This is a genomic window from Klebsiella sp. 141153, assembly GCF_032601995.1.
Classification (GTDB): Bacteria; Pseudomonadota; Gammaproteobacteria; order Enterobacterales; family Enterobacteriaceae; genus Klebsiella; species Klebsiella aerogenes.
The window spans coordinates 1-57,671 of record NZ_JAQIRJ010000006.1 but is presented as its reverse complement, the minus strand read 5'-3'; the positions used below and the strand labels follow the sequence as shown (position 1 = coordinate 57,671).

Here is a 57,671-nt window from a genome sequence, read left to right as displayed (position 1 = left end):
ATAGCCCAGACGTCCCATATCATATTTATAAAAACCATCCAGCGCGCCACTATAAAATACATGGTCATATTCGCTACGAGTGGTTTCATCAAACAAGGTGTTTAAAGCCACTGAAATATTTTTATGATCTAATATCTTATCTACGATTACCGTGTAGCCGTCTTTTGGCATCCCCTGATATTTATGATTAAAGTAGTTATCATCGTAATTGAATCGTACAGGCAGACGCTTAAGAATTGAAGCCGGGAGCTCCGACGGAGACATTCCCCACTGTTTGATTGTGTAACCTTTAAAAAAGGCTTCATAAAGTTCTTTGCCGACAAAACGCAGTGCCTGCTCTTCAAATGTTGCAGGTTCTTCTATCGTTTTATCACTCTTTTCATCAATTAATTTACGTGCTTCGGTTGGGGAGCACGTGGTATGGAAGAACTGATTAATTGTGTGTAAGTTGATTGGTAAGGAAAATACTTGCCCATTGACCGTCGTCTTCACCCGGTTCACATAAGGCATCATTTCCGTGTATTGGTTGATGTACTCCCAAACCTCAGCATTGTCAGTATGGAAAATATGAGGGCCATAGGTATGAACCATAACGTTGGTTTCACTATCCCGCTCACTATAGCAGTTACCAGCAACATGCGGCCGGCTGTCAATAATCGTCACCTGATGACCTGCTTCAGCCAATAAGCGACCAATAACCGCGCCTGAAAATCCTGCGCCGACAATAAGTACATTCTTCTGCATTAGTTTTTCCATCAAGCCATTGAGGCTACATATTCATCAACAATAGAGCTTGCCTCACCGATAGCTTTCAACCGGTGATTTTCAACCCACACAACTTTATCGCAAATCTGCATAACATCTTTCATGCTGTGGCTAACAAACAGGATTGTTACCCCACGTTTTCTGAACTCATTGATTGTTTCAATACATTTCCGTTGAAATGCGATATCCCCAACCGCGAGAACTTCGTCGATAATCAATACATCTGGATCAACCTGGCTAATAACGGAAAAGCCCAGCTTCGCCAGCATGCCACTGGAGTATACGCGAATAGGCTCATCAATGAACTCACCTAGCTCTGAGAACTCGATAATTTTATCAAGCCGTTTATTAACTTCTGCTCTGCGTAACCCCAGTAAGGTGGCATTAAGTTTGATGTTTTCACGCCCGGTAAGTTCCGGATGAAAACCGCCTCCCAGCTCCAACATCGAAGCCACGCGTCCGACAACTTTTACCTCGCCCTTACTTGGCTTTAGCACACCAGCAACGAGACCAAGGGTCGTACTTTTGCCTGCGCCATTGCGGCCAATCAATGCAACTGATTCACCCTTATTGACGGTGAATGACACATTCTCGATAGCCAGATACTTACGGCCTTTTAGCAAATTAAAGGCCCGACGCGGATGAAAAAACAAGTCTTTAATGCCAGAGCCAATATGATGATATAGAGGATACTCTTTTGTTACATTGCAAAATTCAATAACAGCGGTCATCACAAAATCTCTGCAAATCGATATTTTAATTTATTAAAGACCCACACTCCTAGCAGCAACACAACCATGCCTGATGAGTATAGATAAGTGATATGCACATAATCCAGGTTGCCATTCATAAGCAGATCTCGCCAGGCCATAATCATGCTAGCCAGTGGGTTATAATCAATGATCCAAGTAAATTGTTGCGGGATCATATCTGAATTATAGAGTATCGGGGTACAGTAGAACATCAACATAATGCCCAAGGCGACAAATCGCTCCAGGTCACGGAAAAACAAATTCAGCGTTGAGAAAATTAGAGCAAATCCAAATGTAAAAATAATCTGTCCGATCGCCAGTAGAGGAATGCCCCAGAACCAACTCAGCGACGGTGACATACCATAAACATATAGAAACACAGCGATTACAGGAATTGTACACAAGAAGTGCAGCCCTTCCATCATCACATTACTCAAAGGAATAACCGAGCGCGGAAATACTGTTTTTTTAATGATCTGCGCATTAGAAATAAATGAGTATAATGAATTGGTTGCCGAACTTGCGAACCATTGCCACGGGAACAACCCAGTAATCAGGAAAACGGTATAATTTGGAATTTGTACTCTCATTACCATTTTAAAAATAAAATAGTAAATCATCGCAAATAATAAAGGGTTTGCGATAGACCATAAATATCCAAAGATGCTACTTTTATAGCGAACTTTTAAATCTTTATTAGTTATCACAACAAGTAGATCAAATAAATATCCTAATTTAAACTTCATTATTTGCACTCATTTTTTTGAAATCGACCACGCAATCATTCTTTCCTCTGGCACCTTGAGGAAATTGTGCACAGCTATAATATCAACATAATTATAATAAATTAGCCAAAAGCAGTCGTTGCCTCTATATCCACGGTATAGAGTAGCCCTTCTTAGCAACCATAAGCGGTTCCATATAATAGCGTACTCTATACCATCATTTGGAGTATGTTACGGGGGTAACTATACGGCTACAAACGATTAGCTTTGTCTAGTTGACTCGCAACAGCCAACGATCACATCAATCAGAGACACGCTACCGCCATTGGCTATCGCAACCAAAGCGCGCAAAACAAGCTTAGCATTTGATAAATCGTCATAAACCTCAAAGCATTACTACCGCAAGAGTCCATGATTTTGCTCTGTCTCAAGCCTCAAGTTGAGCTCAATCCGAGAGCGGTCACTCTCGCCGCTTCAGAGGCAACTTGCCATCAGGTTTGTCTCATTTCAGGCAACGGACCTGGCAACTGAGTTACTTAACTTTATACAAGTTGCCCTATTCAGCAGCGTCATTAATGTCAGTGGCATACCTGCCTATTATGGTAATAAAATCAGAAAGTTGCAATGTGGGCATCTTAAGTTAATACCATATGAATGAAACAGCAGCATAGTATACTCCCGGACTATAAGATTAAAAGCGAAAAAGCAGTATTGGCTGGCAAAGAAGAGATATATACCAGGTAAGTACAATGCCGTTTAAACATTTGTCTACAACTAAAAACACTTGCTAACCAATGAGAGTGATTTTCACTCTCATATTGGAGATGGCGTCCTTGCGACGGTAGGTTTAGCTTTAAATGTTATTCTCTCCAACCTTTCCGAACCAATCAGTAAACAAGATGATCGATACCTCCCCCCTGTGTAAAATAGGCCCTTATAGGCAGTGGGACATAATGATCCTGGAGGATATAAATGAAATTTTTAGTCACTGGTGCTGCTGGCTTCATCGGCTTTCATGTATGCAAACGCCTGCTGGAAGCTGGTCATGAGGTTGTCGGAATCGACAATATGAATGACTACTACGATGTGAGCCTCAAACAAGCCCGCCTGGATCTTCTGAAAGCACCTTTGTTCAGTTTTCACAAAATTGATCTCGCCGATCGGGTCAGCATGGAGCAGCTTTTTGCTACGGAGAAATTTAACCGCGTAATCAACCTTGCCGCTCAGGCCGGCGTGCGTTACTCGCTGGAAAACCCACACGCTTACGCTGACGCTAACCTGATGGGCTTCCTGAATATCCTTGAGGGTTGTCGCCATACTAAAGTTGAGCACCTGGTCTACGCGTCATCCAGTTCCGTCTATGGCTTAAACCGTAAGATGCCGTTTTCAACCGATGATTCGGTAGATCATCCTGTATCGCTATACGCGGCAACCAAAAAAGCCAACGAATTGATGGCACATACTTATGCGCATCTGTATGGAATTCCAACAACCGGGCTGCGGTTTTTTACCGTCTACGGACCCTGGGGACGCCCGGATATGGCACTATTCAAATTCACGAAAGCCATGCTCGAAGGGCAATGTATAGACGTCTACAACTACGGAAAAATGAAGCGGGACTTCACCTATATTGACGATATAGTTGAAGCAGTTGTTCGTGTTCAGGATGTTGTTCCGCAACCGAATCCAGACTGGACGGTTGAAGGCGGGTCTCCGGCGACCAGTTCCGCCCCCTATCGGGTATATAACATTGGTAATAGTTCGCCTGTAGAACTGATGGACTACATCACTGCGCTTGAAGAGGCGCTGGGAATGGAAGCTAAGAAAAACATGATGCCGATGCAACCAGGCGATGTTCTGGAGACAAGCGCTGAAACCCAACCGCTATATGATCTTGTTGGTTTCCGGCCACAAACCACAGTTAAGCAAGGCGTGAAGAACTTCGTGGATTGGTATAAAGACTACTACGCAATTTGATAGTTTCTTATCTTCTATTTTACCGCAATCAAAAGATTGCGGTATATTAACCGCCAATAGTGTAATCAGCCTAGTATTATCCCTACGCTATATATTTCTAATTCGACAGACGTTTCTTTCGATGTAGAAGACAGAGATAGTCTCGCAAATGCCACGGTAGCATTAGTATTTTATTTCAGCACATAATGATGCTGCGTTTTTTCTTTATAAAAAATTAAGACAGGTAATTTTGCAAACTACCTGTCATTATGGAAAGTTAATCGTTACCAAAGAGGTCACGCGTATATACTTTATCTTTCACATCCGCCAATTCTTCTGCCATGCGGTTAGAGATAATAACATCTGATTCCTGCTTGAAAGCATCAAGGTCGCGAATAACGCGTGAGTTAAAAAACTCATCTTCCTTCATCACTGGCTCGTAAATAATTACAGGTATACCTTTCGCTTTTATCCTTTTCATTATACCTTGAATAGAGGAAGCACGGAAATTATCAGAGCCGCTCTTCATAATTAACCGATACACACCAACAACTTTCGGGTTTTTCGCCAGAATGGAGTCTGCAATAAAATCTTTTCGGGTGCGATTAGCATCAACAATTGCCGAAATAATATTATTGGGCACCGACTCATAATTCGCCAGCAACTGTTTGGTATCTTTCGGTAAGCAGTACCCACCATAGCCAAAAGAGGGATTGTTGTAATGATTACCAATTCGCGGATCCAGACATACACCCTCAATAATTTGTTTACTGTTTAGTCCCTGGCTTTCGGCGTAGCTGTCTAACTCATTAAAATAGGCAACACGTAGTGCTAAATAAGTATTAGCAAAGAGCTTAATAGCTTCAGCTTCAGTTGAATCAGTAAAAAGGGTCGGAATGTCTTTTTTTATCGCACCTTCTTTCAATAGGTCTGCGAATCGCTCAGCACGAGCAGAACGCTCACCAATGACAATCCGTGATGGATATAAATTATCGTACAAAGCACGCCCCTCGCGGAGAAACTCCGGCGAGAAAATGATATTTTCAATGCCAAGGCGTTCTTTTATGCCACGAGTGAAACCAACTGGGACCGTTGATTTTATAACCATAACAGCTTTCGGATTGATAGCAGTCACATCACGGATGACAGCCTCAACAGAAGACGTATTGAAGTAATTTGTCTTGGGATCATAATCTGTCGGCGTAGCTATAATAACGTAATCAGCGTCATGATACGCATCGAGTTTGTCTGTTGTTGCACGAAAATTAAGCTTTTTTTCCGTTAAATATTGTTGGATCTCATTATCTGCTATAGGTGAAATTTTCTGGTTAAGCAAATCTACTTTGGCCTGAATGATATCCAAAGCAACCACTTCATGGTTCTGGGCAATCAGAACACCATTCGATAAACCAACATAGCCTGTACCGGAAATAGTAATTTTCATAGAGCAACACTTCTACAGTTAACGGGTGATGGCAAATCGCCACAGTAATCATGGATACTGCTGGCGTTTTACTCTTTGCGAATAGTGAAGTCAAGACGGGGACGGGTCTTAAGGGTCCCCTTCATGTGAGCATACAGATTGAAGCGTAGTATCGATACGGGTTTCAGAGATGCAAAAAACAAACTATTTTACACTCTTTCTGTTTCCGACTTCATAGCTTAACTCAAGAACGATGGAAATACCCCGCGACTTGCATAATATCTTTTTCGCTCAGCGTACCTGAATCTCCAAGCAACGTAATCCAGGCCTTAATATACGTGTATTTGGCCTCTGCTAAATCTCGCTGTGCAGCGTAAAGCTGCTGCTCCGCATTAAGCACATCAACGTTAACCCTTTGCCCTGCAAGCACACTTTGCCGCGTGGCCTCAACCTGCGTCGTTGCAGACTTTACAGCCAGTTCGTAAGCCCTAAGCTTCGCCTGGCTACTAATACATTGATTAAACTGTTTACGCAGATCGTTCATTATCGAACCGACCTGGGCGTCCAGTTCATACTTGGCCTGACCATAACGTGCCGCGGCCTGCCTTGTCGAGGCAGCAACCCCCCCGCCAGAATAAATTGGCATTGATACCTGAACCCCAACGCTATCTGTTCGATATTTTTGATTTACGGTGTTGTCGCTGCTGGAATCATTTTCCGAATGTGATGCGTATAGCTGTACCTGAGGCATAAATCCAGCCCGGTTGCGTTCTACATCATAACGCGCTGCATCCACGCCATGACGTGATGAAGCTAGTTGGGGATTTCGTTCCATGGCTAATTTTTGCCAATCATCGAATGCTGTATAACGTAGCGGCGAGACCTGAAATTTGCCTTGCCGTAACGTCTGCAATGCATCTAACTGATCAAGTGGAATTCCGATGATGACTTCAAGTTCCCGCTGAGCTGAGTCTAAGACATCCCGAGCCTCGATAACCTGAGCTTCGGCCAAACTGTACCTTGCTTGAGTCTCAGCAACGTCCGTTACAGTACCCTCGCCAGCGGACATCAGGCGATCATTTAAAGCAAGCTGTTCTTTATAAGCAGCTTTCTGCGCCTCAGCGAGTGCAATTTGATCTTTTGCATATGCAACACTGACATAAGCCGAAATGACCCGGACTGCAAGATCGAGATATTTACTGCGATATTTTTCGTCGGCCATCAAACTTTGTGCGACTCCCGTTTTATATTTCGCATAAGCCTCATAATCAAATAGAGGTTGCGTTAAGGTCACGGAACCAGCATAACTGCGGTACTGCTGTCGTTTAGTCACATCGCTGACATTGCCAAAAATATCACTCGTCTGATATTTTTGAGTCTGCCAATTTCGTGGTGCATTCTGATAATTGAGAGAGACTTTTGGTAGCAACCCTGCTCGTCCGATATTCCTTGCCTCATCACCGGCTTCTTTTTCTTTAATCGCCGCCTGAAATGTTGGGTCTTTTTCCAATGCAAGCGAATAAGCATCCAGAATACCCAATGCATGCACCGGTGAGGATATCACCCACACTATCGAACTAAGGGCTAGATTAATCATCTTCCTTTTCATGAAAATCACGATTATTCCTCGGTCAATGAAGTACGCGCACGATCCAAAATAGGTTTAAAGAGATAACTTAACAACGAACGTGACCCCGTCCTTACGAACACCTCGACAGGCATCCCAGGTTTTATTTCCTCGCCCTGGAGCATTTTAATGCCTTCCGGAGTGACGGTTACCTGCATCTGATAATAAGCTTCCCCATTTGCTTTATCGATTAAACGGTCTGCAGAAACGAGCGTTACAGTACCAGGTATTTTAGGGGTCCTGTTCTGGTTAAAAGCAGTAAACATAAGCTCAACGGGAAGTCCGGTATATACTTTATCGATTAATTGTACTTTTAATTGAGCATCCACAACCAGCGCAGCTTCACTGGGAACCACATCCATAAGATGGTCGCCTGCACCCACTACTCCCCCTTGGGTAAATATATTCAGCCCAACAACTGTTCCATCAACTGGCGAAATAATTTCCGTATTCCCTAGTTCAAAATTAGCCATATCAAGTTTGTTTTTATAATCATTTACATCCATTTGCGTTTGCGCTAACTGCGTTCTTACTTCACGCTGATAATCCGCATAACGCTGGTCTATTCGCTGTTGCGACTCTAGCAGTTGTTTTTGAAGCTGTCCGATCCTGCCAATCGTCTCATCAATGCTGCTACTGATTTCTGCAAACTGACGTTGAGCCTCCAGATAACGATTCCTCGGCAAATACCCTTCAGCAGAGAGCTGTTTCATACTGGTCATCTGCTCACGGATACTGTTTAGCTGAATCTGTTTATTCGCCCGGGAATCCTGTAATCCCTTAAGCTGGAAACGGATGCCATCAATAGATTGTTTAAAACCATCAACTTCACTACGTAATGCCTGTCGGCGCGAAATAAAAAGTTGTTGCTGCAAGGCAATGATTTCCGCTGCACGAGGCTTGTCTTTGATAGCATTGAAAACGTCAGAGAATTTTATGGTATCCAGGTTATCTCTTTCGGCCAACAGACGCCCTTCTGTTGCCAGAGTGGTATAATATTGAATCTTCAGAGAATCCACCTGCGCCTGCGCCTGAACCTGGCTCATTTGAACCAGTACCTGCCCGGCTTTGACCTTATCCCCTTCTTTAACCGCAATATTGCTAATAATACCGCTAGTTGGAGACTGGATTGTTTTACGGTTTCCTGAAACTGTTACCGACCCTTGAGAAGCAACGCCTTTATCCAATGGGGCAAAAGCTGCCCATAAAAGGAAACCGCATAAACCAATGGCGATCACCAACCAACCGAAACGCGTATACTTCCGCTCATCAGTAGAATCTGATGAGGTATCGCCACGAAGAGACTGATTAATGTGAGAAGACATATTCCCCCCTTTAACAACAGATAGTTGCAGCTATTATTTGAGAAGCCGTATTTTAGTTTATTTGTGTTTTAGGGGGTGCCCCGTTGCCGTCATGCGATTCATTATTAACTGCATGCATTGCCTGTTGCTGTGCTGACTGAGTTCTCTGAGCATTATTCAAAGCCTGAAGTACCTGCTGGGTGGTACCAAATGCGTTAACCTTACCAGTGACTAACAATAACAACTTACTGGTCATTGAAAGCAAGTTAGTTCGATGCGTAATCAGTACCACCGTTTTTTTCCGCTCTCTAAGAAAGGCAATAGCCTTATTAAGAGCTAATTCGCCAGCGTCATCCAGATTAGAATTAGGTTCATCAAGAACAATCAACGAGGGATCGCCATATAAGGCCCTTGCAAGACCAATTCGTTGCTTTTGACCTCCGGAAAGTCCGTTTCCTCCGTTGCCAATAACTGAGTCATAGCCATGTGGAAAACGTAAAATCAGTTCGTGTACCCCTGCCAGTTTCGCGGCAGCAATCACTTTCTCAGCATCGACATCATTAAATCTCGCGATATTCTCCGCTATGGTTCCGGCGAACAATTCAATGTCTTGTGGTAAATAGCCAATATGGGGGCCCAGTTCATCTTTATTCCACTGATAAATATCTGCGCCATCCAAACGAACAATTCCTTCACTAACCGGCCAAATCCCAACTAATAATCGTGCCAGGGTCGATTTTCCGGATGCACTAGGGCCAATAATGCCAAGCACATCACCCGCCTGTAAATTAAATGACACAGCGTGTAGTACCGGTTCACCCTGCGCGCCCGGCGGTTTCGCAGATACATTTTCTACGCTCAGTACTCCTTCAGGCTTCGGTAGAGACATCCCGGTGCCACGGGGTGGATTACTATCGAGTAACTTCACCAACCGGCCATAAGATAGTTTTGCCGAACTCCAGCTTTTCCAGACGTTAATCACTTGTTCTATCGGAGCAAGCGTTCTTCCCATCAAAATAGAACCTGCGATCATCATCCCCGGAGTAATATGGCCATCAATGGCCAACCAGCCCCCCAACCCGAGCACCAAAGATTGCAAGGAAAGACGCACAAATTTTGTAATAGAATTGATACGGGAAGCTCGTTCGCTCGCGACTCGCTGACTGTTCAGAAATCGTTGATGTAAACTAAACCATCGTCCCTTGATATTTGGCAACATTCCTAATGCTTCTATAACTTCCGCATTACGCAAGTTGGTGCTGGCAAGACTTCCTGATTGCAACGCAAGCTTACTCGCTTCAGCCAAGGGTTCTTTTGAAACTATTTCATTCACCACGGCCAACGCTATCAGTATTAGTGAGCCAATTAATGCAAACAACCCCAACCAGGGATTAAACAGAAAAATGACCAACAAATAAATCGGGAACCAGGGCGCATCAAAAAAAGCAAAAAGCGCGCTGCCGGTCAAAAACTGGCGCATGTTGGTCAGATCATTGAGCATCTGCCCTGCGTCAGCAGATTTTTTTTTGAGATTATCCTCGTATGCCGCAGTATAAACACGCGTATTTAAGCGCATATCAAGCTGCGCACCAATGCGTATCACTACCATGCTACGGATATACTCTAACAATGCCATCATACCGAACATGGCCAGCATGATGAGAGTTAGCATCAGCAGAGTGATTTCATTACCAGAGGGCAGCACCCGGTCGTAAACCTGGAGCATATAAATCGAAGGTACCAACATTAAAATATTTATGAATGCGGTAAAAACACCAACGGTCCAGAATATTTTACTGCGTGTGCGTATAACATCCGCAATTTCATTGCGCGGTAAATAGTGCTCCACTGCTTTTTCCCTTAATTTTTGTGTACCTTCAGCCACACCTCTACCGACAGTAGAGCAATCAGATCCCAACAACTCAGGCTGGAGATATTTATAATATATAGATAGGAAAGCACTAAAATATCAAGCTACCAAAAAAATATTTTTTCATAATCCATGCGAAAATTAATGTTAATAAAAATACGACAGAGATCACAATAAAAAGGGGGAAGAGCGTCCTCCCCCTTTCTTTATAAAACATCCATCACATCACGCTACTTAAGCGTAGTGCAAAGTATCAACCAACTGCTGATGAGTTTGTCCATTGAGGTATACAACGGTGTCACTCGCATCCAGAGTATGGTTGTTGTTGTTATCAACAATCAGGTAATTACTAGCCTCGTGGGAGTTATCAGTCCAGACAACCGACGCTACCCCCACCTTAGCAGTAAGATCCCCATTCCCACCAATACCAAGGATTTGCCCTAACAAGCCGACAACGCCGCCAACCACACCACCAACCAATGTACCTAACAACGCGTCAACAACATCAGTCGTACGTACACCATAATCAGCAACTTGGGTATGCGTGACATCATTGTTAATAGTCAGACCTGAAGCAGTGTCAAAAATGCTATCTTTTCCGCTATTAAAATCTGAAATGGTCACACCAGAGCTGACGGTGCTCGCTTTCAACTGGTAAAGGTTCGCACCGTCACCACCTGAAACAATGGTGTTACCGAGAACCTTAAAGGTATCCGCAACGCTAGTTCCTTGAACCGATAAGTTATGCCCACCACCTAACCCCAACAGATTAATAATCGTTGTTGTCACACCTGCAGCAGGAAGAATGGTAAGGAGTTGATAAAGGATCCCTTTACCGGTTCCCCCCACATTAGCATCCAAATTCAATCCTGCGGAATTTGCCGAAGCATTGATAGTCTCCAGGTTGCCGTAACCTGTGCCTACCGTCAGATTAAGCAAATGGTCTCCAGTAACATTAATTGTCTGTACTTGACTATTGGTTCCCGCCAGCGCAATGGTGTTTGCAAAGCTGCCTGTACCACCAGAACCAATATTCAATGTTGTCAATGCGGTACCAAGTAGCGAATTACTGCTATTAAGGGCCAGTGCTCCCGCATTAATATCGCTATTACTGGTTGCTGTAAAATTAACATTAAAGTGATCCGTGATATCCTGTCGGAATGTAATATCAACGCTGCTTGCTGCAGTGGCGTTACCGGTGACCTCAAGTTGCGCGGAATTGCCACCTGCCGCATTAATCACATGGACGTTACTTGCCAGACCCGATAGCACAAATCCTTGTGAGCCGACTGTTGAAGTTCCAGCCTGGGTGATATTTGTCCCAAGAGTACCAGTCAAACTCGATTCGGTGGTTGCATTACCCGTTAATACGCCAAAGTCAAATGTATGGGCCTGCGCAGTAGATCCAGAACTAACAGTTGCCTGCCCTACATAGCCAGCAAGATCCAGCTTTTCGAAGTTACTAAATTGCGCGGAGTTAGAAGTGATGACCGCAGTTCTGTTTAGAATAGTCCCACCCATAACGACATTTTTCGTAATAAAGTTAGCCGAAATGGTATCAATCCCAGCTCCACCATCAGCGGTGACAGATGTGCTCACCGTATTTGCCCCGCCAGTAGAGTTACCGGCCCATTTCAGCGTATCGTTACCCGTTCCGAGGTTAAACTTAGCCGTGGCGGTGGTCATATTAACAAGGTTACTCACAAGAACATCATCAGCGCCGGAACTGGCATTGAGGATCACGCTGCCGTTGTTAACAACGATGTCCACTCCAGGGTTTACCCCATTATCGGACAGGTTAACAGTGGCTGCGCTTGAACCATTAATGGTGAGATTAGCCAAATGATCCGCGAATTTGAGGTTAACGGTGCTCGCCACGTTAGCATTGAGTTGCGCGTTAGTCAGAACCGCAGTTTCAGCATTGGTGAGCTGATGGCTGGCATTAGTGTTAACAGTACCTGTCGCGTTTCCGCCTGCGGCGCTGGCGCTGAGGACTGCGCTGGTTTTATAAAGTAGCCCGGTGCCAATCTGGTATTCAAAAGCATGCTGATTGGTTACAGTTGCCGCATCTGTAGCCGTAGAACCGCGTAAATCGTTAATGATTGCCTGAGTAATGGTTGCCTTATTGGTACCAAGAGCGCTGTATTGCGCTAAAACCGCTGCGCTAGGCGCGACGCCGTAAATTCCTTGATAAACATGTGTGATAAAGGCATCACCAGTTAAGTTAGATCCCTTGCTTTGAAACTCGGAAGATGCGATTAATTTTGTCAGTAATGAACTATATGTATTCCCACCGGTGGCGAGATAATTAGTCCAGTCGCCAAGCCCACCCATATCAACTGAACGGCCAACTAAAGAAATGTACGCAGCTTCGACTTGCTCCTTGCTACTTAAAGCGACGCTCCATGTATTCCAGTTCGCTGAGCCATAGTCTTTGTACATGACTTTATTCAGTGCATTATCAAAGCTATTTTGTGCAGTTAGGGTCGCAGAATCGAATCCTGTATAATTAAGAACGCCATTAATTACATTATTAAGTGCAGCATTTAAATTTGAGCCTGTTAAAAAGGTTTGGGCGACACTATCTGCTGGGGTACTTCCCCAAATGGACGCATAGACAAGTTTAACTATCTCAAGGTCAGTTTTGCCAGAATACAAAGTCTGACCCGCGGTGGATGCTAACAGGTTAGAAATATATTGTTCTTGGCTAATCGCCCCCGTACGAAACTGGCCTGCTACGGCATCATAGGTGGAAGCCGTCGTATAGGTGTTTTTCCCAAGAATTGCAAATTGTATAGCTGCAACTGCTTTTTGTGTGAGTAGCACTTGAGTAACCATTTAAGAATCCTCAAAATTTCGTATCAGGAGCAATCCAGGCCCAGAGTTATTGGGAGTACATTGGAAGCGTTTGCATCAGCATAGATGCACCTTCCCCTTAATAAGAAAAGTCTAAAAAAATCACACCGTCAACACGCCCGAATAAAAAAATAAATCACGAATAGTTTCCATAAGTTATACAGCTATAAATTAAAACCAGAGCTTCCCTCCCCCCACTAAATTCAGTAGGGGAAAACGCAAGAAGGATAAATTCAAATTAGAAACGACAAATACCACCACTTATAACAAGGGTATTTTATATGTTAACAGAATTGCGGAATTTTTTGAGGATAGGGCCAGAGGATGGTGTAGTAAATGCAGGCTTAGCAGATGTAGCCTAATTGAGGTCAGAGCAAGTCAAGGCGGGTAAAATGTTAATTAACTGCAATAATTAACACCATTATTAATAAAGCAACTTTGTTGACAATGAATAACTTGTAACACACTCGAGAGTGTATAGTGAATAAGCTATTCAACTTTAGTAATAAGCATATTCAGTGTTTCAGCGGAACGCTCCCAGGAGTATCTCAGCACATTTGCTCTACCTTTACTAATCAACAACTTACGGTCTTCAGCGCTATTGTTTAATTTTATGATAGCTTTGATAAGCTCATATTTTGAGTCTGGATCAAAGTACAATACACTATCACCTAAGGTTTCTTTGAGGGAAGCTCTATTTGAAGAAATAACTGGGCAAGAGCATGATTGAGCTTCCAGTGGGGGTATACCAAATCCTTCATAAAAGGATGGAAATATAAAAGCTTTCGCACCTTTATATAATGAAATAAGTTCATCATCAGATACACGCCCTAAAAAATCTATTCTTGGATCATTAGTTTTTATATTTACACAATTAAACACTGTGTTCCTGTCACCTATTATCTTCAAGTTTATATTTAAATCTGCAGATAGTATAGTTTCAATAAGACCATGAATATTTTTATGATGATTAACCGAGGATACAGTCAGGAAGTAGTCACATCCACGAATCTCATTAGTCTTAACCGTACTGTCATGTGGTTTAAAAAAATTATTACTCACAGCATTCGGAATAATATGAATCTTACTGGCATCACAATTATAATAATTTACTAGCTCACTTTTAGAAAAATCACTAACCGTCACTATTAATTTAGAGTTCTTTAGTAAAATAGGGGTTATTAATGAATATAACCATCTGAAGCCAAATGAAAAGCTTTCTGGGTAACGTATATAAGTAATATCATGTTGCGTAATAATCTGCCTTTTGAAAAGCAAAGGACCAGTGTTGCATAAGTTGATTAGCATGCAATCTTTTTGTTTTTTTAAAAAAAGAGGTAATGTGAATTGTTCCCAGAAATGGCCTCTACCCCCTGAGATTTCTTTAATATTAAAACCTGAAATGTTATAGCTTTTATCAATGGCGGACATATTGGGTACCAAGACCACAACATTATGTCTCAATTTCGATAACCGAAGAGTCATTTCATAAGCAAATCGCTGCACACCGGTAAGTTTTTGAGTAAGAAAACGACCATTAACATAAATCATTAGCGACCTACTTGAGGTTTATTATTATAAGACACTCATTATGACAGGATTATAAATTGAAAAAAACCATTTTCGAACAAAATATAATATCTAAACAGATATAGATAAAAAAAAGCCCTGTAAAAACAGGGCTTAGATAGCAAATCATTACTAACTTAGTTAATCCATTCAGTATGGAACACACCGTCTTTGTCAGTGCGCTTATAAGTATGTGCGCCGAAGTAATCGCGCTGAGCTTGAATTAGGTTCGCTGGCAATACAGCAGAGCGATAGCTGTCATAATAAGCAATAGCAGCTGAGAATGTCGGAACAGGGATCCCATTTTGCACCGCATAAGCTACGACATCACGTAATGCCTGCTGGTAATCATCAGCGATCTGTTTAAAGTACGGGGCTAATAACAGATTGGCTATTTTATCATCCTGATTATAAGCATCGGTGATCTTCTGAAGGAACTGAGCACGAATGATGCACCCTGCACGGAAAATTTTAGCAATTTCACCGTAGTTGAGATCCCAATGATACTCATTCGAGGCAGCTCGCAACTGAGAAAAACCTTGGGCGTAAGAAACAATCTTACCTAAATATAATGCTCTACGGACTTTCTCGATAAATGCAGTTTTATCACCGGCAAGTTTAGCCTGTGGGCCCGTCAAGACTTTAGACGCTGCAACACGCTGCTCTTTTAGGGACGAGATATAACGAGCGAAAACTGATTCCGTAATAAGGGACAAAGGTTCGCCTAAATCGAGAGAACTTTGGCTTGTCCACTTACCGGTGCCTTTATTCGCGGCTTCATCAAGAATAACATCTACCAGATAATTACCTTCTTCATCTTTCCTGGTGAAGATATCTTTTGTAATATCAATAAGATAACTGCTTAGCTCACCTTCATTCCATTTGGTGAAAGTTTCCGCCAATTCGTCGTTAGAAAGATTTAAACCACCTTTCAACAATGCATAGGCTTCAGCGATAAGTTGCATATCACCGTATTCGATACCATTATGAACCATCTTAACATAATGGCCAGCCCCATCAGCCCCGATGTAAGTTACGCAAGGTTCACCGTCTTCCGCAACAGCAGCAATTTGTTTAAGAATTGGCGCAACAAGTTCATAAGCTTCTTTTTGACCACCCGGCATAATTGAAGGGCCTTTCAACGCACCTTCTTCTCCGCCGGATACACCTGTCCCGATAAAATTGAACCCTTCAGCAGAGAGTTCACGATTACGACGGATAGTATCCTGGAAGAAAGTATTACCCCCATCAATAATGATGTCGCCTTTTTCCAGGTATGGCTTAAGAGATTCAATAGCACTATCAGTGCCGGCACCGGCTTTAACCATCAACAGGATGCGTCGAGGGGTTTCCAGAGATTCAACAAACTCTTTCACTGTGAAATAAGGGACTAATTTTTTGCCTGGATTCTCAGCAATAACTTCTTCAGTCTTTTCACGGGAGCGATTGAAAACAGAGACGGTATAGCCACGACTTTCGATGTTGAGCGCAAGGTTTCGGCCCATCACCGCCATACCAACAACCCCAATCTGTTGCTTGGACATTACTTACTCCTGTCTGGTGTGGTCACTGCGACACGTTCGCAGTTTAAATGTGATGTTTATATTAGCTCAAAGCCTGTATGACGTATAGTGTAAAAATGTTCACAAATTAAGAATGGAAGTCATAACCCATTGAAAATTATTGGTTTTAATTCTGCCTTTTAATACCATTACCGCAACAAAAGCCAAGTGGCACAAAATTGCTTAGTTTTTATTCATTTATTAATAGATAATTTTTTTATTTTCCACAAATTCACAATATTTAGAATTGACGTATTCAGAAATTTCCTGATTAAACCGCTCGGTTGAAAATTTTAGCGCATGAGCACGACAATCATTAGGAAGAATTTGATCCTGCATAGTTTCAAACTTTTGGACAGCATCAATGACAGAACCTATATCCTGTTTGTCAAAAAGGATACCTGTTGGATTATCTACACCAAATGGTCTTACTGTTTCAAGTGAACCACCTTTGCCAAACGCAATAACAGGCGTCCCACAAGACTGCGCTTCAACAGGAGTAATTCCAAAATCTTCTTCTGCCGCAAAAACAAATGCTTTAGCATTTCTCATATGTTCTTGCATGACTTCATTTGATTGATAACCCAGGATTTCAATGTTAGCCGTGGCTTTAGACTTTATCTTTTGCATTTCCGGCCCATCACCAACAACAACAAGTTTACGGTTTGGCATGTGACTGAAAGCCTCAACTATCAGATCAATACGCTTATATGGAACAAGGCGTGATGCGGTAAAGTAATAATCTTCTTTAGCTTCATTCAGAAGAAAGCGATTGACATCAACAGGCGGATAAATGACATCAGCCTCTCGCCCATAAACTTTTTTAATCCGCCGCGCGATAAATTGTGAGTTAGCAATAAAATGATCAACGCCATTTGCAGTACGGTAGTCCCACATGCGCATTTTATGCAAAATCAATTTTGCAATCATTCCTTTGACTCCATGATCTAAACCTGCTTCCCGTAGATATTGATGCTGGAGATCCCATGCATATCTTATAGGGGAATGAACATAACTAATATGCAGTTGATCAGGCCCCGTCAAAACCCCTTTAGCAACAGCATGGCTGCTAGAAAGAATGACATCATGGCTGGATACATCAAGTTGCTCAATCGCTAATGGCATTAAAGGAAGATACGTTTGATATTTTTTCTTCGCTTTTGGGAGGCGTTGAATGAATGTTGTGGTTATTTCTTTATTCTGAAAGTGTTTTTTATTTTCAGAGGAAAGAAAATCCACAACAGAATACAAGTGTGATTCTGGATATGATTTAATAAGTTCCGCTACTACTTTTTCAGAACCAGCATAAGTAATAAACCAATCAGCAACAATACCAACATTTAAATCGCGCATAAAAATCCATCGTACATTTATAATTTAACATGCAAAATATAAAGGTGCTCCATATTTGAAAAGCACCTTTAGTAATTTAAATTTAAGCCCTTAACAAGGCTAAAATCTCTGCAGTTTTTTCTTTCATTAAAGTAACATCACTTCTGGATTCCACATTTAAGCGAACGACAGGCTCAGTGTTAGAACTACGTAGATTGAAGCGCCAGTCCGCAAATTCAAGGCTTATACCATCCGTGTAATTAATATCAAGAGCTTCATTCTGATATCGCTCAAGAACCCGTTTGATCGAGGATTGCGGATCGCTAAGGGAGCTGTTGATTTCTCCAGAGGCAGGATAAGCTTGCATCCGTGCACTAACTAATTGGTTTAGCGTTTTATCCTTGATACAGAGCAATTCAGCGACAAGGAGCCATGGGATCATTCCGCTATCGCAATAGGCAAAATCGCGGAAATAATGGTGGGCGCTCATTTCGCCGCCGTATATTGCATCTTCTGCACGCATACGTTCTTTAATGAAAGCATGACCTGTTTTAGACATCACAGGAATACCGCCAGCATTTTTTACAATATCAATTGTATTCCAGCTTAAACGCGGGTCATGAATAATACGAGAACCAGGATTCTTTTCAAGAAATGCGTCAGCCAAAAGACCAACAATATAGTAGCCTTCGATAAAGTTACCCATATTATCGAACAGGAAGCATCGATCGAAATCACCATCGAATGCAATACCCATATCAGCATTATTTTTTATGACAGCGTCAGTGGTATCTTTTCTACACTCTGGTAATAATGGATTTGGTATACCATTTGGGAAGGTCCCATCGGGTTCATGGTGCACCTTTATAAATTCAACAGGAACATTATGTTTTATAAAGCGCTTCTCAAGGGCATCAATAACATGACCAGCGGCGCCATTACCAGAGTTAACAACTAATTTTAGCGTTCTATTGATATTATGAAGATTGATATAGCTCAATAACTTATCAATATATGCATCTAATATAGAAATGGATTGATAACTACCTTTAGGCTGCGATGAATTTATAGCAAAATTATTCTCTTCGGCAAGACGCTGGATCTCCCTTAGCCCAGTATCACCACTGATTGGCTTTGAGTTCTCGCGGACGAGTTTCATTCCATTATAATCAATTGGGTTATGACTGGCTGTTACTTCCACTCCGCCATCAACACCGAGGTAAGATGTAGCAAAATAAATCTCCTCAGTACCCGATAAACCAATGTCTAAAACATCAGTACCAGCATCCTGCAATCCTTTGGCAAGGGCAAGTTTAAGGGATTCACTAGTTAGTCTAACATCGCCTCCGACAACCATCTTTTTAGGCTTAAGATACTCACCATATGCACGACCAATACGGTATGCGATGTCCTCTGTAAGTTCCGAGCCTAACTTGCCGCGAATGTCATACGCTTTAAAGCAGGTTAATAATTCCATCATTTTCCCCGTTTAATCAAATTCCATAATGATCTTTTAGACGAACAATATCATCTTCACCTAAATATGAACCAGATTGAATCTCAAGGATTTCAAGATCTATTTTCCCTGGATTTTCCAGCATATGAGTCGAACCAGCAGGAATAAATGTTGATTGGTTTTCAGTAAGCAAAAACTCACGTTCGTTTAAGGTAATCTTCGCTGTTCCTGATAATATAATCCAGTGCTCGGCCCGGTGGTGGTGCATTTGCAAAGAAAACTTACCGCCCGGTTTAACTGTAACTTTGTTAATGTGATATTTAGTTGTATTAACCACTTTATCACTATGCCCCCAAGGGCTATAGGATTCACGGTGGATCCTATACTCTCTACGCGAAGTCATTTTAAGATGTTCAACTACACGTTTAACGTCTTGCACCTGTGATTTATCTATAACGAGCACAGCATCTTTGGTGCTGACTACTACCAGATTGTTAACCCCAACGGCAGCTACTAGTTGTTCTTCGCTATTTATATAACAGTTAGAAGAATCATGAACAAAAACATCCCCGGATAGTGAATTACCTTGACCATCCTTATCGTTGACTTCCCACAGTGCTGACCATGAACCAACATCATTCCAACCTGCATCCAGTGGTACTACAGATGCAGATTGCGTTTTTTCCATTACAGCATAATCAACTGACTCATCAGGGCAAGCAATAAAAGCATCTTTATCAACACGAATAAAATCACGTAAAGAATCGGTATGCACAGTCTGCATTGCCTTTTTACATGAGCTAAGAATATCTGGACGGAACTCATCCAACTCTTGCAGAAAGCGTCTTGCTCGAAACATGAACATACCGCTATTCCAGTAATATTCACCGCTGTCCAAATATTCTTGTGCTGTATGCAAGTTAGGTTTTTCAACGAAACGTTTTACATCATAAGCTATATGATTATCGAAATGCTCTTCGTTACCACGCTGGATATAACCATATCCCGTTTCAGGGCCAGTAGGCACAATACCAAACGTTACAAGTTTCCCTTGATTTGCATAAACTACAGCGCTGTTGATTGCAGCTTGAAAAGCATCGTTATTCTCAATAACGTGGTCCGCGGCCAAAACAAGTAGCAATGGATCATCATCATCATGTGCTACTGCGTGTAATGCAGCAAGTGCAATTGCTGGAGCCGTATTACGTCCAATTGGTTCAAGGATAATGTTATTAGATAGCTTTTCGATTTGACGTAGTTGTTCTGCGACTAAAAAACGATGTTGTTCGTTACATATCACAATAGGTTCTTTAGTCTCTAAACCATTAAGGCGAGTAATTGTCTCCTGAAGCATTGATTGCTCGCCGTGTAAACGTAAAAACTGTTTTGGATATAGCTCTCGCGACATCGGCCATAAACGACTACCAGTACCTCCAGCCATTATCACTGGGAGAATCATGACTTAACCTCATTTAATATATTTACAGTTCGATAAAGAGACATTTAGAATAAAATTACACAACAAAACTTCTGCATTTATCCGCTAATTCATTAGCATATTGTTCATGCAATGTTTTATTTTTAATAATAGTATTCATACCTATTTTCTTACCATCAAATTCGAAGTTAGCAGTCGCATTGGCATTCATATCGACGTCAATTCTATTAAAGAAGTCAAATAATCCATCGAAACGGCAGTTATCAACTTTATTTTTAAAACCACCATTTACAAAAATAACTGGAGTGCCCATAGCCAGGCATGGAAGAGCAGTATGAATCCTGGAGGTTACTACCAGTTTTGCATTAGCCAATTTCCTCAGAAAATCATCGGCTAATTTAAAACCTTCGTCAGCGGAAAGGTACGGAATGATCTGTTTTTCATGTTTAGCATGCTTGAGTAATTCACTATCAAAAAATTGGTTTAGTACTTTGCTTCTATGATTAAATTCAAATGCCCGACCATTTAGCAAGCGTTTTCCGAAACGTAATGGTTGGCTCATTAACTCTGGTAATGACATTGAGTCATACATCACATCGATAAAATAAATATCATCAGTAACATTATCCCGTTTATATTTATTCCCCAACGTAAGTGTCATACAGCCTGAGTAATATGCATCAATCCCTTTTGAGATCAGCAAATCACGAGTGTAAAAATCACGGCAACCTATCGGCGCATGTTTTTTAAAGTGCTCAATACTCGCAGGTGTGAAAATTTTATCTACAATAGTAGAGTTAATATGGATTGAAACATATAAAGGAGTTATATCTTCAGATGGCGGAAAGTTTTCTGGTATATCCATATACCACGCATTCATGATCATTTTTACTTTATTACCACTATAAGTATTCATATGATCTCGTGGTATATACTCATTCACGCAAGGTAAAAACTGGCGTGCTGCTGTACTTTGTACATAATCACCCAGATTGATCCAGTTTCTTTTGACATAGATGTCACTTTCGTACGTCAGGACGCCATATTGAGTATTGTTTACTTGCATGTTATTTCCTACCTAATTTTTTCTTTATTAAAGATGTTAAATATTTTCTTTCTGAACTAATTAGCACCAAATAGAAAAAGAGTATAGCCACTGCGATTGTGTTTAAGGCGATTAGAAGCAGTAGTCCTAAAAAACCTACAGGAAGTACGGTGTTAATGTAAAATGAAATTGCAAATGATATTACAGAAACAGAAAATAAGCGCGGAAAAATATTAAGGAAAAATATTTTACTATTTAATCCAGTTACTTTTTCCACATACAACACTCTGAACATAATCATTGCAACTGCACAAAGTATACGACTCGACACCGCCACAACCAATGCAAAACCCAAAGAGTAAAGAGCATATGTTAATACCAAAGTTAAAAGCATTATTAATGATGCTATTAACTGATAGTTCCGCAACTTTCCCACTGCATATGCTACGGTAACAAAAGGTCCTGATAGAGAATCAATGATGACATACAGTATGACAATTCTTACCAACACCACCAAATGCTCTGGAACTTGTTTCAACCATAAGTTAATAACAAAAGGCGCATCTACAAAGGCGGGTACTGCTGCAATCAGTACGATAAAGCCAGTCAACTTGCAGGATAAAGATAGAAGAGACGAAACCTCTTCGTGATTTCCAGTTGAATGCTGCTTTATCAGTTGAGGATTGAATGCGGTTTGCAAAGTACCTATGACACGGTTAAATGCAATCAGCACCTGCTCCGCTAACCAAACAGAACCATTTGCCACAACTCCGACAAAGAAATATGTCAGGAGAGCAATACCTTGAGAAAGTCCGACTAAACTCAATGAGCCCATCATGGACCAACTCGAGAATGATAGTATTTCCTTGAGCAGTTCTTTATTTTCCTTGAAACTTACTTTTACAGTACATATATCTATTTTCTTAATGCAACTAACAAAATAGACAAAAAACACTGATATATATCCAAAAAGCAAGAATGCAGCATACCATATTAATTTCGAGTCGAATTCGAACAAGGTAAATAAATACACCATGCCCCAACGCTGAATAGCATCAAATATCCCTATCTTAGCAAACAAATCCATCTTTTCAGTTGCAATTAACGCAGCGATAAATGGTGTTTGCATGATCTGAATAAGCAGAGATATGACAGACAACTGGTACACCCAAAATATTTCTGTCATACGCTCAACGGGAACTCTTAATTTATAGATTAAGAACCATAAACCAATTGTTTCAGCGAGGAATAAAACAGCGCCACATATTATAAAATGGACCAATATACTTGTCGAAAAGACTCTTTTAGTCCAGGAAAAGTCCCTTCTACCTAAACCAACTGACAGGAACCTTTGAGTTGCCAAAGCTGATACGTTTTGAATGAACGAAAATAAAACGATAATACTGCCAATGACACTGTAAAGCCCAAAGTCATAAACCCCAAGCGCATTTAAAACTAAGCGTGAGGTATAAAAAGTTGCAAACATTATTAGTAACATCCTGCCATAAAGCATGAATGTGTTCTTTGCAACTATCTTTTTATTTGTAGCGTATTTTTCACTCATTTTTACCAACATTATCGTCAACACAGAAAAATTTCATTCTTGTTTTACGATTTCTATACTCTCAACTACTTGTTAGATACTTATTAACAAGTTCTGCGGTAGCACTCCAGGAATATTTACCGACCTGTTTTGAGCCTTTACTAATGAGTTGGGTTTTAAGTTCAATATCAGAATGTAATTTAGATATTGCAGTTGCTATTTGCTGTATATTCTCAGGGTCAACTACAAGTGCTGCGTCGCCAGCAACCTCACCGAGGGAGGTTGTTTTGGAGGTAATTACAGGTATACCACTTGCCATTGCCTCAATAACAGGGAGACCAAATCCTTCATAGAAGGAGACGAAAATCAATCCTTCTGCACCACGATAAAGCTCAGGTAATTCTTCGGTTTTGACAAAACCAGTAAATACAACCCTATCAGTAAGCTCATTGATTTCAATGAGAGTCGCTAACTCATCGGTTTTCTTGCCAGTAAAAACAAGTTTTACGTTTTTAGGGATATCTGCTCTGGCAAATGCCTGAATTGTTCCAACCTCATTCTTATGACTTTTCCTGTTACTGACACATAAATAATAAGGATATCCAAAATCTTTCTTTTGTCCATTTGGTCGAAAATCGTTGGATACTCCATTCCCTACATTTACAACTTTTTCAGCAGGAACCCCGGACCATTGGATGATTTTTTGTCGAGAAAATTCGGAAACAGTAAAAATATACTTAGCTTTTCGACATCCTCTTTTTATAACAACCTTATAGAATATTTTTTTTAATAGACTCGAATTTTCAGGACGCTCCAAATGATTCAAATCATGGATTGTAAACACAAATGGTACTCTGGAAAATAATGGAGGAATATAGCCTGGAAAAAAAACTATACCATCACGCATCTTCAGCATTTTTAACGATGTTTTTATGCAATCAACAGGGCTGAATGGTTTGCCGGTGAAACCCGCACTCTTATAATTTGTTATTTTATTAATTTCTTCAGCAAATGTTCCGATTCCGCCTGAACCTGACCATCGGTCATCAATTAGAATGTTTTTCATATATTCCTTGATACATTTCAGTGGTTATTTATTATAGTCTGGATCTTTTTAGCCAGCGCCGCAGCTTCAGAGTCACGACTTCCTGGCTCATATAAATTTGTGGGAGGAAGAAAATCAATCATCCCATCACGTGCAGGGGCGATAATCGGGATATTGGCTTGCTTTGCTTCTAGCATCAGAAGCGGCACCCCTTCAAACCGAGATGGCAAGGTAATAAGATCAACATCCTTGCTATACTCCCATACATTTGGCTGCCAGCCATAATAATTTACTCTAATATTATTATATGAACATCCTGTTATAGTTTTCAGCTTCTCAAGATCAGGACCATCTCCAATAACCTTAAGCACTATTTCTTTAGAGGTCGAAATAGAATTTAACGCCTGAAATAGAATATCTTGTCCTTTTTGTCTAAATGAAACTCGTCCTGCCATTAAGATAGTAAACTTATCCTCATCTTTCTTATAGATATATCCCTTACCTCTAATGTATTCTATTGGTAACTTAGAGGAAAAGTTATGTAATACTCTAACTTTGGCATTTTTGTTTTTAAGGGAAATCTGTTCGGCAAAAACTTTACTAATCGTAATATAATTCTCGCACTTCTTGTAAACAAATTTCGATAATATGTCTTTTAACCACCCTAACTTGCTACCCATCAAACGAAAACTATGCGCATAAGGTATATAACTAACTAAGTTTTGGACTCCCGCAGCCTTCGAAGTATTAACAAATACAGAGCCTAACTCAATATCACCTTGCACAATGATAATAGTTTTATGTTTCCCCTTCAGAGATACTAGTAGTTCTTTAGCTTTTTTTCGAAAAGGATAATTAAAAGTAGAATGAAGTATTTCAAATTTTTTATGTAACACTTCATGATTCTCATATGCAATATTATGATCAGAGAGAATTTTTTTTAACGCTATATTATCTGAAGGGACAAAGCATGCAAACCTAAACCCTTTATTTCTAAATTTATTTAAATGAGCAATCGTCATCAATTCATGACCACCGACGATTGCTGCAGTAAATACGACAGCGATTACTTCTTTTTTATTCATAGATAGTCCATGGACAATGCAGTTCGCATACTACCCATTTGTTAATAATTAAAACACTATTTAATCTGTAAGTAATATGCGAAACTTTTTTTATTTTTCACCTTTAAGATGATTTAATATGCGCCATCCTTTTTTAATACAACACCTATAGTTTTAAAAAGGATGGCTATGTCGTTCCACATAGACCAGTTTTTAACATACCATGCATCCAAATAGACACGAGTATCATAATCAACGTCACTCCTGCCACTCACTTGCCATAGTCCTGTCATTCCAGGTTTACTAAGTAAATAATAATCGACTTCTTCGTTATATCTTTCTAACTCTGCGGTAATAATAGGGCGTGGGCCAACCAGACTCATCTCCCCTTTTAAAACATTAAACAATTGAGGGAGCTCATCAAGACTTGTACTACGTAAAAATTGGCCAATTTTGGTGATTCTGGGATCATTTTTCAATTTAAATGTTGCATCCCATTCGGCTCGAGCTTCTGGATCGCTCGCCAGTAAGTTATCCAGGACCTCTTTTGAGTTAACTACCATTGATCTAAACTTCAGGCATTTGAAAGGCTTACCATCTTTCCCAACGCGCTCATGACCATAAATAGCAGGACCGCCATCCTTTTTAACTTTATTATATATATAAAGTAAAAGTGGAGATAAAATTAGAATAATACCCATCGAGCCGAATATATCAAACCCTCGTTTAATAATTCGTGAAGATAATTTAGCCAGATTCTGCTGTACTCTAAATATCATAACTTCATGGCTAAATATGAATGACATATCCGTACTATCTAATGGTACGCCCCGTAGGGTTGGGATTACCGAGACAAAACGATACCCTTTGATCATAAACTCGCGAAGCCAGTTATTTCGGATTTCACTTTGATTTGATTCGACTGCAACAATGAACTGCGTACGCTTATCAATGCTAGCTAACCAATTTTTATTAGCATCTAGCACTACTGTTTTATTAGTATGTTCAACAGTTCTAGTTTCACCATCGCAAGAAATAAAACCAATGACGTCTAAACCGAGATTTCGTTCACTATTTATTGCGTTGTAGGCATCGATAGCGTTTTTACCATTTCCCACTATCCACGTATCTCGCAACCAAAGGCCCATTCGATTCAACAGCCATTTAGTAAACATCCTGGTTAATGGTAGCAAAATAGCTGCAATTACCCATGTTAAAAGCCATACATACCGTGAAAAATACCATTTTGCAAATGCTATTACAGCAATTTCAATAACAGCAAATATTACCAAAGTACGGAGAATTTCTTTTAACTCAAACCAAAAAGTTTTACGATAAAAATAATGCCGCAGACGAATTCCGTACCAACTAATGCAACAAATACCTAAAAGCCAATGTAAAGCAACCCACCCTTCAATCTGCTCATTAGGAACTCTTTCGTCAAAATGACTCATTGTAAGCGAAAGAATTCCGAGAGATAAATATAGAGATATTACAAAGCTTAAAAAATCAGATACCGCTAAGGATACACTGCACCCAACATTTCTAGCAAAACGGGTCATGATTCCCTCTGCTTATACCACGCTTAACATGGAGAAAGTTACTATGGAATAGAATACGGACTCTATAAATAGAGCCCGTTTTGTTTTAACCTTTCAAATTTTTAACTTTTTTCTTTATCTGAATACGAATAACCGTAATAACTATAGCCATAGCCATAATAGCTACTTGCTTTTTTAACGACTCCGTTCAAAATAGCACCCTTAACATCAATGCCACTTTGCTCAAAACGTCTTACACTAACTGCAATTTCTTTGACAGTATTTGATTCAAATCTTGCTACTAGTAATGTTGTCCCTGCATAACGACCAATAATTGCAGCATCGGTGACTGCTAAAATAGGAGGAGTATCTATAACGACCAAGTCATAATTAGATGAAGCCCACTTTAGCAAATCTGAGAATCTTGAATGCATTAGCAGCTCGGCAGGATTTGGTGGAACTTGACCACGTCCAATATAGTCAAATTCGCCACTGGTAACCTTCTCTATTGTACTTTCTACAGAACTTTGGCCAGAAAGTATATCTGATAATCCTTTTGTCTGTTTGTGGCCAAGCATCTTATGCACATAACCTTTTCTGAGGTCAGCATCTATAAAGAGAACTTTCTTCCCAGTCAGAGCAATGATCGCAGCCAAGTTAGTACTTATGAATGTCTTACCAGCATTTGGGCTTGCTCCGGAAATCATCAGTATATTATTTTCGGCTTCCATCATCGCAAAATGTAAGCTCGTCCGAAGACTCCTAATCGCCTCTACCGCAAGGTCTGCAGGGTTTTCTACAGCCAGCAGTCTATCCGATTGATTTTTGTTTCGTATATTGTTCTTCGCAGAATGTTTAGTTAACCATTCAGATACTGGAACGCTCGCATACACGCTTACTCCCAGCTCCTCTAACTGTTCTGGAGATTCAATACCACGACGCAGGAATACTTGTACAAAGACCATAGCTATTGACACGATAAAACCAAGTACAATGCCAGCTAATATTACAATTATTTTTTTAGGTTTAACTGGTTTCGGATCGGTTACAGCGTCATCAATGATTCTGACGTTACCAATTGCGCTTGATTTAGCAATATTCAACTCTTGCTGACGGTTGAGTAGTTGCATATATACAGCCCGACCAGATTCAACATCCCTACTAAGGCGCAACACTTCTTGTTGAGTCGAGGGCATTCCACTGACACGTTTATTTAGCTTATTTTTTTCATCTTGAAGCGTTTTCCTTTTTTCCATCAGTGCTTTGTAAGTAGGATGTTCTTTTGTATAAAGTTGAGAAATTTCTGCTTCACGAAATGTTAATTCGTTCAATTGATTATCAACGTTAACAATCTGATCCAGAACTGATTTTGCCTCCATGGTAAGGTCAACAGAGTCTTTTTGTTGTCGATATTGATTCAACTTGTTTTCAGCTGAATCTAAATCTCCACGTACCAAGGGTAATTGATTATTAAGGAACTCCAGGCTTTTAGCATCCTGCGCGGCTTGACGCGCAACGTTTTGAGCCAGATAATTTTGACTGATACTGTTTAATACTCGTGAAATGAAATCAGGGTCTTCACCGGTCAAAGTTAAGTTAAGCATTCCCGTATCTTTGCCCTGATCTAAAGCGCTAAATGATTCCTGCAGATTCGTGATTGCTTTCAGTCGAGAATAATATTTAACCTCAAATTGCGTTCCAGGTTTTGCATCAATCGATTTTATATCGAGAGCAATACCTTTCTCATCCAGTGGTACACCAACGGTCCCCTGTAAAACGATACCGTCAAAATCGACAGTGTAATGTTTATCATCTTTTACTGTTACCAAAATTTCAGGTACTTTTCCCCCAGCATCTTTCGGCAAATAAAGGCGATTAATCTCCAGATTACCTTCTTTCTCACCTAATAATCTAGCAAACCCCTTTCCTAATAGTGGAAAGTGTTTCTGTTCAACAAGAGCCTGAAGATTAAGATCATCAACAGTCTTTCCTAGAATCATACGTGACTGCAGTAATGCTATTTCTGGCGCAGATTGAGGTTGACTATCCGGCAACATTTGGCTGAGGCTATCTATTAATGCGTTACCCTGCTTTTGTTCAACCTGTATTAATGCATTAGCTTCATAAATTGGGGTAGCAAACAGAGCATATAAAACTGCTATAACTGTAAAGCCAGTGGTTATAGAAATAATGAGTTTGCGATGGTCAATTAATTCACCGAACAAACGTCCAAAATCAATCTCATTATTTTCTTGTGGTGTTACTTTTTTATCAATTACCGATGTCATGCGGTTTTTCCCGATATTATTGCCCTAACTTCTCAGCCCAAGAACGACAACTTAAGTCAATCAACTGATAAACTGATTCGAATGCTTCATCGCTCTTCCTGTAAGGGTCTGGTATCTCTTTACCTGATAGCCAATGCCCAAGAAGCATTGTTTTCCCCCTAACTTCTGGAGCAATCCGACTGACTTGTTCTAAATGAACTTGCTCCATTACTAAGAGCAAATCATATTGGCGCCCAAGACTTGCGCTAAATTGCTTACCTTCATGTCCTTCCAAAGAAAGACCATGACTTTCAGCAATTCGTATCGCTGAGGGATCTGCAGGATGACCGATTAAGGCACCAACACCCGCTGAGTCTATTTTCTTAGTCGGTAATGCCTTACGTAATAATCGCTCTCCAATCGGAGAGCGGCAAATATTACCGGTACAAATAACTAATATTGAGTCAAACATATTATGGCCACGTTTTGATATATCGGACAGTTTCGGTCATATCATGTACCCCAGTAATTGTCGGAACTAGCTGAGATATCACACGATTCCATCGCACCAATGGGGCTGTTGTGACATATACGATGTCATACGGCTGTAGCTGGAATTCTGTACCTAACACCATGGCCGATGCATCCTGTGCATTAAGCTGGTAAATATTGGCGATTTTACCCTCTTTATCGCCTTTTAACTGCCGCACGACAAAGACCCCTGTGGCATCACTAAACGCCTGTGACATCCCTTCAGCATTACCCAATGCCTCAGCTAATGTCATGCCGCTTCGATCCATTTTCATGGTACTTTGTTTACCAACTTCCCCCATGACAAACACTTTCAGATCATCATTTCTTGGTACGAACAATATATCGCCCGGGTAGAGTAAATGGTTTTCTGTCAAATCACCTTTTTGCATTAATGCAAACAGCGATATTTTTGTGTCTTTGCCGTTGTGAGTTAAAACAACGTTACGCCAGTCTGCATCAGGAGCTAATCCACCAGCATTATTTATTGCATCCATTACGGTTAGCGGTATATTTGTGATCGGCTGTTGTCCAGATTTAACAACCTCTCCGGTGACATAGGCTTTTTGTGAACGAAATGCAGCAATACTCACGTCTACTTGCGGGCTTTCAATATAGGTTGTTAATCGACTCGCTATGTCGTGACGTACTTCGCTCAACGTTTTACCTGCGACCTGAACCTTACCTATATAAGGATAAAAGATTGTTCCATCGGAGTTTACCCAGTTACCCGTATCGCTAGCACTACGATACTGACCTGCAGGAGTCGTTAGTTCAGGGTGATCCCAGACAGTCACCATCAGTACATCGCCAACACCAATTCGGTATTCATAGCTATGAAGCAACTGGTCGAGTTGCGGATTTGGGCGAGCCAGCACAGTCTCAGGTCTAAGCTGCTCCACTAACCTCGGCGTCATTGGATATACGTTCACCAATTTATCCAGGTCATAATCGCTATCCGGAAGTTCAACTACATTTTTGCGTAAGCTGTTCAGCCCCTGACCCGGAACAATAGTACACCCTGTCAAAAAGCTAATTGCCAATGCCACTGCTGAAACCCTAACAATTTTTTTCTTCATAATGTCACATCATCAATAAACCAAATTTTTTCAATTACTGATTTGCCGTCTGAGTTTTTACCGATTAACAATTCACAATCAGTAATCCTTACCCTCTTCGCAGCATCCAGCCTATAAGCTAAATGGAATCTCTATCCCTGCACTGGCACCAACATCGTCGCTATCGCTATTATCGGCATTGGTGTACCAAAGATTAGTATTCAATCGAACAGATTTATAGACATCGCCACTCCAGCCCAACTGTATCCCTTTTAAGGTGTCTGAATTAGGAAACGCTTTATTGATAGTCTGATTTTCCGGGTTCACTTTCGCGTACACCAGACGGGTACTCCAGCGCTGATTATCTTCAGTCACCAACTCAACTTTGCCTGCAAACAACTGGCCATCTCCCCCCATCGCATCACCTAGTGGATAGCCTTGCTGATAATAACCATCTTTATAGATGTGATGGGTATAACTGTAATTAGTGCGACTCATATTGGTACGGGTATCATGCGCTTCCACATACCAGTTAATCGCATCTTTACCCCAGCCGTGGTGACCTTCAATACCACCAAGATACATATTCGCGGAAGGTAAGAATCCTGACTCATCTTCGCCAATCATTTGGCCATAGAAACTCACCGGCCAGCCCAGAGTAGGTTCGAGCTTAAACTTAAAATCAAAACCGGCAAGTTGGTTGCCCGGTTCATTTGGGTCGTTGGCTGAGGTGTTGTCTTTGCCGGTGAATCCATCCCAGAAGTTGCTAAACGATTGAGGACGTCCCTCCCCACCCCACTGCATTATGCGTGAAGCGCCAAGCTCAAGTGACTGGAACGGAGTAAAGGTAAAACGGCCACCGATAATTTTGGTATGAGGTACGGCCGTGTATTGGTTCATCTGGCTTGCGGAAATCTGATACTGCCACGGACCAATCCAGCGCAACCACCATGTCTCAGGAGCAGCTTGTTCAGCGCGTTGCATTAAAAAACCGGTCATCGGTCTTGCCGCATCGCCACGAATCAAGCTACCTTCATAACCAGGGCCCCACCACTGGGGCACCTGGCCGAATGATAACCATTGATTCCAGAACTTGACTGCGCCATATGCGCCGTTGGCATTAAAACGTGATCCATTGCTAATACGCTCGCCGCCTTCGACATTCCCCTGCAGTTGCACATCCCACCATTCACCGCTGTTATTGAAGGCAAGAGAGAGAGAATTATCTGCTGGTTGGCTTTGGCCGAATCCCTGCGGTGTTCCAGGCTGGTCAGTTGACGTATAGCCGCTTACGCGAAAATCCGCCTTCAAATTAGAAAGGCGTTGATTGATGCGCGCCAGGACAACTTGTTCAGAGGAATATGAAGGTTTTGCTTTTTTCAGTGCTCGGGTAATTTCTTCCTGGCTGAGCGGCCAGGTGGAGAGACTTAGATGAATGACTCCGCGATCGGATAACCACGCCAGGTCGTTGCGAAGTTCATTATCATTTTGCACCAACCCTGCTGCATATACCTGCGAGCTAACTGATGCAACCAGACCCAAAGCAAGTGCGATACGAGCAATTTTTATCATTGTTCAAGTTCCATTTACGAGTCCCTTCCCACCAGGTGGGTACGGCAATGGGGATTTTTAAGAATCAGGAGCTTATGAGTTCGACAAGCCTATTTTTTACAACAGCGATCCATTGCCTCGATGGACAACATCCTCAGGTACGAGCGGTTTGCTGCAAACGGATGTGAACTTAATGCATTCATAATGTAAGCGATATTGGTTGCCAAGGCTACTTTCATGGGCTCAATAATGTGCACATGATCAGAAGTCTGACAACGTCGCTATGCGTATGGTGAGTATTCAAAACATTGGGTACCGTGAGTGTCAGGATACGCTACCGCCCTTGGCTTAACAGCTACCAACGCACTGTACCTCTTACCCAGGAATTTTCTTTACATCGACTGTTGGTGAATTAACCACAGCAATTATTTTTACCGCCTCGAGTTTACGAGATTCTTCTGTTAATTGGGAGTATAAATTCACCCCCACGAAGCGGATAAAACGATATTTTTCATTTTTACTGGCAAGGGTTCATCTGTTAATAAGATTATTTAATGGCATCCCTCACCAGCTGACCACTTTATTACCACCCTAAGAATGAACCATGGTAACCATATGATTTTAAAGCAATTAAAATAAATGCCATGTTTAAGTAAAAAAATACCCATGCAGTAGTCAACTACAAAATATGATAGATATCATCACCCACTTCTTTTTTGGGTTCCAGAACGATAACTCTGATTTCCGTTATTCTCTTTTCATTTAAGAATCATCTTATCCGTAATAACATACCGAACCGCGCTTTCAAAGATCCTGTTAACATTATTATGTTTCACCATTATGAAAGCCACGATTCTAAAATCCCTTAGTTAACTATGGATACGCCATTTATCATACTAATCACGCCAACTGTTAACCCGTAAACTTATCGAAATAGTATGATTAATATATATGCTTATGTAGATCGGCTCTGGTAAACGGCTTCTCAAATGGTCCGATCATGGTTGCAACCTCGCCTAACAACGACTGCGTCGGTGCTTTAACCCCAGTGTTTAATAATATGAGTGGGATAATTACCACGCTCAACGCCCCCATCCATGAAATCTGCGCAGAACGAAAAGCCGACGTACGCCATTGCAACAGCAGAAAAGTCAAACTTCCACAAGCCCCCAGAATAAATCCACTCACCACTTCAGATACCGAATGTGCATGAATCATCAATCGGGAATAACCCACAATACCCGCCAGAATAAAGCCCAGAAGCACGGCCCCCCAGCGCAGGGATGATGAAGCACGAGAAGTTAACAGCCATAAGAGTATTGGCCAAAAGGCGGTTGAGAGTGCGGTATGTCCGCTGAAACCGGTAAAATCGATTTCCCGTATGCCAATTCCCCAGCCCATAAAGGCCAGTTTTGAAATGCACACGACAGTCCCCGTAATCCCAAAGAGCAGCGCCCATTGCCAGGCCAGAGTCCGGGATGTTTTACGCAGCACCAGCACCGCGAACAGCACCACTGCGCTAGGAAGCAACACGGTACTATCGCCAAAAAACGAGACAAATTGCCAGTTCATTTACGCTTCATCCTCTGACGATACATCCCTTTTCCCTGTATCTTATCCATGAATTCCTTATGGGCATATTCATCCATTAACGTTACGTTTATATGCATACATCACCGTTGTTTAATGGCTAAACATGATCTCAGTCAAGTTTTATTTCGCATCTCTAACTGTGCTACAGTGCGCTTGCTTAAGAAAGAGCGCACTAAGCAACTATCAGTTAAGCAATTTTCTGACTCATCTGACCAAATGACTGCTTCACGCACGACAATCATCAATCAGCCATCGCATCTATGTACTCAATAAGATTCAACTGAGATGAAAACTCTTCATTGCAATTAATGAACCGAATAAATAAGAATCTCGGCTTCATTTCAGTTGGATCTTCTAACGCTGGCGTACCACTCAACAATATGATGTTATCTGCACGCCAGCTTTCGTTCGTATTAAGCGCCTGGTTTCACGCCAGCAGCTTTTTGATGCTCTCGCGGAATTTAGTTCCTTCTTTATGGTTACGTAAGCCGTAGCTTACAAACGCCTGCATGTAGCCCATTTTTTTACCGCAGTCGTAGCTCTCACCGGTCATCAACATGGCATCAACAGACTGTTTCTTCGCCAGTGCGGCTATAGCGTCAGTCAGCTGGATACGACCCCATGCGCCAGGTTCGGTACGCTCAAGTTCTTCCCAGATATCAGCAGACAGCACATAACGGCCAACGGCCATCAAATCGGAATCGAGCGTTTGCGGTTCGTCTGGTTTTTCAATAAATTCAACAATACGGCCAATCTCCCCTTCCACTTTCAACCCATCTTTGGTTTGAATGACGGAATACTCGGAAAGGTCCCCTGGCATGCGTTTGGCCAGAACCTGACTGCGCCCGGTTTCATTAAACCGCGCTACCATTGCCGCAAGGTTATAACGCAGCGGATCCGCGCTCGCACCATCAAGAATGATATCCGGCAACACCACTACAAACGGATTATTGCCAACGGCCGGACGCGCACAAAGGATAGAGTGACCCAACCCCAGTTGCTGACCTTGTCGAACGTTCATTATCGTGACGCCTGGCGGACAAATCGCCTGCACTTCTGCTAACAGTTGGCGTTTAACTCGTTGCTCCAGCAGCGCTTCCAGCTCATAAGAGGTATCGAAATGGTTTTCTACAGCATTCTTAGATGAATGGGTGACCAGCACAATTTCTTTGATTCCGGCGGCGACAATTTCATCGACGATATACTGAACCATCGGCTTATCAACGATCGGCAGCATCTCTTTCGGTATCGCTTTGGTTGCAGGCAACATATGCATCCCTAACCCTGCTACCGGAATAATTGCTTTCAAACTCACCATTATTTCATCCACCTATATGGTTATAAACTTTCGAATTTTTGTCAGAACGTTGATGTCACTGGCATTTGTTTGTGATGGTACAGCATCGTACCGTGCACGACTTTAACCAAAATCCTAAATTACTCTCTTAGTCCAAGAATACACGCAAAAAATGCTAGCTGACAGGTAGCTTTAAGAAAATTCTCACACATTTGTCCTGGTCAATTGGCATTCATGGGAGCAGAGCAAAAGCAGCGCTTAATGCATTGTTATTTAACAATAATAATTGGAAAACGTTCCTGGCGATAAGCAACTTCCTTTGCAGATTAAACATCTTCTTTCTTAAAAACCGCCATGGCAAGACACTTCAGAAAAAGTCAAATACCATGTGAAATAGCAATTTGGCGATAGTAATTAGTAAAATCGTCTAAATTTTGGACAAAAGGCTAACTTGACTAACCTTCTTACCCGCAGATTAACCCATTGTCCATCGCTGATACTGCTGCTTTTATGCAACAATGAGCCATCTTAAGGGTCTTATTAAACGAGAGACCTGACAAGCTACGGAATTCAGTAGGAATTTTCCCCTAAATAACAACTTGGTGAAAAATACGCAAATATTTTGGTGTTGGCCACGGTTAATAATCTTTTCTTATCCTTGCTATTACCGCACAGTAATTGTATGGATTTCTAATTAATTCCAAATCAGCCCAAATAGATCTTAAAGGCCCGATATTTAACCATCGTTTATTACGTTATAACTTTCGTTTGTACGCTAACCCGCTACGCATCGCCACCATAAGTCGTTGCATTTTACCTGGCGCTTATCCATGATCGATAGATGATACGATTATGTTGTAAAGGTTCTTATTGATTATGGAATGGATTGCCGATCCCTCTATCTGGGCTGGTCTCATTACGCTCGTGGTTATCGAACTGGTTCTGGGGATAGATAACCTGGTATTCATTGCTATCCTTGCCGAAAAGCTTCCCCCTGCCCAGCGCGATCGCGCGCGTGTTACCGGTCTGTTGTTGGCAATGGTGATGCGTTTGGTTCTGCTGGCGTCAATTTCCTGGTTAGTCACCCTCACCACGCCGCTCTTCAACTGGCATGACTTAAGCTTCAGCGCCCGCGATTTGATCATGTTATTCGGCGGGCTGTTCCTGTTGTTTAAAGCCACCGTTGAGCTTAATGAGCGGCTGGAAGGGAAAGACAGTAATAATCCCACCCAGCGTAAAGGGGCGAAGTTCTGGGGCGTGGTGGCGCAAATAGTCGTGCTAGATGCTATCTTCTCGCTGGATTCAGTCATTACCGCGGTTGGTATGGTTGATCATCTGGCGGTAATGATGGCCGCAGTTATTATCGCCATTACGCTGATGTTAATGGCCAGCAAAGCCCTGACCCGCTTTGTCAACAGCCACCCCACGATTGTCATCCTATGCCTTAGTTTCCTGCTGATGATCGGTTTTAGCCTGATCGCCGAAGGGTTTGGCTTCCCAATCCCGAAAGGCTATCTGTATGCCGCTATTGGTTTCTCGGTGATGATCGAATCGTTCAATCAGTTAGCCATCTTCAATCGCCGGCGCTTCCTCTCGGCAAATCTCACTATGCGGCAGAGGACGACTGAGGCGGTGATGAATCTACTAAGCGGACGTAAGGAGAATGCTGAGCTTGATGCCGAGACGGCAACCATGGTCGCCGACCTGGGGGAAAACCCGCTGTTTAATCCGCAGGAACGCTTAATGATTGAGCGCGTACTGAATCTGAATCAACGCACCGTCAGCAGCATCATGACTTCACGTCATGATATCGAGCACATCGACTTAAGCGCGCCCGAAGAGGAAGTCCGCGCGCTGCTGGAGAAAAACCAGCATACCCGTATCGTCGTCACCGGCGGCAACGATAACGAGGATCTGTTAGGGGTTGTTCATGTTATCGACCTGCTACAGCAGTCGTTGCGCAATGAGCCGCTTGATTTACACGTTCTGCTACGCCAACCGCTTATTTTTCCGGAAACCTTGCAGCTACTCCCGGCGCTGGAGCAGTTTCGCCAGGCGCGGACGCACTTTGCTTTTGTGGTCGACGAATTTGGCTCCGTTGAAGGGCTGGTGACTATCAGCGATGTTATGGAAACCATTGCGGGTAATCTGCCTAATGAAGTGGAAGAGATCGATGCTCGTCATGATATTCACAAAAACGCCGATGGCAGTTGGACCGCTAACGGCCATATGCCGCTGGAGGATCTGGTTCAGTACGTTCCGCTACCGCTGGATGATAAACGCGAATATCACACGATAGCCGGATTATTGATGGAATATTTGCAGCATATTCCAGCCGCAGGTGAAGAAGTGAAGATTGGCAGTTATACCCTGCGAACTCTGGAAGTTGAAAGCCACCGAGTGCAGAAAGTACAGATTATCCCGCCGGTTGAAGTAGAAGATGAATTAGATTATGAAGTGTGAATAAAGCGGTTCAGCCGCCGCGGGTCACCTGCGGCGGCTGATGATGGTTACAGCTTATCGAGCAGTTTCTTCACATCTTTGCCGTTCTGACTATTACTATTGCGTTCAGCCCACTCGTTCAAACGCTGTCTGGCTTCGTCCTGCAACTGCTTACGCAGGATCTGATCTACCTGTAGGCTATAGCTTAACGACTGCCACTTACCATAGATACGCAGCGGGATTGCCGTCTGCTTGAGGCGGTCAATCAGCTTGCTTTCACCTTTCCAGCCGCCTAACACCCGCACGTTGAAATGCATGTCGCAATCCTCTGCTTGCAGATTCAGATTACCTTGCCCGTTCAACGCCATCATTGCGGACTGTCCCTGCAAGCCGTTAAGCGTTATCTGGCCATTATTCAGGGTTAAATCACTGCTTAACGCGTCAAGCTGAGTCGCATTATCGAAGTTTTCTTGCGCCTGTACGTTGGTGCTCCTCGCTACAGCCTGCTGTACGAGCTGCTGGAAGTTGAGTCCTTCGGTACGCGTATCCTTCATTCGCAACTGTGCCTGTCCCTGCCAGTTACGACGGAAGTCATCTGCATCAATGCGCGGGCCGGAGAAATCGCCATTCAGGGATAATTTTCCCGTCAGGCTAATCGGGTAGTGGAAGGCCTGCAAAATGGTACCGATTTCCACATTATCTAACTGCGGTTGGAAAGCGGCATGGGACGTATTGCCCCGAACATCCAGCACTCCAGGTAAAGATATACGCCCCTCGCCCAGACTGCCCTGCAGTTGTTTCACCGTCAGCAGCCCCTGCTGGTTCGTGATATCACTCTTCACCTGGCTGAATCGCATACCACGCCACTGCACCTGATCCGCCGACAGCGCGAGCTGGCCGTTAAAGCCAAGCAAACTATGATAATCCTGCTGGACATCGCTATCGGCAATCACGGGGCGCAGCTGTCTCGGCTGGCTTTGCCCACGCTGATCGGCATTGCCTTCATTGGCCGCCGCGTTTTGCGCAAGCAAACTGTCCAGATTCAGGGTGGTCGCCTGCAGGTTTAGCACCCAGTCAGGTTTATCCCCCAACACAACGCTACCACTACCGGTAATTGCGCTGCCATTAGCCGTGAGATTGAGATTGTCGAAATTGAGTTTTTTCGCCTCTTCAATCCAGCTGGCTTGCAGACTTCCTTGCCCGTTGAGGCCATCCGGCGGCAGCTCCGCTCCGCGTACCTGCCAGTTGAGCTGCGAAAAATCCGCTTTCAGAGAATGAGGGTAATCACCGCCCTGAACCTGTGCAGTAAAGGACAACGCCAGGTCACGTTGATCGCGATTGACCCTGCCGGAGAAATCAACCGTCGCCAGATGGTTGTCATCCTGCTCCATTTGTAAGCGTATGTCGCGCACGGTGATCTGTTCGCCATTTTCATGCTGGAAGAACAGGACACTATCGGCTACCTGCAGCTTACGGACATCGTAGGACCAACCGCGATCTTGCGGCGCCTGCGGCAACGTATTGTCATGCGGCACCACCGGCGCGTTCTGGTCACGCACCGCTTCCGTTTTTGCGGTAAGCTGAATGACCGCGCCTTTCAGCATCACCTGCTTGACCTGCAGTTGATGAGAAAGTAGGGGCATCAGCGCAACATCCAGACGCATATTATCGGCACGCACGACCGGTTCGGAAGCACCTGGCGCCGTTAGCACCATACGGCCGGAGAGAATACTCAACTGCGGCCAAACATGCCAACGCAGCGGACCATCAAGCTTCAGTTGATAGCCGCTACGCTCCGCCACTTCCTGCACCATATAGTTGCGGAAGTCATTAGGGTTGACCAGCAACACCAGCGCAGTGAGTCCCGCGACAATGACGGTCAACAAGATCATCAGCGTGGTCAGAATTCGTCTCATGACATCCTCTATTAGCCGCTTACTTTATCAATCCTTGTCGATTCGACTAGCCACCGCGCCCTGCTGGTCGCGATATTTGGCGTCTTCACGGCGGTTGTATGGCCGTGCCGCCGGGCCAGAAAGCGGCTCGAAGCTCAACGCGCCAATGGGCATTCCCGGGCGCAGCGCCAACGGCAGCTTGCCGGAATTATAGAATTCCAGCACGATGCAGCCAGACCAGCCCGGATCAATTCGGTGCGCAGTGACGTGAACCATAAGTCCGAGACGCGCCAGTGACGAGCGGCCATCAAGCCAGCCGACGAGGTCTGCCGGAAGCGTTACGGACTCATAAGTCACCGCCAGCGCCAACTCTCCAGGATGAAGATAGAAAGCCTCTCCTTCCGGCAATACGATCTCTTCGCTCATGACCCGGTCCAGCGCCGCGCTCACTTCCGCCTTAGGGCCGCTCAGGTCAATAAATGGCGCCGTATGACCGCGGAAGGTACGGAATTTATTGCCTAAGCGAACGTCAACGGTCGCACCGTTAATTCGATCCACCGGCGGACGTGGGCTGATTGCCAGGCGCCCTTCATCCAACCAGGCTTCTATATCTCGGTCACACAGACGCATGAGCTTTCTCCTTTAAGGCATCTAGCCCTTACGCTTTCCGGGAATAAGGGCAATTGGGGATTCTCTTTGCACGTTACACAATTAGTACGTGTTATTCAAAGAACTGACTGATTTTGGCCTTCAGAATATCGATGGCAATACGGTTTTTACCGCCGCGCGGGACAATAATGTCGGCATATTGCTTGGAAGGTTCAATAAATTGCAGGAACATTGGCCGCACCGTCTTCTGATACTGCGCCATCACCGAGTCCATGGAACGACCACGTTCGTTAACATCACGTTTGATGCGGCGCATCAGGCAGATATCCAGCGGCGTATCGACGAAAATAGAGAAGTTTAATTCATTGCGGAGTCTGGCATCCGTCAACAGCAGGATCCCTTCCAGAATGATCACTTTCTTCGGTTGAATATGAATCGTTTCCGGCATACGCGTATGTTCAACGTAGCTATACACGGGTAATTCAATTGGCTGGCCGCTTTTCAGCGTCTGTAAATGCTGGAACAACAAGCTATGGTCCATCGAGCTCGGATGGTCATAGTTGGTTTTTACACGCTCTTCCATCGACAGATGGCTTTGATCTTTGTAATAGCTGTCTTCTGGAATAACGCCAATATGCTCATCGCCAACTTGTTCACGTAATTCACGATAAAGTGTGCTGGCGATAAGGCTTTTGCCCGAAGCCGATGCGCCGGCGATGCCTACAATGACGCACTGATGAGACGTATCAGTCATAAATTTTTGCGACCTGATTAACCTGGATGTAGATGGAGGGTGACGTTTGACCGTCAAACGCGGCAATTATAGGGATTTCAGGGCGGCGATACCAGTAATATGCGCCCTGTACGCCTATTCCTCGTCCGGCGTCCAGCCTTCGGTATACCAGATATGCAACAACGCATAGGAGCGCCAGGGTTGCCAGCGGCTGGCATAGCGCGCGATACGCGCGGGCGTCATTCCAGGAAAACGCTGTTTAATCAGATAGTCATCGGGCAGAAAAATATCTTTTGCCTGCCAACCACGCAGCGCATAGTAATTCGCCGTCCAGCGACCAATGCCCGGCAGACTCTGCAATTGCTTCATACCGGTTGCAATATCAGCAGGCGCCGTCAACGGCAATTCACCGCTCAATGCCGCTTTGCCAAGGTGAATCAAGGCTTCCGCGCGGCGAAGGGGCATACCTAGCGCTTTGAGCGCCAATGGATCGGCTTGCGCCAGTTTCTGTGGGTCAGGGAAGAGAACATAGCCTGGCGCTTCGCTTAACGGCTGCCCGTAGGCCGCAGCCACTTTGGCCGTCAGCTTCGCCGCCATCGCTACGCTCACCAGTTGCCCCAATACCGCGCGCACCGCCTGTTCAAACGCATCCAGCGCGCCCGGCAAGCGTAACCCAGGCCGCGGCTGCGCCAGTTTGCCTAAGGTTTGCGTGACCTCAAACGGATCGCATGCTAAATCAAACAGTTGCGCTACGCGCGCCAGGCACTGGTCTACTACCGGTAATAGTCCGCGAGAGAGCATCACCCGGAAACCCTGCCCGCATTCATCCGCTTTAACGGTAATCAATCCGCTGTGCCCATCGATACTAAAGCTGCGGGTATATTCATCTTCATGGAAGCTTTCAATTCCCGCTACCGCACGCGCGCTGAGAAACGCGAACATCCATCGCCAGTCATAAGGCGGTTGCCAGGGTAATAATGTCATGCACTCTCCTTATTGATCGCAACAAGCATAGATGCTCTGCGCCAGATACGCCTTGCTTTTAAATTCCAGTTGTCGGCATGGCGGCAATCCGCTAAAGTCGCCCCCCTTCTTCACTGGCATGGGGATTTTTCCGGTTATGTTTATTGGTTTTGACTATGGTACCGCTAACTGTTCGGTCGCCGTTATGCAGGGTGACAGCCCACGGCTTTTAACGCTGGAAAATGGTAGCCCGCTGTTGCCATCGATGCTTTGCGCTCCGACGCGCGAAGCGGTCAGCGAATGGCTATACCGCCACCACAATGTCCCGGCCGACGGTGCGGAAAACCAGGCGCTGCTGCGTCGCGCCATTAATTATAACCGTGATGAAGATATCGAAGTCCTGGGCAACAGCGTTCAGTTCGGACTCGCCTCTCTGCATCAATACGTTGACGATCCGGAAGAGGTCTACTTCGTTAAGTCGCCAAAATCGTTTCTTGGCGCCAATGGCCTTAAACCCCAGCAGGTTGCGTTATTTGAAGATCTGGTCTGCGCGATGATGCTGCATATTAAGCAGCAGGCGCAGTCTCAGCTAAGCGAACAGATTACCCAGGCGGTCATTGGTCGACCGATTAACTTCCAGGGGCTTGGCGGCGATGACGCCAACGCTCAGGCACAAGGAATTCTTGAGCGGGCGGCGAAACGCGCTGGATTTAACGATGTCGTATTTCAGTTTGAACCCGTCGCGGCGGGATTAGATTTTGAAGCCACCCTCGATGACGAAAAACGCGTGCTGGTCGTCGATATCGGCGGCGGCACCACCGACTGCTCGCTGCTGTTGATGGGGCCGCAGTGGCGGCAGAAAGCTGACCGTCAGGCTAGCCTGCTCGGCCACAGCGGCTGCCGTATCGGCGGTAACGATCTGGATATCGCCCTGGCCTTCAAATGCCTGATGCCGTTACTCGGTATGGGCGGTGAAACGGAAAAAGGCATTGCGCTGCCGGTACTGCCCTGGTGGAATGCAGTGGCGATTAATGACGTCCCGGCGCAAAGCGATTTTTACAGCGCCGCCAACGGCCGTATGCTCAATGACCTGCTGCGCGACGCCCGCGATGCCGACAAGGTCGCACTGCTGCTTAAAGTATGGCGTCAGCGTCTGAGCTATCGCCTGGTGCGCAGCGCGGAAGAGAGCAAAATAGCCCTTTCCGCCCAGCAGGATTTCAACGCCGAACTGCCGTTTATTAGCGATGAGCTGGCGACCGCTATCAGCCAGCAGGGGCTGGAAGAGGCGCTCAATCAACCGCTGGCCCGCATTATGGAGCAGGTAAAGTTAGCGCTGGAAAGCAGCCATGAAACCCCGGACGTTATCTATCTCACCGGCGGTAGCGCGCGATCGCCATTAATTAAGAAGGCGCTGGCCGCACAGCTGCCGGGGATACCGATCGCCGGCGGCGATGATTTTGGTTCCGTGACCGCCGGTCTTGCCCGCTGGGCGCAGGTGGTTTTCGCCTGAAACGCGAGCGCCATTCGGTAACCTGAGTTGACTTTGCCGCTTTTTCGTCCTAATTTGCAGGATGAAGGGTAAGGGAGGATTTCTCCTCCCCCTGGCGTCTTAGTAAGCCGGTAAGCTAATCACTAAGAGTATCACCAGTATGATGACCAGGTTCATCATAACCCTTTCCTTATTTAAGGCCCCTTCCTCAGGAGGGGCTTTCCTGTATTTAGCCTCCGCTAAATCAAGCTGACGTTACCATGCCGCGTCCGACACATTTCTTTTCAGCGTTCGGCTTTGCGAGCCTCCTCGTGAAAGCCCGCCAATTCAGACCTTTCCATACGCGCTTTTCATAATTCCTCCATTTTTGCGGGGCGTTCCGTTACTAAACTAGTATCATTCAGCGAAAGCTTCAGGATGAGATAGCAAAATAATGAAAAGTAGTCACACACTTCGTTGGGGAATGGTCCTGACGGTAATTTTGGCGGCGGGTGCCGCCTATTGGTTCTGGCACGATCGCTCCGAAGAAACAACCGCAGGCGCTGCTGGCGCAAGTCAACAAGGAGCAAAACCGCCTGCCGGGGCGCGTCATGGGCGTTTTGGGGCGACGCTGGCCCCGGTGCAGGCGGCAACCGCCACCAGCGAATCCGTCCCCCGCTACCTTACTGGCCTGGGGACTATCACCGCGGCGAACACCGTGACCGTGCGCAGTCGGGTTGACGGTCAGTTGCTGAGTATTCATTTCCAGGAAGGTCAGCAGGTAAAAGCCGGCGATCTGCTGGCGCAAATCGATCCCAGCCAGTTCAAGGTCGCGCTGGCCCAGGCGCAGGGCCAGCTTGCCAAAGATAACGCTACCCTCGCAAACGCGCGCCGCGATCTCGCCCGCTATCAACAACTGGTCAAAACCAACCTTATCTCCCGTCAGGAGCTGGATACGCAGCAGTCGCTGGTGGTTGAATCCGCCGGTACGGTTAAAGCCGATCAGGCCGCCGTCGCCAGTGCGCAACTGCAGCTGGACTGGACCCGCATCACCGCGCCGATTGACGGACGCGTGGGCCTGAAACAGGTCGACATCGGCAACCAAATCTCCAGTGGCGACACCACCGGCATTGTCGTACTCACGCAAACCCACCCTATCGATTTGGTCTTTACCCTGCCGGAAAGCGATATCGCCACCGTGGTACAGGCGCAAAAGGCCGGGAAAACGCTGACCGTTGAGGCCTGGGATCGTACCAATAAACAGAAGATCAGCACTGGCAACCTGCTGAGCCTCGATAACCAAATCGATGCCACCACCGGCACTATTAAGCTTAAGGCGCGCTTTAATAACCTCGATGATGCTCTGTTCCCGAATCAGTTCGTCAACGCCAGAATGCTAGTGGATACCGAGCAGGATGCGGTCGTGATCCCCACCGCCGCGCTACAAATGGGCAACGAGGGGCACTTCGTGTGGGTGCTGAACAGTGAGAATAAAGTCAGTAAACATACGGTCACGCCGGGTATTCAGGATAGCCAGAAAGTGGTGATTAACGCCGGGCTGTCAGCAGGCGACCGGGTGGTGACCGATGGTATCGACCGCCTGACCGAAGGCGCGAAGGTCGAAGTCGTCGAAGCCCACAGCGCCGCGGAGGAACAACCTGCCGCCCGCCAGAGTGGTAAAAACGGAGCGGGCGCCTGATGCAAGTCTTACCCCCAAGCAGTACGGGCGGTCCGTCCCGGCTGTTTATTATGCGTCCGGTGGCGACAACGCTCTTGATGGTCGCCATTCTGCTGGCCGGCATCATCGGCTATCGCTTCCTGCCGGTCTCCGCGCTGCCGGAAGTGGACTACCCCACTATTCAGGTGGTGACGCTTTACCCCGGCGCCAGCCCGGATGTGGTGACGTCGTCGATTACCGCGCCGCTGGAGCGCCAGTTTGGCCAGATGTCCGGCCTTAAACAGATGTCCTCACAAAGCTCGGGCGGCGCGTCGGTCATCACCCTCCAGTTCCAGCTGACCCTGGCGCTGGATGTTGCCGAACAGGAAGTGCAGGCGGCTATTAACGCCGCCACCAACCTGCTGCCGTCTGATTTACCCAACCCGCCGGTTTATAGCAAAGTGAACCCGGCGGATCCGCCGATCATGACCCTGGCCGTCACCTCCAGCGCAATGCCGATGACGCAGGTCGAAGATATGGTGGAAACTCGGGTGGCGCAGAAGATTTCTCAGGTTTCCGGCGTCGGTCTGGTGACGCTGGCCGGCGGCCAGCGCCCTGCTGTGCGCGTTAAGCTCAATGCCCAGGCGATCGCCGCGTTAGGTTTGACCAGCGAAACCGTGCGTACCGCCATTACCAGCGCCAACGTGAATTCAGCAAAAGGTAGCCTTGACGGTCCGGCCCGCGCGGTCACTCTTTCCGCCAACGATCAGATGCAGTCGGCGGAAGATTACCGTCGACTGATTATCGCCTATCAGAACGGCGCGCCGATCCGCCTTGGCGATGTTGCGACCATCGAACAGGGCGCCGAGAACGCCTGGCTCGGTGCGTGGGCCAATAAGCAGCGGGCGATCGTAATGAACGTCCAGCGCCAGCCGGGAGCGAATATCATCGCCACCGCCGACAGCATCCGCCAGATGTTGCCGCAGCTCACAGAGAGCCTGCCTAAATCCGTTAAGGTACAGGTGCTTTCTGACCGCACCACCAATATTCGCGCGTCGGTCAGCGATACGCAGTTCGAATTGCTGCTCGCCATCGCTCTGGTGGTGATGATCATTTATCTCTTCCTGCGCAATGTCCCGGCAACCATCATTCCCGGTGTCGCCGTGCCGCTGTCGCTGGTCGGCACCTTCGCGGTTATGGTGTTCCTCGATTTTTCAATTAATAACCTGACGCTAATGGCGCTGACCATCGCCACCGGCTTCGTGGTCGATGACGCCATCGTAGTCATCGAAAACATCTCCCGCTACATTGAAAAAGGTGAGAAACCGCTTGCCGCCGCGCTGAAAGGCGCGGGGGAAATCGGCTTCACGATTATTTCATTAACCTTCTCGCTGATTGCCGTACTGATCCCGCTGCTGTTTATGGGTGATATCGTTGGGCGATTGTTCCGCGAATTCGCCATTACCCTCGCGGTGGCGATTCTGATTTCGGCGGTGGTCTCGCTGACCCTGACGCCAATGATGTGCGCGCGGATGTTAAGTCACGAATCGCTGCGCAAACAAAACCGCTTTTCGCGGGCCAGCGAGCGATTCTTCGAGCGGGTGATTGCCGTGTATGGTCGCTGGCTGAGCCGCGTGCTGAACCACCCGTGGTTAACATTGAGCGTGGCGTTAAGCACCCTTGCGTTATCGATTCTGCTATGGGTCTTTATCCCAAAAGGCTTCTTCCCGATCCAGGATAACGGCATTATTCAGGGCACGTTACAAGCGCCGCAGTCGGTATCGTTCGCCAGTATGGCGCAACGCCAGCAGCAGGTATCCGAGCTGATTCTGAAAGATCCGGCGGTTAAAAGCCTCACGTCGTTTGTCGGCGTTGATGGCACCAATCCGGCGCTGAACAGCGCGCGTCTGCAGATTAACCTCAAGCCGCTGGATGAGCGTGACGATCGGGTACAAACGGTCATTAGTCGCCTGCAACACGCGGTGGCAAGCGTACCGGGCATTGAGCTCTACCTGCAGCCAACGCAGGATCTGACTATTGATACCACCGTCAGCCGAACGCAGTATCAATTTACCCTGCAGGCTAACTCGCTCGATGCGCTGAGCAACTGGGTGCCGCAATTGCTGTCGCGCCTGCAATCCTTACCCCAGCTTGCCGACGTCAGCAGCGACTGGCAGGATAAAGGGCTCGCGGCTTATATCAATGTCGATCGCGATAGCGCCAGCCGACTGGGTATTTCCATGGCGGATGTCGATAACGCGCTGTATAACGCCTTTGGCCAACGGCTGATCTCGACAATTTATACCCAGGCCAACCAATATCGCGTGGTGCTGGAGCACGACACCCAGGCGACGCCGGGGCTGGCGGCGCTGGATAATATTCGCCTCACCAGCAGCGATGGCGGCATTGTGCCGCTGAAGTCTATCGCCAGCGTCGAGCAGCGTTTTACGCCGCTGTCGGTCAACCATCTCGATCAGTTCCCGGTTACCACCATTTCATTCAACGTGCCGGACAACTACTCCCTCGGCGAAGCGGTAGAGGCTATTTTGTCCACCGAGCAGTCGCTGGATTTCCCAAGCGACATCCGCACTCAGTTCCAGGGCAGTTCGCTCGCGTTCCAGTCGGCGCTCGGTAGCACCGTCTGGCTGGTGGTCGCGGCGGTCGTCGCCATGTATATCGTGCTCGGCGTGCTGTATGAAAGCTTCATTCATCCCATCACCATTCTTTCTACGCTGCCGACCGCTGGCGTCGGGGCGCTACTGGCGCTATGGCTGGCCGGTAGCGAGCTGGATGTGATTGCCATCATCGGCATCATTCTGCTGATTGGTATCGTGAAGAAAAACGCCATCATGATGATTGACTTTGCCCTCGCCGCCGAGCGCGAACAGGGAATGCCGCCGCGGGAAGCCATTTATCAGGCTTGCCTGCTGCGCTTCCGTCCGATTCTGATGACCACCCTCGCCGCCCTGCTTGGCGCGCTGCCGTTGATGCTCAGTACCGGCGTCGGCGCCGAGCTGCGTCGTCCGCTGGGCATTGGCATGGTTGGCGGCCTGATGCTCAGCCAGGTACTGACGTTATTCACCACGCCGGTGATTTATCTGCTGTTCGATCGGCTATCGCTGTATATGAAGAGCCGCTTCCCGCGCCGTGAAGAGGGGGCGTAAGTGAAGTTTTTCGCTCTCTTTATATATCGCCCAGTGGCGACGATTCTTATCTCGCTGGCGATAACCCTGTGCGGGATCCTCGGATTCCGCCTGCTGCCGGTCGCGCCGCTGCCGCAGGTCGATTTCCCGGTGATCATGATTAGCGCCTCGCTGCCCGGCGCCTCGCCGGAAACCATGGCCTCGTCGGTAGCCACACCGCTGGAGCGCTCGCTGGGGCGCATTGCCGGGGTCAATGAAATGACCTCGTCGAGCTCACTTGGCAGTACCCGCATCATCATGGAGTTTAATTTCGATCGCGATATTAACGGCGCAGCCCGCGACGTGCAGGCGGCGATTAATGCCGCGCAAAGCCTGCTGCCGAGCGGGATGCCCAGCCGCCCCACATATCGCAAAGCTAACCCGTCCGATGCACCGATCATGATCCTGACGCTCACCTCGGATACCTATTCGCAGGGCGAGTTGTACGATTTCGCTTCAACCCAGCTGGCGCAAACCATCGCGCAGATCGACGGCGTCGGCGATGTCGACGTCGGCGGCAGCTCCCTGCCGGCGGTGCGCGTCGATCTCAACCCGCAGGCGCTGTTTAACCAGGGCGTCTCACTGGATGCCGTGCGCAGCGCCATCGATAACGCCAACGTGCGTCGCCCGCAGGGCGCGCTGGAAGATGGAACCCATCGCTGGCAGGTGCAGACCAACGATGAACTGAAAACCGCGGCGGAATATTTGCCGGTAATCGTCCACTACAACAACGGCGCAGCGGTACGTCTTGGCGACGTGGCAAAAGTGACGGATTCAGTCCAGGATGTGCGTAACGCCGGGATGACCAACGCCAAACCGGCGATCCTGCTGATGATACGCAAGCTGCCGGAAGCCAACATCATTCAAACGGTCGACAGCATCCGCGCCCGCCTTCCTGAGCTACAGCGTACTATCCCGGCCGCCATCGATTTACAGATTGCGCAGGATCGTTCCCCCACTATCCGCGCATCGCTGGAAGAGGTCGAACAAACGCTGGTGATCTCGGTCGCGCTGGTGATTCTGGTGGTCTTTCTGTTTTTGCGATCCGGGCGCGCAACGCTTATCCCGGCCGTGGCCGTACCGGTATCGTTAATCGGTACCTTCGCAGCGATGTATTTATGCGGCTTCAGCCTCAATAATCTGTCGCTAATGGCGCTGACCATCGCCACCGGTTTTGTCGTTGATGACGCCATCGTGGTGCTGGAAAACATTTCCCGCCATCTTGAGGCGGGAATGAAGCCGCTGCAGGCCGCGTTGCAGGGCAGCCGTGAAGTCGGCTTTACCGTGCTGTCGATGAGCCTGTCGCTGGTGGCGGTGTTCTTACCGCTGCTACTGATGGGCGGCCTTCCGGGCCGTCTGCTGCGCGAGTTCGCCGTCACGCTATCGGTAGCGATCGGTATTTCGCTCGCCGTGTCGCTCACGCTGACGCCAATGATGTGCGGCTGGCTGCTGAAAAGCGGCAAACCTCATGAACCAACGCGGAATCGCGGCTTTGGCCGCCTGCTGATCGCCATTCAGGGCGGCTATGGCAAATCGCTAAAATGGGTGCTGAAGCACAGTCGCCTGACGGGCCTGGTCCTGCTCGGTACGATAGCGCTCAGCGTGTGGCTGTATATCGCCATTCCGAAAACCTTCTTCCCGGAGCAGGACACCGGGGTGCTGATGGGCGGCATTCAGGCGGATCAGAGTATTTCCTTCCAGGCTATGCGCGGCAAACTGCAGGACTTTATGAAGATCATCCGCGAGGATCCGGCAGTCGATAACGTGACCGGCTTTACCGGCGGCTCGCGGGTGAATAGCGGTATGATGTTTATCACCCTGAAACCGCGCGAGCAGCGCCATGAAACCGCGCAGCAAATCATCGACCGGCTGCGGAAAAAGCTGGCGAAAGAGCCCGGCGCTAATCTGTTCCTGATGGCGGTGCAGGATATCCGCGTCGGCGGGCGTCAGTCGAATGCCAGCTATCAATACACCCTGTTATCGGACGATTTGTCGGCGCTGCGTGAATGGGAGCCAAAAATCCGCAAGGCACTGGCGGCGCTGCCGGAACTGGCCGACGTTAACTCGGACCAACAGGATAACGGCGCGGAGATGGATCTGGTCTACGACCGCGACACCATGTCACGACTGGGTGTCAGCGTGCAGGATGCCAACAGTCTGTTAAACAACGCTTTCGGCCAGCGGCAAATCTCGACCATCTACCAGCCGCTGAACCAGTACAAAGTGGTGATGGAAGTCGATCCGCTTTATACCCAGGACGTTAGCGCGCTGGAACAAATGTTTGTCATCAGTAAAGACGGGAAACCCATTCCGCTGTCGTATTTCGCCAAATGGCAACCGGCGAACGCGCCGCTTTCGGTCAATCATCAGGGGCTATCGGCCGCCTCGACCATCTCCTTCAACCTGCCGACCGGCAAATCGCTATCGGAAGCCAGCGACGCCATTGACCGGGCGATGACCCAGCTCGGCGTGCCGTCGAGCGTCCGCGGATCGTTTGCCGGCACCGCGCAGGTATTCCAGCAGACGATGAACTCACAGGTGATCCTGATTATCGCCGCCATCGCCACGGTGTATATCGTGCTGGGGATCCTCTACGAAAGCTACGTGCATCCGTTAACTATCCTCTCTACCCTGCCATCGGCTGGGGTGGGCGCGCTGTTGGCGCTGGAGTTGTTCGGTGCCCCATTCAGCCTAATCGCCCTGATAGGGATCATGCTATTAATTGGCATCGTAAAGAAAAACGCCATCATGATGGTCGATTTCGCTCTTGAAGCGCAGCGCAGCGGTAATCTGCCGCCGGAAGAGGCCATCTTCGAGGCCTGCCTGCTACGTTTTCGCCCGATCATGATGACCACCCTGGCGGCGCTGTTCGGCGCGTTGCCGCTGGTGCTGTCAGGCGGCGACGGGTCAGAACTGCGGCAGCCGTTGGGGATCACCATCGTCGGCGGTCTGGTCATGAGCCAGCTGCTGACGCTGTACACCACCCCGGTGGTCTATTTGTTCTTTGATCGTCTGCGGCTGCGTTTTACGCGCAAGTCTTCTCAACCGGTAAGCGAATAAAATGACAGATCTGCCCTCCAGCGTACGCTGGCAGTTATGGATTGTGGCCTTCGGCTTCTTTATGCAGTCGCTGGATACCACCATCGTTAACACCGCCCTCCCCTCGATGGCCAAAAGCCTTGGGGAGAGCCCGCTGCACATGCATATGGTGGTGGTCTCATATGTGCTTACGGTGGCGGTCATGCTGCCGGCCAGCGGCTGGCTGGCGGACCGGGTTGGCGTGCGCAATATCTTCTTCAGCGCCATTGTATTATTTACCGTCGGCTCGCTATTCTGCGCCCAGGCCAGCACTCTCGATCAGTTAGTGATGTCCCGCGTGCTGCAAGGCGTCGGCGGCGCGATGATGGTACCGGTCGGGCGTCTGACGGTGATGAAAATCGTTCCACGCGATCAGTATATGGCGGCGATGACCTTCGTCACCCTGCCCGGCCAGGTTGGACCGCTGCTCGGCCCGGCGCTTGGCGGCGTGCTCGTCGAATATGCTTCCTGGCACTGGATTTTCTTAATTAACATCCCGGTAGGTATCATCGGCGCTATCGCCACGTTATGCCTGATGCCAAACTACACCCTGCAGACCCGGCGTTTTGATATTCTTGGTTTTATTCTGCTGGCGGTGGGAATGGCCGCCCTGACGCTGGCGCTTGACGGCAAAAAAGGGCTGGGTATCTCGCCGCTGCTGCTCGCCGTGCTGGTCGTCGGCGGCCTGATGGCGATGGGATTCTATTGGTGGCACGCCCGCGGTAACGTTAACGCATTGTTTAGCCTCAAACTGTTTCGCAATAAAACCTTCTCGCTCGGTCTTGGCGGCAGCTTCGCCGGGCGTATCGGCAGCGGGATGTTGCCGTTTATGACCCCGGTATTCCTGCAAATTGGCCTCGGCTTCTCGCCGTTCCACGCCGGGCTGATGATGATCCCGATGGTGCTGGGCAGCATGGGGATGAAACGCATCGTGGTGCAGGTAGTGAATCGCTTTGGCTATCGCCGCGTGCTGGTTTTCGCAACCCTCGGCCTGGCGCTGGTGAGTTTGCTGTTCATGGCCGTCGCACTGGCCGGCTGGTACTGGCTGCTGCCGCTAGTGCTGTTCCTGCAGGGCATGATTAACTCCAGTCGTTTCTCGTCGATGAATACTCTGACGCTAAAAGACCTGCCTGATGAGTTGGCCAGTAGCGGTAACAGCCTGCTCTCGATGGTTATGCAGCTCTCGATGAGTATCGGCGTGACCATCGCCGGGCTACTGCTCGGCATGTACGGCCAGCAGCATATCAGCGCCGATGCCCCAGCCGTTCATCAAGTTTTCCTCTACACCTATCTGAGCATGGCGGTGATTATCGCCCTCCCGGCGCTCATCTTTTCCCGCGTACCGAACGATGTCGGCAGCAACACCGTCATCCGCCGACGCAAAAGGAGTGAATCGTGAAACTTTGGCGCCCGGGTATCACCGGTAAGCTGTTCCTGGCTATTTTCGCTACCTGTATCGTGCTGCTGATTAGCATGCACTGGGCGGTGCGCATCAGCTTTGAGCGCGGCTTTATCGACTATATAAAACGCGGTAATGAACAGCGATTAACGATGCTCGGCGACGCGCTGAGCGAACAGTACGAGCAGCACGGCGACTGGAAGTTTTTGCGCAATAACGATCGTTTTATCTTCCAGTTACTGCGCACCTTCGAGCGGGATAACGACGAACGCCCGCCGGGTGGTCCGGGCCCACACGGCGAGCCAGGGCCAATGCCCGGGCCTGGCCCACGGCCCGATATGCCGCCGCACGGTTGGCGCACGCAATTTTGGGTTGTCGATCAACAAGGGCGCGTGCTGGTAGGCCCGCGAGCGCCGGTACCGCAAGATGGCACCCGGCGCAACATTGTCGTCAACGGCGTGACCGTCGGGGCGGTGATCGCCTCGCCGGTCGAGCGACTCACGCGCAACACGGATATCAATTTCGACCGCCAGCAAAAACGCACCAGCTGGCTTATCGTCGCCCTCGCCACCCTCCTCGCCGCTCTGGCCACCTTCCCGCTGGCCCGCGGGCTGCTGGCGCCAGTCAAACGGCTGGTGGAAGGTACCCATAAGCTGGCGGCGGGCGATTTCTCTACCCGCGTCACGGTCACCGGCGGGGATGAACTGGGTCGTCTGGCGCAGGATTTCAACCAGCTTGCCAGTACGCTTGAGCGCAACCAACAAATGCGCCGCGATTTGATGGCCGATATTTCGCATGAACTCCGCACGCCGCTAGCGGTGCTGCGCGGCGAGCTGGAAGCAATTCAGGACGGCGTGCGTAAATTCACCCCGGATTCAATTTCTTCGCTGCAGGCGGAAGTCGGCACGCTCACTAAGCTGGTAGACGATCTGCATCAGCTATCGATGTCCGATGAAGGCGCGTTAGCCTACCAGAAAGAATCGGTAGATTTAATTGCGCTACTGGAGGTCGCCGCAGGAGCGTTCCGCGAACGTTTCGCCAGCTGCGGGTTGACCATCGGCGTCTCGCTGCCGGATAACGCTATCGTGTTCGGCGATCGCGATCGGCTAATGCAGCTGTTCAATAATCTGCTGGAAAACAGCCTACGCTATACCGACCGCGGCGGACGCCTGCTGATTAGCGCCAAACAAAACGGCCGCAGGTTAATGCTCGATTTTGCCGATAGCGGCCCCGGCGTTAGCGACGAGCAGCTGGCGCGGCTGTGTGAACGTTTTTACCGCACCGAAGGTTCGCGTAACCGCGCCAGCGGCGGATCCGGCCTTGGGCTGGCAATCTGTATGAACATCGTAGCGGCCCACGGCGGCAGCCTGAACGCCAGCCATTCGCCTTTTGGCGGGGTTAGCATTAAAGTAGAATTACCTCTGGAACAGGATTTATCGAGGGACGTATGAGCGAATTACCCATTGATGAAAACACGCCGCGTATTTTAATCGTGGAAGACGAGCCCAAACTCGGTCAGTTGTTGATCGACTATTTGCAGGCCGCGAGCTACGCGCCAACACTAATTGCTCATGGCGATCGGGTACTGCCCTACGTTCGCCAGACGCCCCCGCATTTGATTCTGCTGGATTTAATGCTGCCCGGCACCGACGGCCTGACATTGTGTCGTGAAATCCGCCGTTTTTCCGATGTACCGATCGTGATGGTCACCGCCAAAATCGAGGAGATCGATCGCCTGCTGGGGCTGGAGATCGGCGCCGACGACTACATCTGCAAACCATATAGTCCGCGTGAAGTTGTCGCTCGCGTGAAGACGATCCTGCGTCGCTGCAAGCCACAGCGCGCTCTGCAGGCGCTGGATGCGCAAAGCCCGCTCATCGTTGATGAGAGCCGTTTCCAGGCCTCGTGGCGCGAAAAATTACTGGACCTGACTCCCGCCGAGTTTCGGCTATTAAAAACGCTGTCTCAGGAGCCGGGTAAAGTCTTCTCCCGCGAACAACTGCTCAATCATCTGTACGACGATTATCGCGTGGTCACCGACCGCACTATCGACAGCCATATTAAAAACCTGCGCCGTAAGCTTGAATCGCTGGATGCCGAGCAGTCGTTTATTCGCGCCGTCTACGGCGTCGGCTATCGCTGGGAGGCGGACGCCTGTCGAATAGCCTAACCTTTGCGCCTCTCAGAGCAGAGAGGCGCAAAGGTTTACTCCCTCTTTCCACGGCGCTACAATGCCCGCCCTTAATGTGGGGACACTCCCCCGAATCGCCGCACCTGGTGCGGCGAGTCTGACCTGTCATCAGAACGAGAAAATCATGTTTAAACCGGAACTCCTTTCCCCGGCGGGAACGCTGAAAAATATGCGTTACGCTTTCGCTTATGGCGCCGATGCGGTCTACGCCGGCCAGCCGCGTTACTCACTGCGCGTGCGCAACAATGAATTTAACCACGAAAACCTGCAGCTCGGCATCAATGAGGCCCACGAGCTAGGGAAAAAATTCTACGTGGTGGTTAACATCGCGCCGCATAACGCCAAGCTGAAAACGTTCATTCGCGATCTCAAACCGGTAGTGGAAATGGGGCCGGACGCGCTGATTATGTCCGATCCTGGTTTAATCATGCTGGTGCGGGAAAACTTCCCTGATATGCCAATTCACCTGTCGGTACAGGCCAACGCCGTCAACTGGGCGACGGTGAAATTCTGGCAGCAAATGGGGCTAACCCGCGTGATCCTCTCCCGCGAGCTGTCGCTGGACGAGATCGCCGAAATTCGCAGCCAGGTGCCGGAGATGGAAATCGAGATTTTCGTCCATGGCGCGCTGTGCATGGCCTACTCCGGCCGCTGCCTGCTCTCCGGCTATATCAACAAACGTGACCCTAACCAGGGTACCTGCACCAACGCCTGCCGCTGGGAGTACAACGTTCAGGAAGGCAAAGAAGATGACGTAGGTAATATCGTCCACAAGCATGAGCCTATCCCGGTGCAGAACGTTGAACCCACTCTCGGTATCGGCGCGCCAACCGACCAGGTATTTATGATTGAGGAAGCCAAACGTCCGGGCGAGTATATGACCGCCTTCGAAGACGAGCACGGCACCTACATCATGAACTCCAAAGATCTGCGCGCAATCGCCCACGTGGAGCGCCTGACCCAGATGGGCGTGCACTCGCTGAAGATTGAAGGCCGCACCAAATCCTTCTACTACTGCGCCCGCACCGCCCAGGTGTACCGTAAAGCGATTGACGACGCCGCCGCCGGTAAACCGTTCGATACCAGTCTGCTGGAGACGCTGGAAGGTCTGGCTCACCGCGGCTATACCGAAGGCTTCCTGCGCCGCCACACCCACGACGACTATCAGAATTACGAGTACGGCTACTCGGTTTCCGAACGCCAGCAGTTTGTCGGCGAATTCACCGGCAAGCGTAATGGTAATCTGGCCGAAGTGGCGGTAAAAAATAAGTTCTCGGTCGGCGACAGCCTCGAGGTCATGACTCCGCAAGGCAACGTCAACTTTACGCTCGAACATATGGAGAACGCCAAAGGCGAAGCAATGCCGGTCGCGCCGGGAGACGGTTATATCGTCTGGCTGCCGCTGCCGGAGGATATGGCGCTGGAGTATGGTTTGCTGATGCGTAACTTCAACGGCGAGTCGACGCGCAATCCGCATAAAAATTAGTTTATTGGCGTTATTTTTTCACTATGTATGGATATTAGAATCGGATCACATACCGTTACGTTCGAAGCAGGTATCATCCATTTCGCTGAAAAACATAACCCATAAATGCTAGCTGTACCAGGAACCACCTCCTTAGCCTGCGTAATCTCCCTTACGCGGGCTTATTTTTTATGCATCCTATTTTCCCGACTTTCTTATTCCATGACGCCATTCATGCGATACACTGAGGATGACGACTAAGAATGAGGCGATAAAGGATGACCCAATTTCCAGCCAGCTTATTAATTCTCAACGGTAAAGGCGCAAATGAACCCCAACTGCGCGAAGCCGTTAATCTCCTGCGCGAAGAAGGTATCGAGATACACGTCCGCGTGACCTGGGAAAAAGGCGATGCGATTCGTTTTGTCGAGGAAGCCGAAACGCTCAAGGTGGCGACGGTGATTGCCGGCGGCGGCGATGGCACGATTAATGAAGTCGCCACCGCGCTGGTCCAGCGCGGCAGCAACATGGCGCTGGGAATACTCCCCCTCGGCACAGCCAATGATTTCGCAACCAGCGTCGGCATCCCGCAGGACTTAGCCAGCGCGCTGAAGCTGGCGATAGCCGGGCGCGACGTCCCTATTGATGTGGTTCGCGTGAATAACGAGGCCGGATTTATCAATATGGCCACCGGCGGCTTTGGTACCCGTATCACCACCGAAACGCCGGAAAAACTGAAAGCCGCGCTCGGCGGCGTCTCCTATCTGATTCACGGCCTGACACGCATGGATACCCTGAAGCCGGACCGCTGCGAAATTCGCGGCGAGAACTTTCACTGGCAGGGCGACGCGCTGGTTATCGGCATCGGCAATGGCCGCCAGGCCGGTGGTGGTCAGCAACTGTGTCCTGAAGCATTAATTAACGACGGGCTACTGCATCTGCGTATTTTTACCGGCGAAGAGTTGCTGCCTGCGCTGTTTAGCACCCTCGCTAATCCCGATAATTCACCAAATCTGATCGACGGCGTATCGCCGTGGTTTGAAGTCACCGCAGCCCATGAAATGACCTTCAACCTGGATGGCGAACCGCTGAGCGGCAAATCCTTCCGTATGGAAATCCTCGGCGAGGCGCTACGCTGCCGTCTGCCGCCGGACTGTATGTTACTGCGTTAAAACATCAGGGCGGGATATACCCGCCCTGATAACGTTATGAATATTCTACCCCTTCCCTGACGCCGCTTGCCTTACGGGCAAAGCCCGGCTGATCGACGCGAATAAACGGGCACAGACAAAACGCCAGCAGATAGAGCGCGGTATAGGCCACTACCACGCCGATGGTGCTGAAGTGCGGCAGCAGCACCACCGCAATCGCCGGCGCGAGGAAGTTCGACAGCCCGGCAGACAGGTTGTAGACCGAAAT

General features: G+C 47.1%; 40 protein-coding genes and 1 pseudogene (1 of these 41 running past the window's edge). 11 read left to right on the top strand and 30 right to left on the bottom strand.

The annotated features are described in order from the left end of the window. The 3 genes in view from glf to PGS10_RS13365 are tightly spaced (at most 11 nt apart) and all read right to left on the bottom strand, a layout consistent with a single transcriptional unit that may run on beyond the window. A protein-coding gene (gene glf, locus PGS10_RS13375) for a UDP-galactopyranose mutase (protein WP_045391800.1) crosses the window boundary here: on the bottom strand, positions 1-744 show its 5' portion. The gene continues 408 nt to the left of window position 1, outside the view; 744 of the gene's 1,152 nt are visible here — the first part of the coding sequence; the start codon lies at positions 742-744; its stop codon lies off the left edge, out of view. 11 nt (positions 745-755) lie between these two features. Continuing rightward, positions 756-1,496: an ABC transporter ATP-binding protein gene (locus PGS10_RS13370; RefSeq protein WP_045391802.1), complete on the bottom strand. Its 741-nt coding sequence runs from the start codon at positions 1,494-1,496 to the stop codon at positions 756-758. Beyond that, positions 1,496-2,263 (bottom strand): ABC transporter permease, encoded by a 768-nt coding sequence (locus PGS10_RS13365; RefSeq protein ID WP_045391805.1) that lies wholly within the window; start codon positions 2,261-2,263, stop codon positions 1,496-1,498. The genes PGS10_RS13370 and PGS10_RS13365 overlap by 1 nt, the downstream gene beginning before the upstream one ends. Before the next feature lie 951 nt (positions 2,264-3,214). On the opposite strand from PGS10_RS13365, the gene PGS10_RS13360 reads away from it, so the two are divergent. Next, on the top strand, positions 3,215-4,219 hold the full coding sequence (locus PGS10_RS13360; RefSeq protein WP_045391808.1) for an NAD-dependent epimerase: 1,005 nt from the start codon (positions 3,215-3,217) through the stop codon (positions 4,217-4,219). 256 nt (positions 4,220-4,475) lie between these two features. Here the strand turns inward: PGS10_RS13360 and ugd are convergent, their stop codons facing one another. From ugd to galF, 21 genes are all read right to left on the bottom strand, one after another. Continuing rightward, the gene (gene ugd, locus PGS10_RS13355; protein WP_045391811.1) at positions 4,476-5,642 is read right to left on the bottom strand and encodes a UDP-glucose 6-dehydrogenase; all 1,167 of its coding nucleotides are present in this window, start codon (positions 5,640-5,642) and stop codon (positions 4,476-4,478) included. A 223-nt stretch (positions 5,643-5,865) separates the two neighbouring features. Next, complete coding sequence (locus PGS10_RS13350) at positions 5,866-7,230, bottom strand: TolC family outer membrane protein (RefSeq protein ID WP_228339515.1); 1,365 nt, start codon at positions 7,228-7,230, stop codon at positions 5,866-5,868. 11 nt (positions 7,231-7,241) lie between these two features. Then, positions 7,242-8,573, bottom strand: a complete 1,332-nt coding sequence (locus tag PGS10_RS13345; RefSeq protein WP_047078091.1) for an HlyD family type I secretion periplasmic adaptor subunit — start codon at positions 8,571-8,573, stop codon at positions 7,242-7,244. A 52-nt stretch (positions 8,574-8,625) separates the two neighbouring features. After that, a complete protein-coding gene (locus PGS10_RS13340; RefSeq protein ID WP_316423177.1) occupies positions 8,626-10,401 on the bottom strand; it encodes a type I secretion system permease/ATPase in 1,776 nt (591 codons plus the stop codon). A gap of 255 nt (positions 10,402-10,656) precedes the next feature. Then, positions 10,657-13,260 (bottom strand): beta strand repeat-containing protein, encoded by a 2,604-nt coding sequence (locus tag PGS10_RS13335; RefSeq protein WP_047078093.1) that lies wholly within the window; start codon positions 13,258-13,260, stop codon positions 10,657-10,659. Between the two features lie 507 nt (positions 13,261-13,767). Next, the gene (locus PGS10_RS13330) at positions 13,768-14,829 is read right to left on the bottom strand and encodes a glycosyltransferase family 4 protein (RefSeq protein ID WP_047046493.1); all 1,062 of its coding nucleotides are present in this window, start codon (positions 14,827-14,829) and stop codon (positions 13,768-13,770) included. A 155-nt stretch (positions 14,830-14,984) separates the two neighbouring features. Continuing rightward, entirely contained in the window at positions 14,985-16,391 is a 1,407-nt protein-coding gene (gene gndA, locus PGS10_RS13325; RefSeq protein ID WP_045391829.1) for an NADP-dependent phosphogluconate dehydrogenase, read from the bottom strand. A 219-nt stretch (positions 16,392-16,610) separates the two neighbouring features. Further along, the gene (locus PGS10_RS13320; RefSeq protein WP_047046491.1) at positions 16,611-17,762 is read right to left on the bottom strand and encodes a glycosyltransferase family 4 protein; all 1,152 of its coding nucleotides are present in this window, start codon (positions 17,760-17,762) and stop codon (positions 16,611-16,613) included. A gap of 82 nt (positions 17,763-17,844) precedes the next feature. Next, on the bottom strand, positions 17,845-19,218 hold the full coding sequence (cpsG, locus tag PGS10_RS13315) for a phosphomannomutase CpsG (protein WP_088389864.1): 1,374 nt from the start codon (positions 19,216-19,218) through the stop codon (positions 17,845-17,847). A gap of 16 nt (positions 19,219-19,234) precedes the next feature. Next, positions 19,235-20,656 (bottom strand): mannose-1-phosphate guanylyltransferase/mannose-6-phosphate isomerase, encoded by a 1,422-nt coding sequence (locus PGS10_RS13310; RefSeq protein ID WP_047046485.1) that lies wholly within the window; start codon positions 20,654-20,656, stop codon positions 19,235-19,237. Between the two features lie 55 nt (positions 20,657-20,711). Beyond that, the gene (locus tag PGS10_RS13305; RefSeq protein WP_047078094.1) at positions 20,712-21,701 is read right to left on the bottom strand and encodes a polysaccharide pyruvyl transferase family protein; all 990 of its coding nucleotides are present in this window, start codon (positions 21,699-21,701) and stop codon (positions 20,712-20,714) included. A 1-nt stretch (position 21,702) separates the two neighbouring features. Continuing rightward, positions 21,703-23,244: a hypothetical protein gene (locus tag PGS10_RS13300; RefSeq protein ID WP_316423084.1), complete on the bottom strand. Its 1,542-nt coding sequence runs from the start codon at positions 23,242-23,244 to the stop codon at positions 21,703-21,705. Between the two features lie 61 nt (positions 23,245-23,305). After that, entirely contained in the window at positions 23,306-24,289 is a 984-nt protein-coding gene (locus PGS10_RS13295) for a glycosyltransferase family 4 protein (RefSeq protein ID WP_047078095.1), read from the bottom strand. 17 nt (positions 24,290-24,306) lie between these two features. Continuing rightward, positions 24,307-25,353 carry a glycosyltransferase gene (locus PGS10_RS13290; RefSeq protein WP_047078096.1) on the bottom strand — a complete coding sequence of 349 codons (1,047 nt, stop codon included), beginning with the start codon at positions 25,351-25,353 and terminating at the stop codon, positions 24,307-24,309. A 113-nt stretch (positions 25,354-25,466) separates the two neighbouring features. Further along, complete coding sequence (gene wbaP, locus PGS10_RS13285) at positions 25,467-26,894, bottom strand: undecaprenyl-phosphate galactose phosphotransferase WbaP (RefSeq protein WP_047078097.1); 1,428 nt, start codon at positions 26,892-26,894, stop codon at positions 25,467-25,469. A gap of 101 nt (positions 26,895-26,995) precedes the next feature. Further along, positions 26,996-29,161, bottom strand: coding sequence for a polysaccharide biosynthesis tyrosine autokinase (locus PGS10_RS13280; protein ID WP_047078098.1), 2,166 nt, complete (start codon positions 29,159-29,161; stop codon positions 26,996-26,998). A 16-nt stretch (positions 29,162-29,177) separates the two neighbouring features. After that, positions 29,178-29,612, bottom strand: a complete 435-nt coding sequence (locus PGS10_RS13275) for a protein tyrosine phosphatase (protein WP_072047967.1) — start codon at positions 29,610-29,612, stop codon at positions 29,178-29,180. A gap of 1 nt (position 29,613) precedes the next feature. Continuing rightward, entirely contained in the window at positions 29,614-30,750 is a 1,137-nt protein-coding gene (locus PGS10_RS13270; protein ID WP_047078099.1) for a polysaccharide export protein, read from the bottom strand. Between the two features lie 111 nt (positions 30,751-30,861). Beyond that, a complete protein-coding gene (locus tag PGS10_RS13265) occupies positions 30,862-32,301 on the bottom strand; it encodes a capsule assembly Wzi family protein (protein ID WP_316423083.1) in 1,440 nt (479 codons plus the stop codon). A 921-nt stretch (positions 32,302-33,222) separates the two neighbouring features. Then, positions 33,223-33,852: a phosphatase PAP2 family protein gene (locus PGS10_RS13260; RefSeq protein ID WP_045391862.1), complete on the bottom strand. Its 630-nt coding sequence runs from the start codon at positions 33,850-33,852 to the stop codon at positions 33,223-33,225. A 448-nt stretch (positions 33,853-34,300) separates the two neighbouring features. Then, positions 34,301-35,191 carry a UTP--glucose-1-phosphate uridylyltransferase GalF gene (galF, locus tag PGS10_RS13255; protein WP_015706060.1) on the bottom strand — a complete coding sequence of 297 codons (891 nt, stop codon included), beginning with the start codon at positions 35,189-35,191 and terminating at the stop codon, positions 34,301-34,303. Between the two features lie 855 nt (positions 35,192-36,046). Between galF and PGS10_RS13250 the strand changes: the two genes are divergently transcribed. Further along, positions 36,047-37,633: a TerC family protein gene (locus PGS10_RS13250; RefSeq protein WP_047078101.1), complete on the top strand. Its 1,587-nt coding sequence runs from the start codon at positions 36,047-36,049 to the stop codon at positions 37,631-37,633. A gap of 47 nt (positions 37,634-37,680) precedes the next feature. Here PGS10_RS13250 and asmA read toward each other — a convergent pair whose 3' ends face one another. The 4 genes from asmA to alkA all read right to left on the bottom strand — a co-directional run bounded on the left by asmA (position 37,681) and on the right by alkA (position 41,833). Beyond that, positions 37,681-39,528, bottom strand: coding sequence for an outer membrane assembly protein AsmA (asmA, locus tag PGS10_RS13245; protein WP_047078102.1), 1,848 nt, complete (start codon positions 39,526-39,528; stop codon positions 37,681-37,683). A gap of 27 nt (positions 39,529-39,555) precedes the next feature. After that, complete coding sequence (gene dcd, locus PGS10_RS13240) at positions 39,556-40,137, bottom strand: dCTP deaminase (RefSeq protein ID WP_015365790.1); 582 nt, start codon at positions 40,135-40,137, stop codon at positions 39,556-39,558. A 91-nt stretch (positions 40,138-40,228) separates the two neighbouring features. Further along, positions 40,229-40,870: a uridine kinase gene (gene udk, locus PGS10_RS13235; RefSeq protein WP_015365789.1), complete on the bottom strand. Its 642-nt coding sequence runs from the start codon at positions 40,868-40,870 to the stop codon at positions 40,229-40,231. Positions 40,871-40,984: 114 nt separating this feature from the next. Beyond that, positions 40,985-41,833 carry a DNA-3-methyladenine glycosylase 2 gene (gene alkA, locus PGS10_RS13230; protein WP_047078103.1) on the bottom strand — a complete coding sequence of 283 codons (849 nt, stop codon included), beginning with the start codon at positions 41,831-41,833 and terminating at the stop codon, positions 40,985-40,987. A gap of 136 nt (positions 41,834-41,969) precedes the next feature. On the opposite strand from alkA, the gene yegD reads away from it, so the two are divergent. Next, positions 41,970-43,322: a molecular chaperone gene (gene yegD, locus PGS10_RS13225; protein WP_047078113.1), complete on the top strand. Its 1,353-nt coding sequence runs from the start codon at positions 41,970-41,972 to the stop codon at positions 43,320-43,322. Between the two features lie 99 nt (positions 43,323-43,421). On the opposite strand, the gene PGS10_RS25095 is transcribed toward yegD, so the two are convergent. Next, positions 43,422-43,481, bottom strand: a complete 60-nt coding sequence (locus PGS10_RS25095) for a type I toxin-antitoxin system Ibs family toxin (RefSeq protein WP_108418926.1) — start codon at positions 43,479-43,481, stop codon at positions 43,422-43,424. Between the two features lie 253 nt (positions 43,482-43,734). Between PGS10_RS25095 and PGS10_RS13220 the strand changes: the two genes are divergently transcribed. The 8 genes from PGS10_RS13220 (at position 43,735) to yegS (ending at position 57,424) form a co-directional block, all read left to right on the top strand. Then, positions 43,735-44,979 (top strand): MdtA/MuxA family multidrug efflux RND transporter periplasmic adaptor subunit, encoded by a 1,245-nt coding sequence (locus PGS10_RS13220; RefSeq protein WP_047078104.1) that lies wholly within the window; start codon positions 43,735-43,737, stop codon positions 44,977-44,979. After that, the gene (locus PGS10_RS13215; protein ID WP_316423082.1) at positions 44,979-48,101 is read left to right on the top strand and encodes an MdtB/MuxB family multidrug efflux RND transporter permease subunit; all 3,123 of its coding nucleotides are present in this window, start codon (positions 44,979-44,981) and stop codon (positions 48,099-48,101) included. The genes PGS10_RS13220 and PGS10_RS13215 overlap by 1 nt, the downstream gene beginning before the upstream one ends. Then, a complete protein-coding gene (gene mdtC / locus PGS10_RS13210; RefSeq protein WP_047078106.1) occupies positions 48,102-51,179 on the top strand; it encodes a multidrug efflux RND transporter permease subunit MdtC in 3,078 nt (1,025 codons plus the stop codon). A 1-nt stretch (position 51,180) separates the two neighbouring features. Further along, positions 51,181-52,596, top strand: a complete 1,416-nt coding sequence (locus PGS10_RS13205; protein WP_047078107.1) for an MFS transporter — start codon at positions 51,181-51,183, stop codon at positions 52,594-52,596. Continuing rightward, positions 52,593-54,047, top strand: coding sequence for a two-component system sensor histidine kinase BaeS (baeS, locus tag PGS10_RS13200; protein WP_047078108.1), 1,455 nt, complete (start codon positions 52,593-52,595; stop codon positions 54,045-54,047). Before PGS10_RS13205 ends, baeS begins: the two co-directional genes overlap by 4 nt. Beyond that, entirely contained in the window at positions 54,044-54,766 is a 723-nt protein-coding gene (gene baeR / locus PGS10_RS13195; protein WP_045391890.1) for a two-component system response regulator BaeR, read from the top strand. The genes baeS and baeR overlap by 4 nt, the downstream gene beginning before the upstream one ends. A 145-nt stretch (positions 54,767-54,911) precedes the next feature. Continuing rightward, positions 54,912-56,273, top strand: a complete 1,362-nt coding sequence (gene yegQ / locus PGS10_RS13190) for a tRNA 5-hydroxyuridine modification protein YegQ (RefSeq protein WP_032714942.1) — start codon at positions 54,912-54,914, stop codon at positions 56,271-56,273. 257 nt (positions 56,274-56,530) lie between these two features. After that, positions 56,531-57,424 (top strand): lipid kinase YegS, encoded by an 894-nt coding sequence (gene yegS / locus PGS10_RS13185; RefSeq protein ID WP_047078109.1) that lies wholly within the window; start codon positions 56,531-56,533, stop codon positions 57,422-57,424. Positions 57,425-57,458: 34 nt separating this feature from the next. On the opposite strand, the pseudogene PGS10_RS13180 reads toward yegS, so the two are convergent. After that, positions 57,459-57,671: pseudogene (locus tag PGS10_RS13180) on the bottom strand (cytochrome C biogenesis protein CcdA); the annotation flags it as partial.

What these genes read in the sequence shown, in the direction of transcription:
- udk (WP_015365789.1), bottom strand. Translation starts at nt 40,870, where the DNA reads ATGACTGATACGTCTCATCAGTGCGTCATTGTAGGCATCGCCGGCGCA.
- asmA (WP_047078102.1), bottom strand. Translation starts at nt 39,528, where the DNA reads ATGAGACGAATTCTGACCACGCTGATGATCTTGTTGACCGTCATTGTC.
- PGS10_RS13330 (WP_047046493.1), bottom strand. Translation starts at nt 14,829, where the DNA reads ATGATTTATGTTAATGGTCGTTTTCTTACTCAAAAACTTACCGGTGTG.
- yegQ (WP_032714942.1), top strand. Translation starts at nt 54,912, where the DNA reads ATGTTTAAACCGGAACTCCTTTCCCCGGCGGGAACGCTGAAAAATATG.
- PGS10_RS13350 (WP_228339515.1), bottom strand. Translation starts at nt 7,230, where the DNA reads ATGAAAAGGAAGATGATTAATCTAGCCCTTAGTTCGATAGTGTGGGTG.
- gndA (WP_045391829.1), bottom strand. Translation starts at nt 16,391, where the DNA reads ATGTCCAAGCAACAGATTGGGGTTGTTGGTATGGCGGTGATGGGCCGA.
- wbaP (WP_047078097.1), bottom strand. Translation starts at nt 26,894, where the DNA reads ATGACCCGTTTTGCTAGAAATGTTGGGTGCAGTGTATCCTTAGCGGTA.
- yegD (WP_047078113.1), top strand. Translation starts at nt 41,970, where the DNA reads ATGTTTATTGGTTTTGACTATGGTACCGCTAACTGTTCGGTCGCCGTT.
- PGS10_RS13220 (WP_047078104.1), top strand. Translation starts at nt 43,735, where the DNA reads ATGAAAAGTAGTCACACACTTCGTTGGGGAATGGTCCTGACGGTAATT.
- PGS10_RS13205 (WP_047078107.1), top strand. Translation starts at nt 51,181, where the DNA reads ATGACAGATCTGCCCTCCAGCGTACGCTGGCAGTTATGGATTGTGGCC.
- PGS10_RS13275 (WP_072047967.1), bottom strand. Translation starts at nt 29,612, where the DNA reads ATGTTTGACTCAATATTAGTTATTTGTACCGGTAATATTTGCCGCTCT.
- PGS10_RS13260 (WP_045391862.1), bottom strand. Translation starts at nt 33,852, where the DNA reads ATGAACTGGCAATTTGTCTCGTTTTTTGGCGATAGTACCGTGTTGCTT.
- PGS10_RS13295 (WP_047078095.1), bottom strand. Translation starts at nt 24,289, where the DNA reads ATGAAAAACATTCTAATTGATGACCGATGGTCAGGTTCAGGCGGAATC.
- PGS10_RS13270 (WP_047078099.1), bottom strand. Translation starts at nt 30,750, where the DNA reads ATGAAGAAAAAAATTGTTAGGGTTTCAGCAGTGGCATTGGCAATTAGC.
- PGS10_RS13305 (WP_047078094.1), bottom strand. Translation starts at nt 21,701, where the DNA reads ATGCAAGTAAACAATACTCAATATGGCGTCCTGACGTACGAAAGTGAC.
- PGS10_RS13370 (WP_045391802.1), bottom strand. Translation starts at nt 1,496, where the DNA reads ATGACCGCTGTTATTGAATTTTGCAATGTAACAAAAGAGTATCCTCTA.
- baeR (WP_045391890.1), top strand. Translation starts at nt 54,044, where the DNA reads ATGAGCGAATTACCCATTGATGAAAACACGCCGCGTATTTTAATCGTG.
- PGS10_RS13335 (WP_047078093.1), bottom strand. Translation starts at nt 13,260, where the DNA reads ATGGTTACTCAAGTGCTACTCACACAAAAAGCAGTTGCAGCTATACAA.
- PGS10_RS13320 (WP_047046491.1), bottom strand. Translation starts at nt 17,762, where the DNA reads ATGCGCGATTTAAATGTTGGTATTGTTGCTGATTGGTTTATTACTTAT.
- dcd (WP_015365790.1), bottom strand. Translation starts at nt 40,137, where the DNA reads ATGCGTCTGTGTGACCGAGATATAGAAGCCTGGTTGGATGAAGGGCGC.
- PGS10_RS13265 (WP_316423083.1), bottom strand. Translation starts at nt 32,301, where the DNA reads ATGATAAAAATTGCTCGTATCGCACTTGCTTTGGGTCTGGTTGCATCA.
- PGS10_RS13280 (WP_047078098.1), bottom strand. Translation starts at nt 29,161, where the DNA reads ATGACATCGGTAATTGATAAAAAAGTAACACCACAAGAAAATAATGAG.
- PGS10_RS13310 (WP_047046485.1), bottom strand. Translation starts at nt 20,656, where the DNA reads ATGATTCTCCCAGTGATAATGGCTGGAGGTACTGGTAGTCGTTTATGG.
- PGS10_RS13345 (WP_047078091.1), bottom strand. Translation starts at nt 8,573, where the DNA reads ATGTCTTCTCACATTAATCAGTCTCTTCGTGGCGATACCTCATCAGAT.
- PGS10_RS13360 (WP_045391808.1), top strand. Translation starts at nt 3,215, where the DNA reads ATGAAATTTTTAGTCACTGGTGCTGCTGGCTTCATCGGCTTTCATGTA.
- ugd (WP_045391811.1), bottom strand. Translation starts at nt 5,642, where the DNA reads ATGAAAATTACTATTTCCGGTACAGGCTATGTTGGTTTATCGAATGGT.
- PGS10_RS13215 (WP_316423082.1), top strand. Translation starts at nt 44,979, where the DNA reads ATGCAAGTCTTACCCCCAAGCAGTACGGGCGGTCCGTCCCGGCTGTTT.
- PGS10_RS13300 (WP_316423084.1), bottom strand. Translation starts at nt 23,244, where the DNA reads ATGAGTGAAAAATACGCTACAAATAAAAAGATAGTTGCAAAGAACACA.
- alkA (WP_047078103.1), bottom strand. Translation starts at nt 41,833, where the DNA reads ATGACATTATTACCCTGGCAACCGCCTTATGACTGGCGATGGATGTTC.
- PGS10_RS13250 (WP_047078101.1), top strand. Translation starts at nt 36,047, where the DNA reads ATGGAATGGATTGCCGATCCCTCTATCTGGGCTGGTCTCATTACGCTC.
- galF (WP_015706060.1), bottom strand. Translation starts at nt 35,191, where the DNA reads ATGGTGAGTTTGAAAGCAATTATTCCGGTAGCAGGGTTAGGGATGCAT.
- cpsG (WP_088389864.1), bottom strand. Translation starts at nt 19,218, where the DNA reads ATGGAATTATTAACCTGCTTTAAAGCGTATGACATTCGCGGCAAGTTA.
- PGS10_RS13290 (WP_047078096.1), bottom strand. Translation starts at nt 25,353, where the DNA reads ATGAATAAAAAAGAAGTAATCGCTGTCGTATTTACTGCAGCAATCGTC.
- PGS10_RS13365 (WP_045391805.1), bottom strand. Translation starts at nt 2,263, where the DNA reads ATGAAGTTTAAATTAGGATATTTATTTGATCTACTTGTTGTGATAACT.
- yegS (WP_047078109.1), top strand. Translation starts at nt 56,531, where the DNA reads ATGACCCAATTTCCAGCCAGCTTATTAATTCTCAACGGTAAAGGCGCA.